This is a genomic window from Phormidium sp. FACHB-1136, assembly GCF_014697375.1.
Taxonomy (GTDB): domain Bacteria; phylum Cyanobacteriota; class Cyanobacteriia; order Phormidesmidales; family Phormidesmidaceae; genus Nodosilinea.
The window spans coordinates 57672-115342 of the sequence record NZ_JACJRS010000003.1 but is presented as its reverse complement, the minus strand read 5'-3'; the positions used below and the strand labels follow the sequence as shown (position 1 = coordinate 115342).

Genomic DNA, 57671 nt, shown 5'->3' with positions numbered 1-57671 from the left:
TCTACCCAGCCGGGTGCAGCAGAATTTGCTGATGGAATTTCGGCACCCGGAGGTGTTGGAGATTGTAGACCGGATGTCGCCGGACGACCGGGCGCGATTGTTTGACGAGCTGCCCGCCAAAGTGGTGCGACGGCTGCTGGTGGATATGAGCCCCGCCGAACGCAACGCCACCGCCCTGCTGCTGGGCTACCCGGACGAAAGCGCCGGACGGATCATGACCTCGGAGTTTGTCACCCTGCGGGGCAGCCTCACCGCCGCCCAAGCGCTGGATCGCATCCGTCGTCTGGCCCGTAGTTCCGAAACCATCTACACCCTCTACGTCACTGACAATTCCCGCCACCTGCTGGGCACCCTCTCCCTGCGCGACTTGGTGATTGCCCAGCCGGAGCAACTGATTGAGGAGATCATGACCGAGGAGGTGGTGTTTGTGAAAACCGACACCGACCAAGAGGAAGCGGCCCTGCTGATTCAGCACTACGACTTTTTGGCCCTGCCCGTGGTGGATCGCGAACTGCGCCTGGTGGGCATCGTCACCGTGGATGACCTGATGGATGTGATTGAGGCGGAAGTCACCGAAGACATCTACACCGCCGGGGGGGTGCAATCCGTTGGCGACGACTACTTTGAAACCAACCTGCTCACCGTGGCCCGCAAGCGAGTGGTGTGGCTGCTGGTGCTGTTGGTGACGAATACCGCCACCAGTGCGGTGATCAAGGGCCAGGAGGATTTGCTCCAGCAGGTGGTGATCCTAACCGCCTTTATTCCCCTACTCATCGGAGCTGGGGGCAACGTCGGTGCCCAGTCCTCCACCGTGGTAATTCGCGGCCTCAATACCGAGGACGTGCAACCCTCCGACATGGCCTACATCGTCGGGCGCGAAACCCTAGCGGGCCTGATTTTGGGCCTGTTGCTGGGCAGTGCCGTCACCCTGTGGGCCTTTTTCCTAGAGGGCAATCTGGGCGTCGCACTGTCGGTAGGACTCAGCTTGATCGCCATCTCCCTCATCGCCACCTTCGCCGGAGCTGCCCTTCCTTTCCTGTTCAAAGCCCTCAAGTTTGACCCGGCCCTGATGTCGGCCCCCTTCATCACCACCGCCGTCGATGTGCTGGGGGTGCTAATCTACCTCAACATCGCCCGCCTAATTTTGGGGATTTAGGATGAAATTCATGGATTAAGTGTGATCCCGCTCACCGCCTGGGTACACTAACCTCAGCAGGCTGTGCTCCCAGATTCACTCATTCCCCATGCAATCCAAGGCTGACCTACAAACGATCCTCAAGGATCGCCACGGCATCAACAAAAATGTCACCCAATCTCTCAGTCGAGAGGACTGTGCGAAGTTGGTGGTGGTATTAAACGATCAACCCGCCGCGAGGGAATTGGTCACAGCCTTTGTTAAGAAAAATCACGAACTTTCTAGCAATAACCGCAATCTAGGCAAACGACGTGAAAACGCTGCCAAAAAGCTAGAACAACTCACACGTGAGTATCAGCAGCTAGAAGAATCGATTGCTAAACAGGAAGCTAAAAATGAACGACTTGACCAACACAAAGGTGATCTAGCGGCAGAGGAGGCTGAACTTCAGCGCAAAATTGAGGTACTAAAACAACGAAATCAAACCCTAGAGTCAGAGGTGCAAACCTTGACTACTCGCAACGACGAATTAGAGAATGCTAACGAGCGTTTACAAAAGGATAATAAAGCCCTAAAGATCATCGTTGATCAAATTCGTCTGCGCCTAGCCCGTGATATTGATGAACTCTTGCGCTACGAAGATAGCGAATTGCGTAAGGCCATGATCCGCCTCTTGAAATGGACATTGGGATAAAACTATGGCGAGTAAATCCAATAAAAGGCGATTATTTGATGGCCTAACCTATCGAGAGTTGCAAAGTTCTAACACCCGACGCAGAAAGCTGTTATCTAAGGCAAATCAAGTCTGGCTAAAGAATCATCGCTACAAAAATGTGGGCTGGGATAATGTTATTCACCTTCATCAGGAAATCAATAGCTTCTTAGATACTCACAAAGAAGATGATCTATCCCTGGAGGAACTGTTCTTGGAAGCAGATCGCATTGGCAACAAATATCAAACCCCTGAAGAAATCAACACTTTTCAGCAAGACCTTAGTACAACGGTAGAAAGTATTGCCCAAAAAATTGATCGTCATTTTCCAGAGGAAGAGCCTGAAATGATAGACTTTCGTCCTCGGTAGCCTCAATTTACAAAGATCAGCAAAACCAAAAGGCAGAAGCGATAGATCTGTTGATTGGCCATTGCCTGAAAGCTTCATGGCTAGATTCCCGTGTTGTGTCAACCTTCGTAAAACCCATGGATTTCCAGAAAGATTACTCGTTGGAAGAACTCTTTAATTTAGCGGATAAGGTTGGCAACTATCGTTATCATCGCCTAACGGATAAAGACTTAGAAAAATATCGCGAGTTTGATCGCTGGCGATATATCAATGGTAATCATGATTGTGGTACTACAGAGGAAAGTCGCCAATGGGTGCGAGATAACTCTGATCGACAATGCCCCGTCTGTGGCGACTATTTTAGCCAGTTCAAAGGCCGCAGTATTGACCATAAGCTGCCCAGAGCACAATATCCCTGGTTGTCTCTAGACTTTAGAAACCTATGGGTTATTTGTTACCCCTGCAACCAGGAAAAAGGAGAAATGCACTGGTATGAGTATGAGCGCTATATGTTCGTTCATTACCGAGATCGCTATCCCGATGTTGTTCTAGCACGTCCTAGAGACGTCTTGAAAGCGCTGCGCCTCTGAGGATGAGAGCGACAAAAATGGAAGGCATCGAACCCGCTGGGGGCTTGTCGAATACCCTTGGCTTAGACTATCTTGCCTGTGCCTACCCTTGTTGATGGGGCTGGGCGGTTTGTGTAGAGCATTGCCCCTGGCTGTTTACCTCAGGACGCGCCCCTATGAGTCTTTTACTTGCCGTTGAATCAATGCTGGAGGATCCCAGTATTGAGGCCCACCTGCGCCAATTTTGTCTGGTGCTGTCGGTTTCCCTGGGGGTGGCCACCCTGTCGCGGATGTTCAGCGTCTTGCGGAATATTCCCTATACCCTGCTGCTGTTGCTGGTGGGATTGGGGTTGGCCCTGGTGGATGTGCGGCTCGTGAACCTCTCGCCCCAACTCATTTTGTTTATTTTTCTGCCGCCGCTGCTGTTTGAGGCGGCCTGGAACCTGAACTGGAAGAGCCTGAAACAGTATGCGGTGCCCGTAGTGCTCTATGCCGTCTTTGGGGTGGTGATCTGCGTAGGTAGTTTGGTGTGGGGGTTGCAAGCCTTTGCCGGAGCCTCCTTGGCCACGGCACTGCTGGTGGGGGCCAGCCTTTCCGCAACGGATCCGGTATCGGTGGTGGCGTTGTTTCGAGAGTTGGGCGTCGATAAAAAACTCACCACCGTTATGGAAGGGGAAAGCCTGTTCAACGACGGCGTGGCGGTAGTAGCCTTTAACCTGCTGCTGGGCTTGGCCCTGGGGTTGGAACAACTGGATGCAGCCGTTACCGTGGCCCGGTTTTTGGTGTTTGTGGGGGTGGGCATTAGCATTGGCGGGCTGATTGGCTTTGGCCTGTCCTTCCTCACCCAGCGGTTTGATATCCCCCTAGTGGAGCAGTCCCTCACCCTAGTTTCCGCCTATGGCACCTACCTGGTGGCAGAGGAACTGGGCGGATCGGGCGTGATCGCTGTGGTGACAACGGGGCTGATTTTAGGCAACTTTGGCTCCCGCATTGGCATGAACCCCCGTACTCGCCTGGTGGTGTCGGAGTTTTGGGAATTTGTTTCCTTTTTCATCAACTCCATTGTCTTTTTGCTGATTGGTGACCAGGTAGAATTTGCCGGACTACTGGCCAACCTAGACAAGATTTTCGTCGCCATTGTGATCATGCTGGTGGCGAGGGCGATCAGCATCTACGGTCTGGGTGCCCTCAGCAACGCCATCACGGGGCCGAATATGGATTTGCCACTGGCGGGTCAAACCGTACTCTGGTGGGGCGGGTTGCGGGGGTCAGTATCAGTGGCCCTGGCCCTGAGTGTCCCAGCGATACTCGGCGACCGCCAAGAAGTCATCGGCATTGTGTTTGGGGTGATGCTGTTTACGCTGTTGGTGCAGGGCTTGACCACCAAACCCCTGCTAGAAGCCCTCAACCTTCTGGGCGACCAACCCCTGCGGGTGGAGTACCAACAGATGAGCGCCCAGCGGGTGGCCCTAACGCGGGTGCTGCAACGTATTGAAGAGATCCAGGACAACCAGGAATTCGACCTGGAATTCGTCGCCTATCAGCGGGCCTTGGTGGAGGGCCAGCTCAAGGCAGTGAAGGAAAAGCTAGCCAAATTGGAAAGCCAACACCCCGAACTCCAGCGCTACGCCTCCAATCAACTGCGGGAAGAACTGCTCGCTATCGAGTCCGACACCTACGCCGAATTCATCCGGGCCGGACAGCTTAAGCAAGACCTCGCCCCCCTGCTGGAGGGACTGCCGGATCGGGTAGCGGAAACGGCCTAGTTCGGAAATCTCTGTGCCGTTTAGCGGTTCCTCGGCTATACTGGCCCTGAAAATTTGGGTTGCCCCGTTCCGTTAAGCCCATCCATGAGGGAGATTCGGTTGAAACTCACACACGCTATCCCCTGGTTTGATACCACGGTGGCCGAATGGTCTGCCGAAGCCCGCTGGCTGCGTTGGCTCACCTTCCTGTGGCTGGGCTTTGGGTTGCTGATTCTCTTTTCCGCCTCCTATGCCGTTTCTGTGACGGAGCAAGGCCACGGTTTGCACTACGTCCTGGTACAGATGATGTGGGCGACGGTGGGCTTAATGCTCTTCAACCGCATTGTTCACACCCCCCTGGATCGGCTGCTGCGGGGGGCGGGTATCGTTCTGCTAGGGCTGTTTGGGCTGGTGCTGCTCACCCTGGTACCCGCCCTGGGCGTCACGGTGAACGGAGCCACCCGTTGGCTACCCCTAGGGCCGTTTATGATCCAACCCTCGGAGTTGCTGAAGCCCTGCCTAGTGCTACAAGGAGCCTGGTTGTTTGGCCGCTGGGATCGGCTGACCTGGGGCAATCGGTTGGCTTGGCTAGGGGTTTTCGTCGCCATTGTGGGGGCTATTCTGCTTCAGCCTAACCTCAGTACGGCGGCTGTCTGCGGCAGCACCCTCTGGCTCATTGCCCTAGCGGCGGGGTTGCCCTATCGCTACATCAGTTTGGCCGCGTTGAGTGGTTTGGCGGCGGCCACCATTAGCGTTAGCATCAAGACCTACCAGCGCCAGCGCATTATCTCTTTCCTCAATCCCTGGGCGGATCCCGGCGATCAGGGCTATCAGCTCATCCAAAGTCTGTTGGCCATTGGGTCTGGTGGCCTCTGGGGCCAAGGCTTCGGCCTCTCCCAGCAAAAGCTCTATTCCCTACCGATTCAATACACCGACTTCATCTTTGCGGTCTACGCCGAGGAATTTGGCTTTATTGGGAGTCTGCTGCTGCTGATCTTTTTGGCCAGCTACGCCACGGTTGCCCTCCTGGTGGCGCTGCGGGTTACCCATCCCCTGCATAAGTTGGTAGCCATTGGATCCATGACGATTCTGGTGGGACAGTCGTTGCTGAACATTGGCGTGGCCAGCGGTGTTTTGCCCACCACCGGGCTGCCCTTCCCCATGGTGAGCTACGGCGGAAGTTCCATGATTGCCAGCCTTGCCACCGCCGCCCTGCTGGTACGGGCCGCTCGCGAAATCCACACTGATCATCCCTTGGCCCTACCGCTGCCCAGCCGATCCCGTCTGCGCCTGCTGAATCAACCCTTGGCGGATAAGCAGGATTAAGTAGGTTTCAAATCAAGATGAGGCCAGCTAGCCCTTGGGCGTCAAGCGCTAACAGACTTTTAGGATTCTCAAGCTAAATGGGAATGACGACACCTTGCATGGCCGTCGTCTAGAAGCCGAGCCAGGTAAAAAAGGTTTGTTGGGTTACCAGTTCTAGCACCAGCAAGGCCACAAATCCCACCATGGCAAAGCGACCATTGATCCGCTCGGCGTAGGCGGTCCAACCAAAGGCAGGGGCATCGGCGGCGGGGCTGGGGGCTATGGCCTCTGGGGTGGCCGATGGGGATTCAGCGCTAGGGGCAGGGGTGGTCATGGCTAAGAACAGTAAAGGCCAGAGGTTATTGTAAACCTTTCCGTCTGCCCTAGGCTTCCGCCAGAAAGCGCCCTGGGCTTAACGCCGTCAGCAGGTCGTCGGGCTGACCAACTGCGGCCTGGGCAAAGCGCTGGGCAATGGGTGGCAGATAGACAAAGGGGCCGTTGAAACCCGCCATTAGGTCAATGCCCTCCACCCCGGACAGGGGGCCAACCAGGGGCAAGCCATCGCGGCTGAAGCTGACGGGGCAGCGGTGCCAGTGGCCCGGTAGGGTGCTCAGCCTAGGCAAAATACCCGCTAGGGTAGATCGCAGCCGTTGGATACTGGCGCTGGTGTCAGCGGAGCTGTCTAGTCCGGTGACGGTGTGGCTAATTTGGCCCAGGCAGAGGTGGTGATCGCGAAACTGTATCGCTCCACCATCAATGATCGAGGGCGTCACTTCGTGGCCCGGTTCGTCCCAGAGGTCATCGATTTCAGGGCGGCTTGCCTTGGCCTCTAGCTCAAAGCGCTGGGTCATCGCTGGCATCACCAGGGTGCGAAGGGTCATTTCTGGCGCAGGCAGGGTTTCGATGAGTTCGGCCTGGGTGTGATAGATCGGCACCTTTACCCCTGCGGTGGCCAGCAGTTGACGGCTAAAGGCTCCAGACGCCACCAACACCCGCTGGGCTGGATAGGCTTGCTCAGCGGTGAGAATACCCGTTATGCGGTCTTTGATGCGCACCACTCCCGTCACCTGGGCGATCATCCGGGTGCCCCCTAGCCGCTGAAAGGCTTGGTTATAGGCTGATACCACCGCCACCGGAGACACATGGCCATGGCGCACGGTAAAGGCTCCAGCCACCGCTGGGCCAGTTAGCAGAGGTTCTAACGCCTGGGCCTCGGCATGGTCGATAAACCGGGGTGGCGTGGCAAATTGGGCATATTCCGCCGCCAGGGCTTGGAGATCATCATCGGGGGCCACCGTCAGCAGCAGGTCTAGCTCTCGAAATTGGGTCTCAAAGCCTAATTCCGCCGACAGTTGGCGGTGTTTCGCGATGCCCTCCTGGCAGAGGGTACGGGTGAGGTCACAGGTGCCCGCCCAGTAGGGAATGCCGCCATAGCTGTAGCGGGTGGCGTTGGCGGGGGTGAGGTGTTGATCCACCAACAGCACCGATAGCCCCTGGCGGGCCAGTTCATAGCTGGCGGCAGCCCCCACTAGGCCATTCCCCACCACAATCCAATCAAAGGTTTGCATGATTACCACACATTAAAACGGATGCAGATAGGCCGAGATGGCCCGGAGATGCCCCTAGAAAGCCTTAGATCGCCCCACCCCCTAAAGAGGCAGAAAAACCCAGCGATGAATGAACCGCCTGATCCTCAGTGCACCCACCATATAGACCCAGCACCACGCGGACTAGGCATGAATTTGGCTCAGGATTTGGCGCAAACGGTCGTAGTCGTCCTTCAGCATTGTGCTGAGGGTGCGGCCCGCCTGCACCAACCAAGCCCGATCTAAATTGCGGGTTTGATAGCCCTGGCGCACCACCGCCGCCACCAGACTATCCACCGGAGCTTGGCTGAGGCCCAGCAGAGCTCGTAAAAAATCCAGATTATCCATAAATTCCACCACCGTCTTAGCCGGACAGCGATAGACGGCCTGATGCACCTGGGGTGGACGGGGAGGCAGGTATTGAAACATTGGCCCGGTCGGTTCCCCGGCCAGATTGGGAGACCTAAACCCCATAATCGCCACCCGAAACTCGGTTTTCAGCATGGCGAAAATTTGTGGCTGCTGTTCCCGCAGGTCTGCGAGAGAAAGCCCCAACGCCCTAGCCCGATGCACCGAATCAATGGGGCTCGTGGTGGCATGGTAGACCACGCCATAGATTTGGTTGCCCGATTCCTCATCCTGGGACATCACCCAACTGCCAAACTCCGGCATCACCGGAAAGCTCAGGCCGTCAGGATCGAGACACTGGGCCAAAAATTCCGTCGTGGAGGTTTCAATCACCTCCGCCAGGTGATCCGGCGGGCGGGGCGGAGCTGAGGTAGGCAGGGGCAAACGCATAGAACCCTAGCTGCGCCGTTGGCCAGGGCTAACGGGGGCTAGCTCGTCGAGGTTGAAGGTGACTAACTTATCCCAGTTGCCGCCTTCAAACAAAACAGCCACCTTGCCATCGGTAATGCGCTGCACCAAGCCCTGAAAGCCGTAGTAGGTGTCATTCACATTGGTCACCGTAACAGGAGCACCGGGGAAAATCATCGTCAGCTATCCTCAATCCATCGTGTTCCTTCAGTCTAAGCCAAGGATCTGTCTGAAGAAACTAGAGTCGGGCAAAAAACGTTCTCTGGTAACGATAGGGCACACCCCCTATCCCTAGGGTGCGTGGTGCTGATGCCAGTGGTGGGCGATGTCTACCCGACGGCAGATCCACACCCGCTCATGGCTTTGCACATAGTCGAGGAATCGGGCTAGGGCAGCGGCACGTCCGGGGCGTCCGGCCAGACGGCAATGGAGGCCAATGCTCATCATCTTGGGAGCCTCATCTCCTTCGGCGTAGAGGATGTCGAAGGCATCGCGCAGGTAGGCCAAGAACTGATCTCCTGAGTTGAACCCGGCATAGGTGGCAAAGCGCATATCGTTGTTGTCGAGGGTGTAGGGGATGATCAGGTGGGGCTTGCCGTAGTCCAACGTCCAGTAGGGGAGGTCGTCGGCGTAGCTATCGGCATCGTAGAGAAAGCCCCCCTCTTCCACCACCAGGGCGCGGGTATTGGGACTCATGCGGCCTTGGTAAAAGCCCAGGGGCCGAGAGCCTGCCACCTGGGTATGGATCTCCACCGCTTTGCGAATGTGCTCCCGTTCCGCCTCTACTCCAAAATACTGATAGTCAATCCAGCGATAGCCGTGGCTGGCCATTTCCCACCCGGCCTCCTTCATCGCCGCCACCACCTCCGGGTTGCGGGCCATCGCCATGGCTACGGCATAGACCGTCAGGGGCAGTTCCCGGTCGGTAAATAACCGATGCAGCCGCCAAAACCCGGCCCGACTGCCATACTCATACATCGACTCCATATTCATATTGCGCACCCCCATCAAGGGCGGGGTGCCCACGCTTTCCGACAAAAACGACTCTGAGGCCGCATCGCCATGGAGAATGCAGTTTTCGCCGCCCTCCTCGTAGTTGATCACAAACTGCACGGCAATCCTGGCATTTCCGGGCCACTGGGGATGGGGCGGGGTGCGGCCATAGCCAATCAGATCACGGGGGTAGGCATTCGAGGACGGCATAGGTTTAGGACTAGGTTGAGGACTAGGGCTAAGACTAGGGTTAGGACACTGTATACAATTCAATCAAGCTGGATTTTAGGGCGAATCGGGCCAGGATGGGTAGAGGGGTAGGGGCGGGGTTACCCTGCCCACAGGGGGAATGGAACAGGTAGAGGATCCAATCTGCTGTTGGCTAAGGAATCAGGATAAGGTAGGTTAAGGCGCTTTAGGAGTCCACCGATGTCAGATGTCGCGCTATCGCTAAGCCCGCGTCCGGTCAGCCCCGCCCTCGATTTGGAAGCGGTGAATCAGCAGTGGGCCGATGCCGATGCGAGCCGCCTAGTGCAATGGGGCTACGACACCTTTGGCGATGGCCTGGTGTTGAGTACCAGCTTTGGCATTCAGTCGGCGGTGATGCTGCACTTGGTGACCCAGGTAGTGCCCCAAATTCCGGTGATTTGGGTCGATACGGGCTATCTCCCAGTGGAAACCTACCGCTTTGCCGAAGAACTGACAGAGCGGCTACATCTCAACCTAAAGGTCTACCAATCGCCCCTCAGTCCAGCCCGCATGGAAGCCATCTATGGGCGACTGTGGGAGCACAACGATGTGGAGTCCTTCAACCGCTACGACCACATTCGCAAGGTAGAGCCCATGCAGCGGGCACTGACCGAATTAGGCGCGACCGCCTGGTTAGCAGGGCTACGGGCCGACCAAACCGACCACCGCCGCACCCTGTCACGCATTGGCCAGCAGGGCGGACGCTATAAGATTATGCCCATCCTAAGCTGGACGGCCAAGCAGGTCTATCAATACCTGGTGGCCCACGATTTGCCCTACCATCCCCTGTTTGACAAGGGCTACGTCACCGTGGGTGACTGGCATTCCAGCCGTCCCATTTCCGCCAACGACAAAAATGAGCGCGACACCCGCTTCAAGGGGCTCAAGCAGGAATGTGGTCTACACCTACCCCAATCTCCCGAAGCTGCCGCCAGCTTGGATTCCAGTTCCCTGTAGGCTAGCCATTCCCTACCCTCAACGCCCCATTGTCCACTCCCGACTCCCGACTCCCGACTCCCGACTCCCCAACAGAAACCCCCTGGCATTCAGTACGGCTTTCAATACCTGGGCAATCCCGCAATCTCTGACAGAATAGAGCCGTGGGTTGATCGTTAGCCCGCTGATGTCCCCACCCTCGCGGAGGATCGCTTAACCTATGGATACCAACAACCTGCTGCGACAGTTACTGATGATTGGGGTGGGCACCACCTCCCTGGTGGCCGAGCGGCTGAAGCAGGTGACGGAGGACTGGGTGCAGGAAGGCAAATTCAACCCTGACCAGGCCAAGGGTTTTGTGGATGAGGTGATGGCCCAACTCAACGTCAATAACACTGCCCTCGAAGACCAGTTTCAACGCCTGTTTCGCAACACCCTTCAGGATTTAGGGGTACCTCGCCAAGCCGAAATGGACGAACTGCGTGGACGATTAGATCGCCTGGAACGACAAATGCGCGACCTAGAAAACCGCACCTGGAAATAGCCCCTTGTCTCGATGACCATGCAGCCGTTTTTCGATGGAGTTCTGGGCGGGGTGGCGGCCCTATTCCCCGTAGTGGATCCGATTGGCGCAGTGCCCATTTTTTTGGTGCTCACCGCCGAAGTGCCCAAGGAACTACGCCACCGCTACGCCGTCACCATCGCCCGCAATGTCATCCTCTTGCTGGTGGGCGCGTTGCTGATTGGCGGTAGTTTGCTGGACTTTTTTGGGGTGTCCTTGGCGGTGGTGCGCATTGCTGGGGGAATGGTGGTTTTCCACGCCGCCTGGAAGGCCATGAACTCCGACCCCAAGCTCACCCCGGTAGACAACCAAGACGCCACCCAACGGCGGGAACAACACCGAGATATTGCGTTCATGCCCATGACCATCCCCCTGCTGTCGGGGCCGGGGGCGATTGCCGTCACCGTGGGCCTAGCGGCCCAAACCCGCACCGCCGCATCTCTGCCCCTGGGGCTGCACCTGATCGCCATCACCGTGGCTATTGGGTTGATTGGCCTCAGCATTTTTCTGGCACTGCGATCCTCTAGTCTGCTGCTAAAGCTGCTGGGGGCGAGCGGTATTCAAGCGATGAGCCGCCTGCTGGGCCTATTTGTGATGGCTATCGGCGTACAGCTTATCCTCAACGGCCTTGCGGATTGGCTCACCGACCTCAACCTCGCCTGAATTGCCTTGCCATGAAGCCCTACCACGCTATTCCCCTTGAAGACTGCGGCGAACCCCTGGTGGCCATTCCGCCCGACACCTTCGCTATGGTTGATCCTCACCCCTACCAACAGCTTGGGGCACCCTACGGTGGGCAGTCCCCCTATCGGCTACGGGCGGGGGTTCTGGAGGCCCTCCAGGAAGCCCAGCGGTGGCTTCAGCGGCCATGGCCCCAGTGGCGGATACAAATCTTTGATGCCTATCGTCCCATTGCGGTGCAACAGTTCATGGTCAACCATGCCCTAGGGGAACTTCGGCAGCAACGCTACCCCCAGGCCACGGATCTCACTGAGGCGCAGCAGCGGGAATTGATGGCCGACGTGATCCAGTTTTGGGCTGTCCCCAGCCTCGATCCACGTACCCCGCCCCCCCACAGCACCGGAGCCGCTGTTGATATCAGCCTTGTGGATGCCGAAGGCCACCCCATCCCCATGGGTTCCCCCATTGACGAAATCTCAGACCGATCTTGGCCCAATTATTTTGCCAATCACCCCGATCCAGAGACTCAACGGTTCCACCACCATCGCCAAATCCTCAATCAAGCCATGGCCTCCGCTGGCTTTTGTCGCCATCCCCAGGAATGGTGGCATTTTTCCCTGGGCGATCAGCTTTGGGCATGGCTTCAGCGAGAGGCCGATCCGAGCCAGCCCGTCATCGCCCGCTACGGTTGCGCCGAACCGGAAATACCCACGCCCCTAGCCCCCATAGGCCCAGGTAAAACACCACTGTAAGGTCAGCCGGACAGCGGGGCTATCTTCGTCCCTATCCAAGTCGCGCAGGTGAACCGTCGTACCCTGGGCTAGCGCCGCCATGGCCGGGGCATTCTGGGCCAAGTCCTGCTCTACCAGAGCAATTAGGTTGGCCATGGTTTGATGGTTGGCCCAATCTCCGGCCTGGGTGGTTTCGATCACCGCATCCCCCGGTAGGGCTAGCGGCATCGTAGGTAACAGCCGACCGCTGCCTAGGTCAATGATCCAGGTTTTCGAGGACGTGATCAGGTGCATCAATGGACGCAGGGAAAGAATACCCTGCTGCCATCCCCGCCCAGGGGACAACGCCTGAGCGGGCAATCCGCCCATCAGTTGCATCACCCGTTCCGAACTTTGGGCCAAATACCAGCGGAACCGGGGCCACAGATCCGCCACCAGCACCGGAGCCCGCACGAAGGTGTGCTTAAACAGCCCCTTTGGCCCGTCGATGCCCTGGGTGGCCCGGTAGGCTAGGGTGGCCCAGGCCAATTCCCGTTCGTCGTCGGGCCTTGCCCCATCCTCCGGCCCAAGTTGGGCGATTCCCTGCACCAAAACCCGCTGGGCGTGGCTATGGAGGAACCGTTGCACCCAGTCCTCATCGGTGAAGGTGATCCAGTCCCCTAGGATGCCCTCCGTGGAAGGTACGGCCTCATCCATCAGGGTGTTGGCAAAGTCATCCAGGGTAAACGCCGTGGAGTCCGTTGGCTCTAGGGAGACGGTGGGTAGGGCCGGACTGGGGGCCGTGGCTAGGGCGGTACCGCCCCCCTGCACGCCCATATCCGCCACGTACAAATGCAGGCGCAGGGTTGCCGTTTGCCAAGGCTGAAAGGGGCACAGTGCCTCTACCCGTCGCCCGGTTGTTAAGACCTCATACAACGCAGGTTGAGTGCAGGCCACCACCTCCATCACCCCCGCCGTCAGCGCCTCTACCGAGATCCAATCTCCAGCCAAGTCGTGATCCAGCAGGGAGATCATCGTCTCTGGGGCCAGCCAAAGGGAGGGGGAGGGATCCGCCTGGGTGACTAAGTCCAGGGCATAGGTGGCTTGTTCCGTTGTCAAGGTCAGCACGGGTACCAGCCGCACCACGCTCGCTGTCCCCGTTCCGGATCGCCGCACCGTGGCTCGGCCCCCCTCCACCAGGTGCATCACCTCGTAGCCGCTGCTGGCCAACATCCACAACAGCCGAGGAATCAGCGAAGGAATTGGCAGGATCGTGCGTGGCCCCTGCATTCCCAAATCTTGCGCCACAGCCTCTGGGGGCAGGCTCTCCAGCACATTCCACACCTCTTCACTGATGTAGGGAGCCAGCAGTTCTGGGGTGATCAGGGTATCCGCTGACCACCCTGCCGTGGGGGACCGCATCGTCATCACAATGGCGATCAGTTGATCCAGGGCTACCGCCAGATCCGGCGTCTCCACCAGGGACAGGGGAGTGCCGCCCAGCGGTGACAATTCACACATCGACTGCCGTAGCAGAGCCGCCGTTGCCCCCGCTGACCAGGATCCAGTCGGGGGCCAAGGGGATAGGGCAGGCATCACCGTCGCAACCATCGCAATCACCATTCCCCCAACACCAGGGGCTACTTCCTAGAGAATGCCTAGATGGGCCACAAAAGGCGACAACCGCTTAGCAAATCTATGGGAAAGTCTACCCTGGGTTTACCAGGCCAGGTAGGCCAACCGTTGTGCCGTTGCGTTAATTTGATCGGCGTTGGCCACGAGTTGACCGCAGGCATCCCAGGTTCCAGCCAAAAACGCCTGACGCACCCCCTCCGGCATCTCCACCGCCGCCGACTGATCGCCATAGTGAACCCGCAGGTTCTCTAGGTCAAGGGTCACCGCCGCCTGAGGATTAGCCGTTAAGACCTGCTGCACCTGGGTTACCACCTCCGCTGAGGCCGTTACGCAGGGCACCCCAATGGCCACGCAATTGCCAAAGAAGATTTCCGCAAAGCTCTCCCCGAGAATACCGCGAATCCCCCAGCGGGCAATGGCTTGGGGCGCGTGTTCCCGAGACGATCCACAGCCGAAGTTGCGGTTTACGACCAAAACCGATGCGCCCTGGTATTGATCCTGATCAAAGGGATGGGCACCGGATAGGGTACTGCGATCATCCGCAAACACCTGTTTCCCCAACCCGTCAAAGGTCACACACTTGAGAAACCGAGCCGGAATAATCCGATCCGTATCAATATCATTTCCCACCAAGGGAATCCCACGTCCAACCATGTGTGAAATCTTAGACATCACTCTCCCCTACCATTTCAACGTCAACGACTATAGCGGTTCTCTGATGGATAAGGTACCCCTACCCCTACAGCCTATAAATAAAGGGTTTAAGCCCCTTACCTGTGCCGTATCTGACTGAAATGGCTACCTATCCGTATTGCGAAAGAGGCTCTGGAGCGCCTACAGGTTTGGTCTTGGGACGAATCGGGGTTTAGTTTTAAGGTGAACAGACGTAAGACCTAGACAAAGCGATGTATTGCAGAGTATTGTAGACGACTTTTTAGGTGGCTTTCCTCACCGTGAACACCCGGTAGTTTAATACTCTACAATCACCGGGGTATGGTCGCTAGGTTTTTCTAGGCGGCGGGGGGCGAGGTCAATCGTGCAGGCGGTAGCCCGTGCGTACAATGGGGCCGAAAGGTAGTGGTGGTCGATGCGCCAGCCCAGATTGCGACGGAAGGACGCGGCACGATAGTCCCACCAGCTAAAGTGTCCGCCCTCGTCGGTGAACTTGCGAAAGGCATCGGCCAAACCCACGGAAAGCACGTCCCGTAGAGCCTCCCGCTCCACCGGGGAGGACATGATGTGTTTCTCTTTGCCCTCAGGGTTGTAGAGGTCTTTGTCCTCTAGGGCAATGTTGAAATCGCCGCAGACGTTGAGGTTGGGATACTCCTTCAGCAAGGCCGCTAGGTATTCCTTCAGGCAGGCCAGCCACCTCAGTTTGTACTCGTACTTTTCGCTGCCGACGGAATTGCCATTGGGCACATAGAGATTCACCACGTAGGCGTCGCCACACTGTCCGGCAATGACGCGCTTTTGGTCGTCCAAATCACCGACTCGGTCTGCCCCTAGCACGGCGGCAAACCCCCGCTGCACGTTCTCCAGCGGCTGGCGGCTGATCAATGCCACCCCGTTGTAGGATTTTTGGCCATAGATCTTGGTGTGGTAGCCCAACTCCTCAAAGGCCGCTGCCGGAAAGTCGGTATCCACCACCTTGGTTTCCTGCAAGCACAGCACCTCCACCGGGTTAGCCTGGAGCCATTGCACGGCATGGTCAAGGCGGGAGCGGATGGAGTTGACGTTCCAGGTGGCAACTTTCATGGCAAGCAGGGCACAAAATCAAGGTCTTCTAGCTTAACGATGGATCGGTTCCCAGGGAAGTCGTTAGGAGAAAAATGCGTTACCCAGGATTCCCCACTCACGTATGGGCTGACCAATAAAACGGATGGATCAGTTCTTCTGTTGATCTGACTTTACCTGGTCACCGTCCGTTTACCAGGGGCCAACAGCGCTCCCATCGCCAGGGTCAAGGCCTGGGGCCATAATGGATAATGTCAATCTGAGGGCAGGTGAACCGAATTTCTATGGTGTATGTGGGCATGGTGGGGACAGGGTTTGTGGCTCGGTTGCGGGCCGAGGCTCTCGCTGCCGATGGCCGGGGGCGGTTGGTGGCGGTGGCGGGTCACCATCCCGAGGATACCCAAGCCTTTGCCCAAACCCACAAGGCCGTAGTAGAACCCGATTGGCCCACCCTCATCGCCCGACCCGATCTCGACCTGGTGATGGTGTGCCACATCAACAGTGACCACGGGGCGGTGGTGCGGGCCGCGTTGGAGGCCGGACGCCATGTGGTGGTGGAATATCCCCTCGCCCTGGACTGGCAAGAGGCTCAGGATTTGGTGGATTTAGCCCGATGCCAGCAGCGGCTTCTCCATGTGGAGCATATTGAATTGCTGGGGGGCAGTCATCAAGCGTTGAAAGCCAACCTATCTGTGATCGGTACGCCCCACTACACCCGCTACGTCACCCTGTCGCCCCAGCGTCCGGCCCCCCAGCGGTGGACGTACCAGCCGGATCGTTTCGGGTTTCCCCTGGTGGGTGCCCTGTCCCGTGTTCATCGTTTGGTAGATGCCTTTGGCCCCGTAGCCCAGGTGTCGGGCCAAAACCAAGCCTACGGCTGGCAGGACGGCCCCGACGGTCTACCCTGCTACCGCACGAATGTTTGTGCCGCCCAGATCACCTTTCAATCCGGGGTGCAGGGGGAATTGCTCTACGGCAAGGGAGAGGCCATCTGGCAGGCGACACGACGGCTAGAGGTCATGGGTTCCGAGGGGAAACTGGTGATCGATGGCGACGTGGGCCAGGTGATCACCGCCGAAGGCACCACCCCCATGGAGATTGGCTCTCGCCGGGGGCTGTTTGCCACCGATACCCGTGCCGTGTTGGATCACCTCTACCAGGGCACCCCCCTCTACCTCACCCCAGAAGCCAGCCTCTATAGCCTGCGAGTGGCCAACGCCATCGCCGAATCTGCCCAAACGGGGCAAACCGTCGCAATGGCGGAATCGCCTCCTGGGATGTGGCCCTAGTCCCCCCTGGGGGGAATTCGTCTAGGATAGGAAGACAGTTCAGACGGCAGCTATGGCGCGATCACGGCTACAGAAATTGGGCACCTACCTCGGCCCCCACTGGCCTAAGGCAGCGATTGGGGTGGGGGCATTGTTCCTGGTGAACGTGCTGGGGGTGTGGATTCCGCTGCTGATTCGCGACGGCATCGACGAGTTGCAGGTCACCTTTAGTTACAACCGGGTGCTGTACTACGCCCTCATGGTGCTAGTGCTAGCCTCGGTGATGTGGGTGATTCGCATGGTGTCGCGGATTACCCTGTTTGGGGTGGGTCGGCAGGTGGAGTTTGACCTCAAGCAGCGCATTTTTGAGCATCTGCTGAAGATGGAGCCCGCCTACTTTAGCCGCAACACCGCCGGAGAACTGATCAGCCGCGCCACCAGCGATGTGGACAACATCCGGCGGTTGCTGGGCTTTGCCATCCTCAGTATTGCCAACACCGCCTTTGCCTATGCGTTGACCATTCCGGTGATGCTGTCCATTAGTGTGCGGCTGACCCTGATTTCCCTGGTGGTTTATCCGGTGATGCTGGTGTTGGTGCAGTCCTTCAGCAACCGCCTGCGCCACGAGCAACTTGAGTTACAGGAGCGCCTGTCCCGCCTCAGCGACCTGATTCAAGAGGACATGAGCGGCATTGCCCTGATCAAAATCTATGCCCAGGAGGACAACGAACGGCAAGCCTTCCAGCGCCTCAACCAAGACCTGCTGCGGGCCAACCTCATCCTGTCGAAAACCCGCAACACCCTGTTTCCGCTGCTGGGGGGGCTGGCTAGCATTAGTCTGCTGGTGATTTTGGCCACCGGGGCAGGCACCATTGCCCAGGGCGGCATCACCGTTGGCGACTTTGTGGCCCTGCTGCTGTATGTGGAGCGACTGGTGTTTCCCACCGCTCTGCTGGGGTTCACCATCACGGCCTACCAGCGGGGCGAGGTCAGTATCGACCGGGTGGAGGCGATTCTGGAGGCGGAGCCCAAAATCCAAGACCATCCCCCCCTGGCACCGTTGCCGATCACGGACGTGGACGGACGCCTAGAGGCCCACGACCTCAGCTACACCTATCCCGGCAGCGACACTCCGGCCCTGGATCGGGTCAGCTTTGCCATTGCGCCGGGGGAACGGATCGCTATTGTGGGGCCGATTGGTTCCGGCAAATCTACCCTAGCCAACGCCCTGCCCCGACTGCTGGAGGTGGAACCGGGGCAGCTTAAAATTGACCGCCGTGATGTGTTGGAGGTGCCCCTGCAAGACCTGCGGCGGGCCATTGCCTACGTGCCCCAGGACAGCTTTTTGTTTAGCACCAGCATCCAAAACAACATTCGCTACGGCGTCCCCCTCACCGAGTTTGGTGAGGTGCAGTACGCCGCCAAGCAGGCCCAAATGGACGCCGAAATCCAGAACTTTCCCCAGCAGTACGACACCATCGTGGGGGAACGGGGCATTACCCTCTCCGGGGGGCAACGGCAGCGCACCGCCCTAGCCCGCGCCCTGGTTACGGATGCGCCGATTTTGGTGCTGGATGACGCCCTCTCCAGCGTGGACAACCGCACCGCCACCGCCATTTTAAACGCCCTGTCCGAGGGCACCCAGCAAAAAACCGTGCTGTTCATCTCCCACCAAATGTCCGCCGCCGCCACCGCCGACCGCATTTTTGTCATGGATCGGGGGCGCATTGTCCAGATGGGAACCCACAGCGACCTCCTGGCCCAGGGCGGCCTTTACCGAGAGCTTTGGGAACAGCACCAACTCGAAGTCGAGATCCAGTAATACTAAATCTGGCTGGTTTGCCCCCGGTATCAGCGGGCGAGGTCTCCTCGTCCCTAGGGTTTGCTGGGCTAGGAATCGGAGTTATCCAATTCGGATTTGGCATCACAACCCCTCAAACCATCGTCCTTCACCGATGGTCTCGCCCTGTTTCGCTGGGTTCCTAGAGAGAGCGAGACTCTTATCACCATTGAGAGTTGAAAACTGGGTCAACCGCCCACGCCAGCCCAAAAGCCTTGTTTTCAAAGGGCTGTCGGGCAAGTAGTCTACCTAGGCACGGCGGTTACAAACGTTAACAATCCAGGCATTGACAAAGCTAAATGTGAACGCTTCGTTTTATTAAATCAAATATTCGAGTTGTCAAAAGCCTTATAGAGCAAGGATCTCAGGCGATTGATAAGCCGACTTTTACTGTCCCATCGGAAAAGTAGTTCTCAAAAGTTTATTAAGTTTCCTATACTATGGAGGAGCGCAAAGATAGGTATTTATCTCTATCGACTTTGCAGTCCGGTTTGATCCTCTGGTCGTCTTCTAACCCATTTCGACCTCTCCCGCTGAAGTCCTCCGACCTGATCCGCTAGGGTAGGCCGCCGCGAACAGCACCACCAGTAGAGTTTGGCCCTCTGTTAAGCAGGGTTACCCAAACCCTCAAGACCGGAATACCGAGTGCGCTGGCTGTTTTGTACTAACTCTCACGAGAATTGTCATGCTGACCGAGCAATTTCCGTGGCTAACCACCCTAGTTATCCTGCCGCTTCTAGCGATTCTGCCCATTCCCTTCCTGCCCGACCGCAATGGCCAAACCATTCGCTGGTATGCTCTGGGCATCGGCTTTATTGAATTTTCCTTAATTCTCTACACCTTCGCTAATTTTTACGACCTCAACCAGTCTGGGTTGCAACTGGTCGAAAGCTATAACTGGGTGCCCCAAGTCGGCATCACCTGGAGCCTGGGGGCCGACGGCCTAGCCATGCCCCTGGTTGTCCTTAGCGGTTTGGTGACCACCCTGGCGATTTTGGCCTCCTGGAACATCACCAATCGCCCTCGCCTCTACTTCAGCCTGCTGCTGGTGATGTATAGCGCCCAGGTTGGCGTGTTCCTAGCCCAGGATTTGGTCATGTTCTTCCTCATGTGGGAACTGGAGCTAGTCCCAGTCTACCTGCTGATCTCCATCTGGGGCGGGGCTAAGCGCCTCTATGCCGCCACCAAGTTCATCCTCTACACGGCCATCGGCTCCATCTTCATCCTGGTTGCCGCCTTGGCCATGGCCTTCTACGGCGATACCGTCACCTTCAACCTGACGGAACTGGCCCAGAAAGACTACTCGCTCACCTTCCAACTGTTGATGTACGCAGCCTTCCTGGTGGCCTTTGCCGTCAAGCTGCCCATCTTCCCCCTCCACACCTGGCTGCCCGATGCCCACAGTGAAGCCCCCGCTGCCGTATCGATGATTCTGGCGGGCGTGCTGCTGAAGATGGCGGGCTACGGCCTCATCCGCATGAACATCGAGATGCTGCCCGATGCCCACGTGTACTTCGCGCCCATCCTGGTCATCCTCGGTGTCATCAACGTCATCTACGCCTCCCTCACCGCCTTCGGCCAAGACAACCTGAAGCGCCGCATGGCCTACTCCTCCGTCGCTCACATGGGCTTCGTGCTGATTGGCTGCGCCTCCTTCACCACCCTGGGCATGAGCGGCGCAATGCTGCAAATGATTTCCCACGGATTGATTGCGGCGGTCATGTTCTTCCTCTCCGGTGTCACCTACGAGCGCACCCACACCCTCGACATGGATGTGATGGGCGGCATGGCGCGTAAGATGCCCACCACCTTCGCCTTCTTTACGGCGGCCTCCCTGGCCTCCCTGGCCCTCCCCGGTATGAGCGGTTTTGTCAGCGAAATCGCGGTCTTCCTGGGTTTGGCTACCAGCGATGTCTATAGCACTACCTTCAAAACGGTGATCATCATCGCCGCCGCCGTGGGTGTGGTGCTCTCTCCCATCTACCTGCTCTCCATGCTGCGCCGCATCTTCTACGGCGATACCGGGGCTGTGGTTGCCAAGGTGCCCAACATCATCGACATCCGCCCCCGCGAAGCCTTCATCGCTGCCTGCCTGCTGGTGCCCATCATCGGAATTGGCATCTACCCCAAGGTGGCCACCCAGGTCTACGACATCAAAACCGTGGAGGTGGCTAGCCAAATCCAAAACACCCTGCTGGTGGCCGAGCAACCGGGCAACCTCTACGCCCACGTCTTCACGCTCCCCAGCACCACCGTGGCCGAGGCCCCTAGCCTAGTCACCAGCCAAATCGACTAGGTTTGGACATCGGATGTAAACCTCAAGTTTGTCTGACATCATCACTCAAATCAGCAGATTCACCTAGGCAGCTTGCCTAGGTGTTTTTTTCGGCCCTGCCAATTTTTAGACTGTCCGTTGGGAACCCTTAGATCCAGGCGACCTTTGCCAGCATGGCATTAGGCCATCAACCCAGGCATCCTGGGCCAAGCCATTACCTCGCCTCGATCTCCCACTTTGTATGGATTCAACCTTGAACTATGGCTAAGTCTCACCGCTGTCCCCATTGCCAAAGCTCCAACTTGTTGCGGATTGGCGTCTCCGGTATCCGGCAATGTTCCCAATGCAAAGCCTATGTAGACCTGCGTTCTAGCGGCTGGTTGACGCGATTGATTAGCAAAAAACGCGCCGCCTAGACCATCGGTACAGAAATCCGGTTTCTTGCTCAGATCCCAGGTAATACCTTTGATCTGCCATGAAGAAACCGGGTTTCTAAGCATCTAGGGCTTAGGGTGACGGATAGCGGCGGACTTGGTATTCCCTAGCATCAATGAGGCGATAGGGAACCCCTAGGGCCGCTTGAAACTGGGCATCAATCTGCTTCAAATCGTCCTGGGGAATGGCTTTCCACTGGTCACGAGTTTGCCAGCGAATAACGGCAATCACCTGATCCGCAAGATCGGGGGAAATCCAGACTTCCTTGGAAACAAAGCCGGGATACTGACTGAGGGCCGCTGTCCAAATGTCGTGGTCAACCCGAATAAAAGTTTCTCGATGTTCCGGTGCCACCGCAAAGGTGAGCCATTCAATGACCATAGTGTTTACCATCAGCAAGCCTAGGGTCATTGTAGGGTGACTTTTAGATCGGTGGGATCATCTCAGTGGGGGCAATCACCAGCCCAAACCCAGGGCAATGTATCGAATTCGGTAACGGCGGCGGGGATCAACGTCCCCTGTGTCAGATTGAGAGTCTAAGCTCCATTGAATTTAGAGGATCTCAGGATTTTGGACAATCGACATTTTGATGTGAGGAACGCCACCATGATGGATTCTAGTCGCCCCCGAATAACGACTCTGCAACCGGGTCGCATGGCCCAACGCTTTTCTGCTGCCCTACTTGCTTCGGCGGCACTGGCTTCTGGTTTTGTGTTCACCCCTGTTTTTACCCCCACCGCCATGGCCCAAGAAACCCTGCTCCGCACCCTGACTGTGACTGGCCAAGGCCAAGTTTCTGTGCAAACCACCAAGGCCCAGGTGTCGCTGGGGGTGGATGTGCAGGGCACCGATGCCGCCACGGTGCAGCGGGAGGTGGCGCGACGGTCTACGGCGGTAGTGGAACTGCTGCGGTCGCGTAATGTGGAAAAACTGGAGACCACCGGAGTACAACTCAATCCCCAATACACCTACGAGAACGGACGTTCCGAAGTGGTGGGCTACACGGGCAGCAACACCGTTAGCTTCCAGGTGCCCACCGAGGCCATGGGGCCAATTTTGGATGAGGCCGTCAACGCGGGGGCCAACCAAATCCGGGGCATTAACTTCATTGCCGAGGATGCCGCCCTGGAAACGGCCCGCCAGCAAGCCCTGCGGGAGGCCGTCAACGATGCCCAGGCCCAAGCCAACACCGTGCTGAGTGCCCTCAACCTGGGGCCGCAGGAAATTGTCACCATTCAAATTAATGGGGCCAATATGCCCATGCCCGTGCCCATGCCCCGACGGGCCGAGATGGCCAGCGCCTCAGCGGACTATTCCACCCCCGTCATCGGCGGCGAACAGACTGTACAGGCCAGTGTGACGCTGCAAATTCGGTATTAGCCCTCACCCCCAGCCCCTCTCCCCCTGGGCTACGGTGTACACATGAGTCCTTAGTCCTTGACGTAGACGATATAGGGGATCGATCCCCCCTAGCCCCCCTTAAAAAGGGGGGAACCAGATTCAAAGTCCCCCTTTTCAAGGGGATTTAGGGGAGGGCTGGCTCACGACAAAAGAGCAGGTTTGTGATCTGCTGAGGCAATCTTCCAGGTCAGTTCTTCCCCGGCCCGTAGGGGCACTAGGCCCGATTCTCCAAAGGGCAACTCGTCGGGGATGCGCCAGGGGGTTTTGGTGAGGGTGATGGCGTCGGTATTGCGGGGCAGGTGGTAGAAATCGGGGCCGTAGAAACTGGCGAAGGCTTCCAGCTTATCCAGGGCACCCGCCGATTCAAAGGCTTCGGCATAGAGTTCTAGGGCATGGAGCGCCGAAAAGCAACCCGCACAACCACAGTCGCTTTCCTTGCTGTGGCGAGGGTGGGGGGCACTGTCGGTACCCAGGAAAAATTTAGGATTGCCGGAGATGGCCGCTTTCACCAGGGCTTGGCGGTGGGTTTCCCGCTTCAAAATGGGCAAGCAGTAATAATGGGGCCGCAGCCCCCCCTGAAACAGGGCCATGCGGCTATATAAAAGATGCTGGGGCGTAAGGGTGGCAGCAATGCGGTCGGTCTCTAGCACGTAGTCCACAGCTTCGGTGGTGGTGATGTGCTCTAACACAATCCGCAGCTTGGGAAAGCGCTGTCGCAGGGGCATCAGATGGGTTTCGATGAACACCTTTTCGCGATCAAAAATGTCCACCGCCGCGTGGGTCACTTCCCCATGCAGCAACAGGGGTAGGTCGGCCTCCTCCATGGCGGCAAACACCCCATCGCACTGACGAATATCCGTCACCCCAGAATCGGAGTTGGTTGTCGCCCCGGCAGGGTAATACTTCACCGCCTTTACGAACTGAGCCGCCTTGGCCGCAAACATTTCCTCCGGGGGGGTGTTGTCCGTTAAGTAAAGGGTCATCAACGGCTCAAACATCTGCCCCGCAGGCAACGCCGCCAGAATCCGATCCCGATAGGCCTCCGCCTCGGCCACCGTTCGCACCGGGGGCTTCAGGTTCGGCATCACAATGGCACGGGCAAATTGTCTCGCCGTGTAGGGCAGCACCGCCTTCAAGGCATCCCCATCGCGGAGGTGCAGGTGCCAGTCGTCGGGTCGAGTCAGGGTGAGTGTTTCCATGTCCCCATCATATCCGGTTGCCTAGGCCCATTCGGCCCCATTGCGCAGGCCATAGCCCGCCTGACGCAAGGCTTCCCAGGCAGAGTCCAGCTTGTCGGCTTTCACAAAAATATAATCTGTGTCGTAGGTAGATAGGGCAAAGATACTAATTTTGGCAGCGGCCAGCACCTGGGAAATCGCCGCCAAAACCCCTGTTAGTCCAAAATCGAGGGTGCCCTCAACCACCAGCCCCCGCCAGCCCGGTTCGGTTTTATCCGCAACGACAGGCACCTCTTCTGGCACCAGTAGCGACAACTCCTGGGGCGTGCGCATCACGCTAAATACCGATTGATGCAGGATTTCAGCGGGAATCTCGGCGGTGGGTGGCAATCGATGAATCGCAAAGATACCATCCAGAACAGCCAGAGTGAACGCGGGTTCAACAGAAGGCTCAGAAGTATGCGGTGCCATGGTACGCCCCTCCCATGTCTAAATTGGCCTGACTCCATTAGGGATTTTAATTAGGGATGCTCAGCGCCCACACCGAATCCTACAACGCTTGCAGCAGGTGGGCGGCGGCGGTTTGCAAAACTTCGGTGATGACCCACCGCTCCGTGGCTGTCACGACCTAGGCAGTGCCTCCGCCATTATCCATATGCTGTTCAAAGGCTTGACATAGGGCAGTTCTTCCAGGGTTTCTAACCCTACTTCCACATCACCATTCCCCCAGCGCTCTAAGTTAATCACATCCCTGTATAGGGCGCATCCAGACGTTGGGGGAGAGGTCGCTGAAACGAACAAACTTTCGGTGTAACAGGGGCAAATTTGGGCTATTTCAAAGCCGTTCACTCAGTACGGGGACAAAAGTTGAAGCACTTGGTCGAACTCGTCAGAGTGTAAGGCCAGATCGCAACAGGTACGCCGGAGAAAATCACAACCGCAGCGGAAGAGACTCTTGGCCCTGCGGCCATGGGCTTTGATGGCAATCGGTTGGTGCTGATGGTGCCAGAGTCCGCTGCGCATGGCCCAACAGAAGCCCAAGGCGAGGAGGGCAACGAGTTTACTGAGGCGCTCGGCATGGCAGAGGTGAGTCGATTCGAGGTTGAACCCTCGGGTTTTGAGGGCCGAAAACAAGGTCTCGATGCACCCGTCCTTGCCGACAAACTCTCGGTCGCCCGTCAAACACCGCACCTTGGCGTTCGGGAACACCCGCTCAAAGCGTTCCAGTAAGTCAACACGCTTATTACTGTTGCTGTTGCCCCGCTTGTCCAGCATCGTCCAGAATAACGGGAAGGCCACCCCTTCATGGACAATCCCCAGCATCAGGATGTTGAAATGAACGGAACCAAACGACCCATTCGTGCGGTCGAGGCTTAACGTCCAGGGTTGAGGAATCGGGCTCCAACTCACTATCGCCCGGTCAATATCGTCGAAATCCACCGGAAACTCCCGCAAAAACCGCGTCAGACGTTTGTAGTTCGACTCCGGCTTCGCCCGGTTGGCCAACACCGACGACCGTTAATCCAAGTTCACCGTGTCAACTCGGAAGAGGGCCACCAGAAACAGGGCGAGAAAGGTCAGTCGGGCACCATGCCACGGCAGATGGATGCGTAGGGCCGCTTGAAGTCGGTTCATCTGAGTCATGGGGAGGGTCTCGCTAAGGTTGTAATCATTCCTAGCTCACCTCCCTATTCCTCAGTCTGTCACCCCCTCCACACAGAAGGCTTTCAGCCAATCACCCCAAGTTTTGTCCCTGTACCGTGCCGCGCCCTAGCCATGTTGTCACCCGTTAAGGGCTAAAGTACAAGCTGGCAGTAGGTTTCTCAAGATTGAGGTGTTTGGCTTATCCCGAACTGAGGTTAGGCCATGATTGTGGAAAGGACTCAGCCGAAAACAGCCTAGGTTTTTAAACAATAAAAGTCCTGGCTCAACTACCCCGAAGAACCAGGACTCTTGAGCGGAGAGTCTCCATCCGTCTCAAGCTGTATCGGTGCTGGGGCGATGTAGAGATGCCGCATAGCACCAGAAATATTTGTAAGCTGCGTAGCTATGTAGGGTGGGTACTGCCCACCATCAAGAAAACTTGTAAACCAGAATTTTTACGGCAGCACTGGAGTGCAAACCAGTTCTTATCAACAATGTTCTGGTTAATTAAGGATGTCCCCACGGTGGGGGTGAGCGGCTCTGGGTGAAGAAACTTACCTCAACCGTGGGGGGTAAGGTGGGCAATGCCCACCCTACGGGGAAGTAAGGTGAGCGGTGCCCACCTTACGGGGGAGCATCGGTTAGCCGAAGCGGCTGGAGGTGGAGGCGATCAGGAAGGCGGCGTAGGTGACGATGTAGCCCACGGTGAAGTGCGCTAGACCAACCACGCGAGCCTGCACGATGGACAGGGCCACGGGCTTGTCCTTCCAGCGAACCAGGTTCGCCAGGGGAGTGCGCTCGTGCGCCCACACGATAGTTTCGATCAACTCCTGCCAGTAGCCCCGCCAGGAGATCAGGAACATGAAGCCCGTCGCCCAGATCAGGTGGCCGAACAGGAACATCCAGGCCCAGACGGCGAGGTTGTTCATGCCGTAGGGGTTGTAGCCGTTGATCAACTGCGAGCTATTCAGCCACAGGTAATCGCGGAACCAGCCCATCAGGTAGGTGGAGTTTTCATTGAACTGGGCGACGTTGCCGCTCCAGAAGGTGAGATGCTTCCAGTGCCAGTAGAAGGTGGTCCAGCCGATGGTGTTCAGCATCCAGAACATCGCCAGATAGAAGGAATCCCAGGCGGAGATGTCGCAGGTGCCGCCCCGGCCAGGGCCGTCGCAGGGGAAGCTGTAGCCGAAGTCCTTCTTGTCGGGCATCAGCTTGGAGCCACGGGCATCCAGGGCACCCTTGACCAGAATCAGGGTGGTGGTGTGCAGACCGAGGGCAATGGCGTGGTGCACCAGGAAGTCGCCAGGGCCAATGTTGAGGAACAGGGAGTTGGTGCCGCTGTTGATGGCATCCATCCAGCCCGGTAGCCACACGTTGCCGAAGTTGGGCCAAGCGGTGGTGGCGATGCTGTCGGGGTTAGACAACAGGGTGTTGAACCCGTAGAGCAGTTTGCCGGAGGAGGCTTGCACCCACTGGGCGAAGACAGGTTCCACCAGGATTTGCTTTTCGGGGGTGCCAAAGGCAACCACCACATCGTTGTGGACGTACAGCCCTAGGGTGTGGAAGCCCAGGAACAGCGACACCCAGCTCAGGTGGGAAATCAGCGCTTCCTTGTGCTCCAGCATTCGAGCCAGCACGTTGTTTTCGTTGGCCTTAGGATCGTAATCCCGCACCAGGAAGATGGCCCCGTGGGCAAAGGCCCCCACCATCAAGAACCCAGCGATGTACTGGTGATGGGTATAGAGGGCGGCCTGGGTGGTGTAGTCCTTGGCGATGAAGGCGTAGGAGGGCAGTGAGTACATGTGCTGCGCCACCAGGGAGGTGACCACCCCCAAGCAGGCCAGGTGCCAGCCGAGCTGGAAGTGCAGGGAGTTGTTGTAGGTGTCGTACATGCCCTTGTGGCCCGCCCCAATCATGCCGCCAAAGGGAGTTCCCGGCGGGGGATTGTGGGCTTCCATGATGGTCTTCATGTCGTGGCCAATACCGAAGTTCGTCCGGTACATGTGGCCTGCGACGATGAACAGCACCGCAATGGCTAGGTGGTGGTGGGCAATATCCGTCAGCCACAGGGCCTCGGTTTGGGGATGGAACCCACCCAAAAAGGTGAGAATGGCATCGCCAGAACCCGTTGCCGTACCAAAGATGTGGCCAGGGGTATCGGGGTTCTGGGCATAGACTCCCCACTGCCCGGTGAAGAAGGGCGCGAGACCTGCCGGGTGGGGCTTCACAGAGAGGAAGTTATCCCAGCCCACATGCTGCCCCCGCGCTTCGGGGATGGCGACGTGGATGAGGTGGCCCGCCCAGGCCAGGGAGCTGACCCCAAACAGTCCGGCCAGGTGGTGGTTCAGGCGGGATTCCGCATTTTTGAACCAGGCCAAGCTGGGCCGATACTTGGGTTGAAGGTGTAGCCAGCCTGCGAACAGCATCACCGCCGCCAGCACCAGCAGGAACATGGCCCCGCTGTAGAGGTCGCCGTTGGTACGCATACCGATGGTGTACCACCAGTGGTAGACCCCGGAGAAGGAAATGTTAACCGGATAGCTGGCCCCGGCTTGGGTGAAGGCATCCACCGCCGGTTGACCAAATTGCGGATCCCAAATCGCGTGGGCGATGGGCTTCACGCCGAGGGGGTCTTTCACCCATTGTTCAAAGTTGCCTTGCCAGGCGACATGGAACAGGTTGCCCGATGTCCACAAAAAGATGATTGCCAGGTGGCCAAAGTGGGAGGCGAAGATCTTTTGGTAAAGATTCTCCTCGGTCATGCCATCGTGGCTTTCAAAGTCGTGGGCGGTGGCAATCCCGTACCAGATCCGCCGTGTGGTCGGATCGGCTGCCAAGTCCTGGCTAAATTTAGGGAATTTAGTTGCCATGAATCAAATCAGGTTTGATGTACAAATGGACAGAAACCGTAATTCGCTGAAATGCGGGGGTGGAGACGGGTTTGGCCTTGGGTTTGGCCCTCACCTGTGCCCTCTTCTTTAGGCATCTGCTGATACAGAGGTTTGGAGGGGTCCCCCCTGCCCCCCTTGGGAAGGGGGGTTTTGGAATCAAAGTCTTCCTTATTTAAGGGAATCTCGGAGTCAAAGTCCCCCTTTCTAAGGGGGATTTAGGGGGATCCTCCCAGGGTTTGATGAACGACAAACGCTCTATACAGACATCAGCCTTTGGATAAGGACTAGGGTGAGGGCCGTTCCCTGAACCGGACAGTCTCGCTAGCCCACCGCAATAATTCGAGCCAGGAAGAAGGCCCAGGTGGTGGCGATGCCTCCGAGGAGGTAGTGGGCCACACCCACAGCCCGACCTTGGGTGATGCTGAGGGCACGGGGCTGGATGGCGGGGGCCACCTTCAGCTTGTTGTGCGCCCAGACGATGGACTCGATCAGTTCTTGCCAGTAGCCGCGACCGCTGAACAGGAACATCAGGCTGAAGGCCCAAACAAAGTGGGCACCCAGGAACATCAGGCCGTAGGCCGACAGGGAGGAACCGTAGGAGCCAATTACCTGGGAGGCTTGTGCCCAGAGGAAATCGCGCAGCCAACCGTTGATGGTGATGGCGCTGTTGGCAAAGTTGCCGCCCGTAATGTGCGACACCGAGCCGTCTGGGGAGACCGTGCCCCACACATCGGACTGCATCTTCCAGCTAAAGTGGAAAATCACGATGGATAGGGAGTTGTACATCCAGAACAGGCCCAGGAAGACGTGATCCCAACCGGACACCTGGCAGGTGCCGCCCCGACCGGGGCCATCGCAGGGGAACCGGAAGCCCAGTTCGCCTTTGTCGGGCACCAGGCGAGAGCTACGGGCATAGAGCACGCCCTTCAGCAGAATCAGAACCGTGACGTGGATGGTGAAGGCATGGATGTGGTGAACCATGAAGTCGGCAGTGCCCAGGGGAAGTGCTGCCATGGCCACCTTGCCGCCCACCGCCAGTACATCGCCATTGAACACAGGGCTAACCCCGGCCAAAGCGTTGGGAGCGGTGTTGCCCGCCGCCGCCGCATGGACGCCTTGGATCCACTGGGCAAACACGGGCTGAAGGTTAATCGCCGTATCGGAGAACATATCCTGGGGCCGACCCAGGGCGCGCATGGTGTCGTTGTGGATGTACAGACCAAAGCTGTGGAAGCCCAGGAAAATACACACCCAGTTGAGGTGGGAAATAATCGCATCCCGGTGACGCAACACCCGATCTAGCAGGTTGTTGACGTGGGTCGCCGGGTCATAATCCCGCACCATAAAGATGGCCGCGTGGGCACCCGCCCCCACAATCAAGAAGCCGCCAATCCACATGTGGTGGGTAAACAGCGACAGTTGGGTGGCGTAATCCGTGGCGATGTACGGATAGGGGGGCATGGCGTACATGTGGTGGGCCACGATGATGGAGAGAGACCCTACCCAGGCCAGGTTCCAGGCCAACTGGCAGTGCCAGGAGGTGGTGAAGATCTCGTACATGCCCTTGTGGCCTTCCCCGGTGAAGGGGCCTTTGTGGGCCTCTAGCACCTCTTTAAAGCTGTGGCCAATGCCCCAGTTAGTGCGATAGAAGTGGCCAGCCACGATGAACAGCACCGCCAGAGCCAGGTGGTGATGGGCCGTATCCGACAGCCACAGCCCGCCCGTTTGGGGGTTCAGCCCACCCTTAAAGGTGAGGAAGTCGGCATATACGCCCCAGTTGAGGGTAAAGAACGGCTTCAAACCCTCGGCAAAGCTGGGGTATAGGTCGGTCATCAGGCTCTTGTTGAGAATCCACTCGTGGGGGAGGGGAATCTTGGCCACGCTGTCGATGACCCGACCGCCGATGGTCAGGGGCTTCCCGGCATCAATGGCATCGAGACAGGCGTTGATGGGCAGAGAAACGTGGATCTGCTGACCCGCATAGCCCAAACAGCCCAGGCCCAGCAGCCCCGCCAGGTGGTGGTTCATCATCGATTCCACGTTTTGGAACCACTCCAGCTTGGGAGCGGCCTTGTGGTAGTGGAACCAGCCCGCAAACAGCATCAAGCCCGCCATCACCAGGGCACCGATGGCGGTGCAGTACAGCTCAAAGCCGTTGGTAATGCCGTTGGCCCGCCACATCTGGAACAGACCAGAGGTGATTTGAATGCCGTGGAAGCCACCGCCCACATCGGCATTGAGAATTTCTTGGCCAAAGATGGGCCACACCACCTGGGCGCTGGGCTTAATCCCGGTGGGGTTGGTCAGCCAAGCTTCATAGTTAGAAAACTTGGCCCCGTGGAAGTACATGCCACTCAGCCAAATAAAGATGACAGCGAGGTGGCCGAAGTGGGCACTGAAGATCTTCCGCGAAATATCTTCAAGGTCGCTAGTGTGACTGTCAAAGTCGTGGGCATCGGCGTGCAGGTTCCAAATCCAGGTGGTGGTTTTGGGGCCTTTGGCCAATGTGCGGTCGAAATGTCCCGGCTTAGCCCAGCGCTCAAACGAGGTGGCTACCGGATCCTTATCAACCACGACCCTAACTTTCTGTCCCGGTTCAGGGGGACTTATGGTCATGGAACTCTCCTCTCTACTACTCGAAACACAGAGCGGATATAAGGCGCTTCCTAAGATATAGACGTTTAAAAAGTGGGTCTATAGAAAGCTTCAATACACGGTTGGGGTGAGCAGCCTTTTCCATACGAAGGTCGGGAAAGTCCAACAGAGAACCCGTCGGACAGTCCCTCAACGATGGCTGAGAACTGCGTCAGATCTGTCTCTACCGGATCCTAAAACCGCCCAGGGCAAGCCCAGAACAGCCTTAAAACCAGGACTAGAGGTAGATTAAGTAACAAACTACAGAATGATTGCCGATCTTGATAAGCGAAATTTTCACAAGTTAATAACTCTGTCGAAATGAAATTAAGCCATGACGCTAGATCGTACAAAAACCAATCATTTTGTTGAGTTTTATTTCTTGCGGCCAAAGTTTTTTAGGGTTCCCCAACCCCGTGGCCTAATCCTACGCCTTCCCCCCATAGCCTTGGGTTGATCATCACTCAGGCCACGGGCGCAAAGCCCTAAACCCTTGACCGGGCGTGGGCTGGCAGGGGCGTGGTGATCGACACAACGCCGCCTCCCCAGTCGGTGTAGTCTGGGTCTACCCTAGAAATGGTCTGCTTCAGTCCCCGATATCTCCAGTACCCGACATCCCATGGTTGATCTCTACGCCCAACGCCGCCAGCGCGTGATGGATTTAATTGGCGGGGGCACCGCTGTCTTTGCCAGCGCCCCCACAGCGGTGATGCACAATGATGTGGAGCATCCCTTCCGCCAAGACAGCAATTTCTACTACCTGACCGGATTTAACGAACCGGGGGCCGTGGCGGTGTTGGCTCCCCACCATGAGGAGCACCGCTTTGTGCTGTTTGTGCGCCCCAAGGATTTAGAAAAGGAGATCTGGTCGGGCTATCGGGTCGGTGTCGAACAGGCCAAGGAACGCTACGGGGCCGACGAGGTCTATCCTATTGCAGAACTGGACGAACACCTGCCCAAGTATCTGGAAAAGGCGGATCGGCTTTACTACCACTTCGGCCATGACCAGCGCCTCAATGACCGAATGCTGCGTTACTGGCAACGCCTCTTGGCCACCTACCCCAAGCGGGGCACTGGCCCAGTCGCCATCGAGGATGCCGGACTACTGATGCAAACCCTGCGGCGGGTGAAGGACAGCACCGAACTGGAACGGCTGCGGCGGGCCATTGCCATCGCCGCCAAGGCCCACAACCACGCTCGCGACATTGCCGCCCCCGGTCGCTACGAGTACGAAATTCAGGCGGAAATGGAGCATATCTTTCGGCTCGAAGGGGCCATGGGCACCGCCTATCCCTCCATCGTGGCCTCTGGGGAAAATGCCTGCATCCTCCACTACATCGAGAACAACCGCCAAATGCAAGCGGGCGACCTGCTGCTGATTGATGCGGGCTGCGCCTACGACTACTACAATGCCGACATCACCCGCACCTTTCCCGTGGGAGGGCAATTCACCGCCGAGCAGCGGATTTTGTACGAACTGGTGCTAGAGGCCCAACTCAAGGCCATCGCCGCTGTGCAGCCCGGTGCGCCCTTTAATGAATTCCACGACGCCGCCACCCGCACCCTCACCGAGGGTATGGTGGAACTGGGTCTGCTGGTGGGCGATGTGGACACCCTGATCGAAGAGAAAAAGCACAAAGCCTTCTTTATGCACGGCACCGGACATTTTCTAGGGCTGGATGTCCACGATGCGGGCATTCTTCGCAACCCCGACAAAACCTGGAAACCCTTTGAGGTCGGCAACGTGGTGACGGTGGAGCCAGGGATTTACATTTCCCCCCACTACGAGCCCGCCGAGGGCCAGCCCCAGATTGAAGATCGCTGGCGCGGCATCGGCATCCGCATTGAGGACGACGTACTGGTCACCGAAGCGGGCTGCGAGGTGCTGACCGCCGCCGTGCCTAAGGATCTCAGCGCCATGGAACGCTAGGGGGCGATCTGCCCCAAGGCCAGAAACCCTTCTCTCTCAAGCGTGGTGGCCTTGAACCCAAGGCCAGTCAAAGGGATGGCAGCGAGAGGGCGCTAAGGGATTACACTCTCTTAAGGGTGTGGCGCTTGCTAAACGCAGGTTGGGCCTATCATGCAAGAAGACATCGCGGCACCAGAACCCCCCTTGAGCTACCAGCAGACCAGCCAGATCCAAACTCCCACCGATCCCACCGCACTCAAATCGGTGTTGGCCTGGTTTGACCAATTTCAGACAGCCCCCATCCCCCATGCGCTCTGGTTGCAGTGCCAACTCGCCTTAATTGAAGGCTTTACCAATGCTGTGCGCCACGCCCATGTTGGGCTCCCAGAAACCACCCCTGTGGTGATCGAAGTGAGCATCTCCAATTGCACCGTTGATGTACGAATTTGGGATCAGGGGCCGGGGTTCGATCTCAATGCCGTCCTCAAAACCAAACTCAGCACCCATAGCCCCCACGACGAGGGTGGACGAGGGCTTAAAATCATGTACCTGGTAGCCGATCAACTCAGCTATACCCCCAGCGACCGGGGCAATTGCCTGCATTTACACAAAACCTATGCCTAGGGCATTTCTATGCTAACCACTGTCACACACCTCGGAAGGCGAATGGCCCATTGGATTTTTCGTGGACTGAGGCTAGGGTTAAGGAGTCGTTAAGTCATCCACGCGAGTTGAACCCATGCGAGACCTCAATACCCAGGCCACCATCGAGATGCTAAACCAAATTATGGAGTTTGAACTGGCTGGGGTGGTGCGCTACACCCACTGCTCCCTGATGGTGACGGGGCCAAACCGAATTCCCATTGTGGACTTTTTCAAAGCCCAGGCGGCAGAATCGCTCCTACACGCCCAGGAGGCCGGGGAAATTATTACCGGGTTGGAAGGACACCCCAGCCAGCGCATTGCCCCCATCGAAGAAAACAATCGCCACGGGGTGAGGGATTTGCTGGAGGAAAGCCTAAACCACGAGCAAAAAGCCCTAGACATGTACAAACAACTGTTAGACGTGGTGGAGAACGCCAGCGTCTATTTAGAAGAGTTTGCCCGCACCAAAATTGGCCAGGAGGAACTGCACAACCTGGAAATCAAGAAAATGCTACGAGACTTTAGCTAACGCCAACTCGCTTTGTCCTACTGCATCAGATCCTACCCTCCGGGGGGTAATCGCGTTGATTCGGTCAGCGTGGAGTTGGGGCCATTGGGAACTGTCCGGTAGAATCTCAAGAGCGGTTCTCGCTGTCCTGTTGCCCACGCCCCATTTCCCGCTTAGTCGTCGAGAGTGCCCCTATGCCGTCTACCGTTTTGCCTGGGCAGAGCTATCCCCTTGGGGCTACCGTCTACGCCATTGGGATTAACTTTTGTATCTATTCCAAACACGCCACGGGCATCGAACTGTTGCTGTTCGATTCTGGAAATATTGTAGAGCCTAGCCGCGTCATCCCCCTCGACCCAAAGTGGAACCGTACCTCCTACTATTGGCATGTGTTTGTGCCGGGGCTGCGGGTGGGGCAAATCTACGCCTACCGTGTCCATGGCCCCTTCGATCCGGAGCTTGGCCACCGCTTTGATCCTCAAAAGGTGTTGCTCGACCCCTACGCCCGCGCCGTGGTGGGGGACGACCTCTACGACCGCAAATCCGCCATTCTACCGGGGGACAATTGCGCCACCGCCCTCAAGGGGGTGGTGGTAGACAACCGTAGCTACGACTGGGAAGGGGATCGGCCCCTGCGGATTCCCTATGCCAATAGCGTTATCTATGAAATGCACGTGGGGGGCTTCACCCAGCACCCCTCGTCTAACCTGCCGGAGGAGGAACGGGGCACCTTTGCGGGCATTATCGACAAAGTTCCCTACCTGCAAGACCTGGGCATCACCGCCGTGGAACTGCTGCCCATCCACCAGTTCGACCCCCAAGACGTACAGCCCGGACTACAGAACTACTGGGGCTATAGCACCCTGGGTTTCTTCGCCCCCCACCGAGGGTATAGTTCTCGCAAAGACCCGCTGGGGCCAGTAAACGAGTTTCGCGATATGGTGAAAGCCCTACACCGAGCGGGCATTGAGGTGATTTTAGACGTGGTGTTTAACCACTCCGCCGAGGGTAACCACGAAGGCCCCACCCTCAGCTTTAAGGGCATCGATAACGAAACCTACTATTTATTAGAAGACGACCTCGCCTTCTACGCCAACTACACGGGCTGCGGCAACACCCTCAAAGCCAGCCATGCAGTAGTGGGGCGCATGATTCTCGATAGCCTGCGCTACTGGGTTTCCCAAATGCACGTCGATGGCTTTCGGTTTGACCTCGCCTCGGTACTGTCGCGGGATTTGGCGGGCAACCCCTTAGAGGATCCGCCGATTCTGTGGAGCATTGAATCTGACCCAATCCTGGCGGGCACCAAACTGATTGCCGAAGCCTGGGATGCGGCAGGGCTCTACCAGGTAGGCACCTTCATTGGTGACCGCTTTGCGGAATGGAATGGCCCCTACCGCGACCATGTGCGCCAGTTTGTGAAGGGAGATCGGGGCGCGGTGCCCGACCTGGCGGCCCGTATCCTCGGTAGCCCCGACATTTACCAAAAGCCCAACCGCGAACCCAACCGCAGCATCCACTTCGTTACCTGCCACGATGGCTTCACCCTCAACGATTTAGTTTCCTACAACCAGAAATATAACGAAGCCAACCAGGAAGCCAACCGCGACGGCACCGATACCAACCATAGCTGGAACTGCGGCCAGGAAGGCTCCTCGGATACCCCCGCCATCGAACACCTGCGACGACAGCAGATCCGCAACTTTCTCACCCTGTTGTTCGTGTCCCAAGGCACTCCTATGCTGCTCATGGGTGACGAAATTCGCCGTAGCCAACTGGGCAATAACAACGCCTACTGCCAAAACAACGCACTCAGTTGGTTCAACTGGGACGATGTGGATCGGGAATATGACCTGTTACGCTTCACCCAAGGCATCATTCACTTCACCCAAGGTCTATCGATTTTCAGCATCGAACAACTGCTGCAAGTCACTCAAACCTGGCACCCCTCCCCCCACATTGTTTGGCATGGCTGCCGCCTGCACCAGCCCGACTGGTCAGAGAACTCTCACAGTCTTGCCTTTACCCTGTGCCACCCCGCCGCCAACGAACAGATCCACGTCATGCTCAATGCCTACTGGGAGGTTCTCGTCTTCGACCTTCCCAGGCTTAACCTCCCCCAACGCTGGCATCGGGTCGTGGATACCGCCCTCCCGCCCCCCAACGACTTTTGCTATCCTGAAGCCGCTCCCCCCGTCGATAGCTATCTCTACCCCGTCAGCGCCCGATCCGCCGTTGTCCTCCTTTGTCGAGATCATGGCTAAAAAAAAATAATAGGGGGTCTCACCCCTCATGCTTTTTTTGAGTTATTATGGTATTTAGATGCACCCTGATGGTAGGGAGAGCTGATCGGCTCTCCTTTTTTTTGACCATTTTCCTCCGCCCAGAGCATTTTTTCACCGTTGTTTTGCCGTTGATGACGGCCACGGTGCCCTCACTCAGGTCAGCTATTGGTGCTCAATTCAACAACGGCTCAAAGTGCTTGAGTGGCGTATCGCTAGAGGCCATAGTGGGGATCTGTCTCAACGTTACGATCTAGGATCCCTGATCCTGGAGGATGGGTTTGCCCTGGCCTACGAGCGCTAGCCCTGCTGGATGCTGCCATGAATTTCCCTTAAACCCTTGACCTTATACGTGGGTATAAGCAGTAGGCTTTGGGTGTGGAATCCTAGCGGAGGTCGCTCCATGTTTCAGGTTGGTGAAGTCTCCCGTCGCCTAGGGCTGAACCCCCAGACCCTCTATTTCTATGAGCGGATTGGCCTCATGCCTAGCCCCCAGCGCACGGCGGCAGGCTATCGGCTCTACGACCAGACGGATTTGGATCGGCTCACCTTCATCACCCAGGCCAAAACCCTAGGGCTAAGCCTGGATGACATTAAGGAACTGCTGGCCCTCCAGGATGGCCAACGCCTGTCTTGCCGGGAGGTGCAGGATCGGCTGCTGAGGAAAATGGAGCAGATCGACGAAACCATCCGCAACCTGCAAGCCCTGAAGGCCCAACTCAGTCCCCTTTTGGAACAGTGCCAGCGAGGCGCGGCCCAACCGGACGAGGGAAAGCAGTGTGTGGTGTTTCAAGCCCATTCGCTGACGGCGGCGGCATCCCTAGAGTCCAGGGACTGATTGCCCACTGATCCTTTTCCACTGATCCCAGATTTCACCCCATTTATTTTCATTTCACTTTATTTAAGGAAGCTAACGATGACTACTCTAAAGGTTGAGATTCTAGGCACGGGCTGCAAGAAATGCCAACAGCTAGAGGCCAACGCCAAGGCGGCCATTGGCAATCGGCAGCTAGAGGCCGAGGTGGCCCACATTACCGACACGATGGAAATCGTGAAGCGCGGCGTGATGAAAACCCCGGCCCTGGTCGTCAACGGCCAAGTCCTCAGCCAGGGCAAACTGCTAGAACCCGACGCCATCGCCGCCCTACTGCCTAGCTAAGGCAATCAGATCCCAGGGTTCTTGATCTAACCAGCGCTAGCTAATACAGCCCCAGACAGAACCCTGGGATCTTTCCTGACTCACCCATTGTTTACACCACAGGATCCCCAGCCAGCTTGGGGAGGAGGATCGTTTATGCATTTTTGGAAATCGGAATGGAAGCCGTTGCTGTGGATTGTGGCGGGATTTCTGGCCTGTTTTTACCTGCCCGTGGAGGCGATTCAGAACTCAGAACGCTTGCGTAATGCGGTGTTTGAGTCGCTGTATCTGGTGCGCTGGTATGCCCAGGAGCATGTGCTGCTGTGTTTGATTCCGGCCTTCTTCATTGCCGGAGCCATTGCCGTCTTCATCTCCCAAGACTCGGTGATGAAATATCTGGGGGCCAACGCCAACAAGGTTTTGGCCTACAGTGTAGCCTCGGTGTCGGGCACGATTTTGGCGGTGTGTTCCTGCACGGTGTTACCCCTGTTTGCAGGCATTTACCGCATGGGGGCGGGCCTTGGCCCTGCGACGGCGTTTCTCTACTCTGGCCCTGCCATCAACGTGCTGGCGATTATCCTGACGGCACGGGTGCTGGGGCTGAAGCTAGGCATAGCGCGGGCGGTGGGAGCGATTGGCTTCAGTGTGGTGATTGGCCTGCTGATGGCCTTCATTTTCCGCAAAGAGGAACTGGAGAAAATCGAGGCCCAGGCCGGATTCCCGGAACCGGAAGCCTCCCGTCCCCTGTGGCAAAATGCCCTGTTCTTTGGGGTAATGGTGGGTATTCTGGTCTTTGCCAACTGGGCTAAACCTGCGGAAATCGTCGGCCTTTGGGGGGCAATCTACGGCACAAAATGGTGGATCACCGGAGGACTAGGGGTGGCCTTGGCGGTGATGCTGATTCGCTGGCTGAATCTGAACCCCGGCAAGGTGGCCCTAGTGGCGGGTGTAACGACGGTCTTGGCCTTTCAGTTTGCGGCCCAGCCCATGGTGGCCTTTGGGGCAGCGGTGATCGGCCTCTCCTGGCTTACCAGTACGGACAAGGACGAGGCGGGTGAGTGGTTCCAGTCCTCCTGGGACTATGCCAAGCAAATTCTGCCGCTGCTGTTCTTTGGCGTGCTGGTGGCGGGGGCGCTGCTCGGTCGCCCTGGCCAAGAGGCGCTGATTCCCTCCCAGTGGATTACCTGGGCCGTGGGAGGAAACTCTCTATTTTCCAACTTCTTCGCCGCCCTGGCTGGAGCTTTCATGTACTTCGCAACCCTCACCGAAGTGCCAATTCTGCAAGGGTTGATTGGCAACGGTATGGGCCAAGGCCCCGCCCTGGCGCTGTTGTTGGCTGGCCCCGCCCTGTCGCTGCCGAATATGCTGGTGATCCGTAGCATTATGGGCACGAAAAAAACCGTGGTCTTCGTGGTGCTGGTGGTGGTGATGGCCACGCTGTCCGGGATTATCTACGGAGCGGTGGTGGGGTAAGCCTAAACTAAGGGCTACCATGATGGTGTTGGGGCGGAGGTTGATATCCGCACCCCAAAAATGTCGCCCTGTGGGCTAGGGGGTTCCGTGACCGACAAATACCCAGGGGTGGGGGATGGCATGGCTCGACCACCTACAGCGGCCCCAAGGCCAAACCCCTTACCCATCGAGATTTGTAATACTCAATCCTGATGGCTTACCCCCGGTGCAAACGGGCGAGGAGACCTCACCCCTACGGTTTGACGGGTTGGGAATCGAGGTTTTCTAATTCGGATTTGGGATAAGACCTCCCTCGCGCCCAGACGTTGCCGGGATTCCGTCTTCAAGGCTCCAGCCTCACCACAGCGGGGGCCAGAGTCTGGGCAAAGTTTGATGCGCGGTGTCAGAGACTCACGAAGCCTGCTTCCGCTGGCGGCCTTGCTCTGGGTATGGTCAAGATAACGAGGACAGCACATCCCGCAGGGGCTGGGTCATCCAGTTTAGCCCCACGCGAATTTGATGGGACAGGGTGGGCATTCGGTACAGATAGGCCAGTCGGCGGGCGACGTGGGCCAGTTCGCCCTCTAGTTCAATGCCCAGCCCAGTCAGGGTAGCGCGGTGGGTGCCGAGGGTAATCATCTCCCCTAGGTGGCGGTAGCGGAAGGGCAGTTGGGGGCGATCCGTCAGGCTGGCCCAGATGTTCCAGCCCACAAAATCAGCCTGTTGCAGGGCCACTTGGGCGGTGGTGGGCATTTGTTGACCTTCGGCATCGCGACAGTCGGCCAAGTCGCCTAGGGCGTAGAGGCCGGGGTGATCCACCGCATTTAGGGTGGGCTGCACGATAACCTGTTGCCGTTCGTTGTGCTTCAGAGGCAAGCTAGCGACAATGTTGTTGACGCGGGTGCCCACCGTCCACAGCACCACATCCACGGGCAGAATATCGGTTTGCCCGCGATAGGTGAGGCTGATGGTGTCGGCGGTGACGTTCTCCACGGCGGTTTCTAAGTCCACCCACACCCCTAGGTCGGCCAGTACCTTTTGGGCCACCTGGCGGTTGTGCTCTGGGGAGGTGCGCAGAACGGTATCCGTGCGTTCCACCAGGCGCACTCGGCCCCGTTCGCCCAGGTGCTCGGCCACCTTGCAGGCCACTTCCACGCCACTGTAACCACCGCCCACCACCGCCACTCGAATCTTATCGGCCTCGGAGGCTTGCAAAATCCGCAACCGCTCCTTCAGGTGATAGGCATCCTGCAAGGTGCGAAAGGCCAGGGCATGTTCCGCCACGCCGGGGGCCATATCCATGGGGGTGCTGCCGCCTAGGGCGAGAACGAGGTAGTCATAGGTCAAGGGCGATCCTTGGCTGAGGCTAACCTGCTTTTGCGCTAGGTCAATGTTCGTCACCTCCGCCTGCCGAAAGCGAATTTGGGTACCCGCCAGCACATCCGCGTAGGGAGGGGCCACCTCCCAGGTTTCCAACTCCCCGGTCACCAGTTCGTAGAGCAGCGGCAAAAACAGAAACCGATCCCGATGATCCACCAACGTTATGGTAGGCGGGTTGTCTTCCCAGGGTAGTTGGCTCAGCCGCAGCGCCGTGTATAGGCCACCAAAGCCGCCGCCAAGGATACAGATATGTCGGGGAGCGTCTGTCATGGGAAAAACTCGGATACCTCCTCTCTCTTCTAACGCAAAATCAGCTTAACCTTTAACGATGGCCCCAAAGTTGGCCAGGACAAGGGCATGGTTGCGCAGCAGACCCAGCAGATTCAGGCGGTTTTGGCGGATGGTGGGATTCTCGTCCATCACCAGTACGCTGTCGGGGCCATCGAAGAAGCCGCTGACCACGGGGATCGCCTGCTGAAGACCAGAGAGCAACTGCTGGTAGTCGCGGCTGGCCTGGGCGGCTTGGGTTTGGGGCAGCAGGGTTTCTAGGGTATCCAAAAACGCTTGCTCAGCGGGGGATTGGAACTGCTGGGCATCCACCAATCCGGCGGGGTCGAGGACGGTGGTGGCTAGGTCGCCCTGGGCGGCAAGGCGGGTGGCGCGAGTCACCGTTTCGTAGATGGTAGCAAGGCGGCCATCCTGACGGATTTCCTGGAGGAACAGCGCCCGGTTTTTGGCATCGAGCAAATCCACCAAGGCGCGGTCGGCGTAGGTGGGATTGTCTTCTCCGAGGGTTGCGTTTACTAGGTCGTAGTCAATGCCGAGTTCGTCCTGGAGCAGGGTTTGTACTCGCTGCAAAAAGAAGTCGCGCAGTTGACCCAGCAGCGGTTCGGCTTCGGTAATGGGGACATCTGGATTGGCGACGGCATCGGCCACTACCGCCTGAAGCAGGGCCAGCAGGTTGAGGGGCAACCCCGCCGCCCAGATGATATTCACCACGGCATTGGCGGCGCGGCGCAGGGCAAAGGGGTCGGAGGAACCGCTGGGCTTTTCGCCAAGGCTAAAAATGCTGACCAGGGTATCCAATCGATCCGCCAAACCCACCCCTTGGCCCACCAGGGTTTGGGGCAGTTGGTCGTGGGCACCACGGGGTAGGTAGTGCTCAAAGATGGCGGTGGCGACGGCGTCGGGTTCGCCGCTGTGGCTAGCGTAGGTTTGGCCCATCACCCCCTCGAGTTCGGGGAATTCTCCCACCATTTGGGAGACCAAATCCGCTTTGCACAGGTGGGCGGCTCGCTGGAGGTGCTGGCGGGTAGCGGTCTCTACCCCAAGCTGGTCGGCAATGCGGGCGGCGATGGCCTCGATGCGCTGCACCTTGGCGGCCATGGAACCCAGCCGTTCCTCAAAGGTGACGGTTTCCAGCTTGGTGACGAAGTCTTCTAGGGGAACAGCCCGGTCGGCATCGAAGAAAAACTTACCGTCCGACAGGCGGGCACGGATCACCCTGGCGTTGCCCTCGGCGATGATGGCGGCTTTGGCCGGATCGCCGTTGGAAATGGTGATGAAATAGGGCATCAAATCCGCAGACTGGGCCGACTTTCGCACCGGGAAATAGCGCTGGTGGCTCTCCATTTCCATGGTGGCGACCTCCGGCGGCAGTTCCAAAAATTCCGCGTCAAACTGGCCGACGACGGCGGTGGGCCATTCCACCAGGTTGGTCACTTCGTCTAATAGGGATTCGGAAATCACGGGCACGCCGCTCAGCTTTTTGGCCGCATCCTCCACCTGCTTTTGAATCAACAGGCGACGGGCCACGGGGTCAATTTCCACAAAGGCGTGGCGCAGGGTTTCCCCATAGTCTTGGGCCTGCTTGAGGGGCAGAGGTTCTGGGGCCAAGACTCGGTGGCCTTGGGAATGGCGTCCGCTCTGGCAGGTAATCGAGCCATTTTCGAGGGTGAGGGGCAGCACTTCGCTATCGAGCAGCGCCACCAGCCAGCGAATGGGCCGGGGAAAGCGCAGGTCGCCATCGCCCCACCGCATGAAGCGCTTGCCCTCTAGGTTCAAAATCCAGCCGGGGATCAGTTCCGTCAACACCTCGGCGGCGGGTCTTCCGGCGATGGCCTGGGTGACAAACACAAAGGCTCCCTTATCGGTCTCGCGCACTTCCAAGGCATCGAGGTCTACCCCACGGGAACGGGCGAAGCCTTCAGCGGCCTTGGTGGGCTGGCCATCTTTAAATGCGGCCTGGGCCGGGGGGCCTTTGACTTCCTCTGTGCGGTCGGGCTGGCGGTCGGGCAACCCCTTTAGCACCATGGCCAACCGCCGAGGCGTGCCGTAAAACCGCACCAGTTCTGGGGCAAGGGCCTGTTCTTCCAGATCCGCCACCACCCGCTGTTGCCACTGAGCCAGGGCATCGCTTACAAAACTGGCGGGCAATTCTTCGGTGCCCACTTCCAGCAAAAATGTCGCCATAGGATAAAGAGAAAGTAAACCGTGGATCACAGTGCTACACCGTCGGCTAGGGGAGCGATGCCCCGCTAGGCCGTCGTTTGGCAGCTTTATCAGTCTACCAAGAAGCGACCCTGGGCTTTGTGGGTTTGGGTAAGTTGGGGGAGTCGGGAGTCGGGAGTCGGGAGTCGGGAGTCGGGAGTCGGGAGTCGGGAGTCGGGAGCCGGGAGTCGGGAGTCGGGAGTAGTTGGTTTGTAACGATTGTTGTAAGGCCAGGGCATTGGTGGGATAAACGGGGCACGTTGTAAACAGTGCTGGCAATTTCCCGAACGGTTCAGCCTAGAGCCTGATGCCCCTGGGTTATCCCAGCGCCTAACGATGCATTGCGAGGCACCATCGCCATGACTTTTTCCCACAACCCTGATCAGGACGACATTCGTAAGGATGCTCTGTTGGCTTTAACCAGTGAGTTTGTGCGCCAAGGGCATCCGATTCAGTACGCCAAACACATGGCCACTGCTACCATTTTTCAGGCAGATTTAGATCTGCGTAATGCCCAGTTCAGCCGCTTGTTGGCCTGGTTGAAGGAAAATCACAGCGATATTTATCCCCAAGCCCTAGAAATTGCTGAGGGTGTCCGTCAGGAATTTGAACGTCGCGTGACCGACGATTTTTAGCCCAGAGAGTGTTCAAATTTTTGTGTAAGCCTGTGACGGTTCAATGTTTGAAGCGTTGCACTGAAGCAGGTTTTAGACACCTACAGCATTAGGGCACCTCGAAAAATACGGATTCTATTGAGAACGCCTACGAGAGGCTAACGGTTTCAGGCTCCAGAAACTCGCAATAGTGAGCTACGCCGATGTCGTCCACCGCGCCATCCCAGCGCCTCTTCAGGAGATAGGCAAACATCAACTCAGTTCACGCAATTCAGTTAATCACGTCACCCAAGGAAACGGTCACGGTCACCTCAGCAATACGCACATCTCGGTCCGTATACTGAGACTGAATCTCAGCTTTTGAAGAACGCATATCCTCAATTTTTACACCTTCTTCAACGGTGAATAGAGTGGCGTTGACGATTTGATCAAGTTCGACCCACTCTTTGCCACTCCAGCATTGGGAAACCGGAGAGGATTCATTGACAGCCGCAACAATAATCCAGCCGTTCATAGGTCATACCTCACTAAGAAGTCAATGACATTATTGTATCCAATGAAAACATGGCACACAAGGGAAGAAAAGTGGGTTTGTCTACCCCATAAAATATTAGGATTTTAGTAGTCACTATCTCGAACAGGAGATAGTAGAGCAGGCAGGATGGCCATTTTATATTGGGGCCGGGATCTACTGATCTGCATGATTTTTATCGGTGGATTGAGAGTGTTGCTGTTGCCAATCGGCTCGTACTAGACGGATTTCATCAAAGGAGTAACTTTCCCCTAGTCGTTCGCGTAGATCGGTGAGGGTAAAGGCTTCTTGGGTGTCTAGAACTTGGCGGATAGGTTGCTGACGATCGGGGGGTACTAGGGCATCTAAATCGATAGATTCACCGTTGAGGATGAGGTGTTCCAAATGAGTGGCAATGGTGACGGGTTTGAGTTCTCGCTGTTGGGCGATGTCATCGATGCTGTGACCCTGCTGGAAGAGTTGCAGGGTGAGGCGATGGGTGTTGCCGATGGTGGGGGGCTGACTGGGCTGACTGGAGTTGGGATGGCTAGAACTGGCTGAGCGGTGGCTGGCTGGACTGGGGGAGATGATGATGGGTTGGGTGGGGAGGCCATGGTCGGCGCAGAATTGGCGAATGGATCCGAGGAAGGTTTCACCGTACTGATCCAGCTTGCGACTGCCCACCCCGGAGAGTTGGCCAAACTGTTCTAGAGTTTGGGGCCGTTGTTGGGCCATTTGCTTCAGGGTGGATTCGTTGAATACCATATAGGGCGGTAGGTTTTGCTTGTCGGCTAGCCGTTTCCGTAGAGCCTTCAGTTCAGCCAGGAGGGCAACGGCTTCAGGAGAGTTGTCGAACCTGACCGATCCGCTGCTGGCCTTGGTTTCAATCGGTTTGAGATCCTTGGGCACCGCCACCTGAACGGTGAGTTGTTTGCGTAAAATTTGCCAGCTGGCGGCGTTCAGCTTGGGGATGCGATAGCCGTCGGTGGTTTCGTCCAGAAACCCCTGGTGCAGCAAGGATCGGCCCAGCAGTTTCCATTCTTCGACGGATCGATCCTTGCCGATGCCGTAGGTGGAAAGCTTATCGTGGCCGAGGTTGGTCAGCTTTTGCTTTCTGGAACCGCGCAGCACGTCAATGATGTGCATCATGCCGAAGCGTTCTTGGCAGCGGGCCACACAGGAGAGAAACTTTTGGGCTTCAATCGTCCAGTCTTCGGTGGGGGGAGGGTTCAAGCAGTTGTCGCACTGGTGGCAGAGGCCCGCTAGGGTTTCGCCAAAGTAGCTGAGCTGAATGTGGCGGCGACACACCGTACTTTCGGCATAGTCCACCATTTGGCGCAGTTGTTGGCGGGCGATGCGTTGCTCGGTTTCGTCGGGCTTTTGGCTGATTAAATATTCCGCTGTGGCCACATCGCCGTAGGCCAAGTAGAGGGTGCAGTGGGCGGGTTCGCCATCTCGTCCGGCCCGTCCGCTTTCTTGGTAGTAGCCCTCAATGTTGCGGGGAATGTCGTAGTGGATCACAAAGCGCACATCGGGCTTGTTGATGCCCATGCCAAAGGCCACCGTCGCCACCATCAGCCGCACATCGTCGCGAATGAAGCGGGTTTGGTTGTCGCGCCGCACCTCATCCGCCAGTCCGGCATGGTAGGGCAGCACCGATTCCCCATCCTGGCTCAGCAGCAGGGCTAGTTCATCCACCCGCTTACGGCTGAGGCAGTAGATAATCCCCGATCCGGAATGCTGCCGCACCTGTTCCCGCAAGGCCCGATAGCCGTCTCGCCCCTTGGGCCGAACCTCATAGAACAGGTTGGGCCGATTGAAGCTAGACACCTGCACCAGCGGATCCCGCAGCCGGAGCTGTTGGGCAATGTCCCGGCGCACTCGTTCCGTGGCGGTGGCCGTCAACGCCAGCAAACTAATCTGAGGGAAGCGCTCCCGCAGTTCAAACAGTCGCCGATATTCGGGCCGGAAATCGTGGCCCCACTCACTCACACAGTGGGCCTCATCAATGGCAAAGCCGCTAATACCCACCGTCTGACTCAGGTTATTCAAAAACTGAATAAACCCCGGATTCTGCAATCGCTCCGGCGACACGTAGAGCAGTTTAATCTCCCCCCGCAGCAGGGCCGCTTCCCGTTGGCGCTGAGCCTCAACATCCAGGGAACTATTCAAAAACGTGGCGGCAATGCCGTTATCTTGCAGCCCCGCTACCTGATCCTGCATCAGGGCAATCAGCGGCGACACCACCACCATCACGCCAATTTTCAACAGCGCAGGCAACTGGTAACACAGGGACTTGCCGCCCCCCGTGGGCATAATCACCAGGGTGTCCTGATTCTTCAGCGCGGCCTCAATCACCCGCCGCTGCCCAGGCCGAAACTCATCGTAGCCAAAGTGATGCTTAAGCGCCTTTTCCAAGGAAGGGAAGTCTGCCACGGGAATTTCTGCCTGAGCCATGATCATGTTTGGTCACCGATAACCCTGTATTGTCTAGGATGCCCTGCCAGTCCCCAGGTTAATGCCTTCCTGATTGTAATTCAGCCATACTACTGGGAGATCCTGCCTTCGGCTCACTTGCGGCCCAAGGTTTAATTCAAATCATTGCAGGATGCTCACGGCTCCCTGTTCTCGCGCTATCACAGGGTAGAAGCCACTGATCCAAGGCTTCGGAACGTCATTTTGTAAACAAGTGTAAACAAAATGACGTCATAACGTTAAGCTGGCTTGACAGCATTGGGAAGCTGCCGCTAAGGTGGCTACATACCTGGGTCATCCCTAATTAGACCTAACTAAAAGTGCGTTATGGAAGAGCAAAAAGCGACCAAAGTTACCCTTTATCTACCGCCAGAGCTACATCGTCAACTGCGAATTCGTTCCGCCGTTGAAGGAGAAGCGATGTCTTCCATTGCCAAACGCGCTATTGATTTTTACCTGGCCCATTCTGAATTAGTGGATGAAGGGTTTGAGGTAGCCCACGGTCACTCCCATCAGGTTTACGACTGCCCCAGTTGCGCCACCTCTGTGGTAGTGCGGGAAGGAGAACTGGTTGAGCTGGCTCGCATGGCCGCGTTAACCGCACCCAACGGCGCTACCCTCAATGAGGCTGACTTAACTGAAATGGTTGGGACGCCGGGGCAACGGGGCGAAGGTGAGCTAGTCGTTTGCTAGCCAACGGTATTTAGTCCTCTCAGATGGATAAGGAATGCGGCCAGGTACATTGGCTGTGATAGTGTTTTTAGCACCCTTGCTGATGTGAAGAAAAACGAGGTTAAGGTTAAGAAAACTGACAAGCGATTGAAATAATGTTGTCTTAAAAACAAAATCATAGGACGGATTCGGTTATTTCTAAGAAACGGATTCTTCCCCGCTAGAAAAATGAGTTCCGTTGATGATTTGTTTGCTGCCTCCTAGGTAGCTGTTGTGTCCTTCACCCTCAAACAGGTATCGGTCATGAAAGAGGATTTAAATGTACTTATACAGGCCCAATATCCTCTGATCTATCTGGTCACCTTCGAGGAAGAGCGGGCTGAACAAACCATCGCCACCGTGGCCCGTCGGCTGGCCAGGGAGCAGGACATTAAAAATCCCCTCAAGCTCTACACCTGGACGATGACCCGTGGCATGGTGGAGTACGGCAATCCCGGATCGGGTACCCAGCACAATAATACGGTTTCCCCCGAAGCGGCGGTAGAGTGGGTGATTCGTCAGCGGGAACCTGGCATTTTTATCTTCAAAGATTTGCACCCCTTCAAGGATTCCCCAGCCGTGACCCGTTGTTTGCGGGATGCCATTATTGCCCTCAAGGGAACCTCAAAAACCATTGTGTTGATGTCTCCAGTTCAAGAAGTCCCCATCGAACTTGAAAAAGAGGTAGTAGTGCTCGATTTCCCCATGCCCAACATGGTGGAACTAGATGAGGTTCTTTCCACAGAACTGAACCGAGCTAGGGGCGGCAGCATCACCACTGAAGATCGGGAAAAGCTATTAAAAGCGGCTCTGGGGCTAACCCGCGATGAGGCCGAAAAGGTTTACCGCAAGGCGCGGGTGATGGCGAAAAAGCTAACGGCAGAGGAAGTGGAGATCGTCCTCTCCGAGAAAAAGCAGCTCATTCGCCGCAACGGCATTCTAGAGTTCATGGATGTGGATGAAACCATCGATTCCGTGGGTGGTTTGGAAGAATTAAAACACTGGCTGTTCCAACGTTCCGATGCCTTTACTGAGCGGGCGCGAGAATACGGTCTACCTCAGCCCAAGGGGATGCTGATTTTGGGGGTTCCCGGTTGCGGTAAGTCGCTAATTGCAAAGACAACTTCTCGCCTGTGGGGTTTGCCCCTGTTGCGATTGGATTTGGGACGAGTGTACGATGGCTCCACCGTAGGTCGTTCGGAAGCGAATTTACGCAACGCCCTGCGTACCGCTGAGTCGATTTCTCCAGCAATTTTGTTCATCGATGAAATTGATAAAGCTTTCGCTGGGGCAGGGGGTTCCGCAGATTCCGATGGTGGTACCTCTAGCCGAATTTTTGGCACCTTTTTAACCTGGATGCAGGAGAAAACTTCTCCCGTATTTGTGATGGCCACCGCCAACCGAGTAGAGCGTTTGCCCAGCGAGTTTCTGCGCAAAGGGCGCTTCGATGAAATCTTCTTTGTAGACCTGCCCAATGCCGAAGAACGCAAGGATATTTTCCAAATCCATCTGAAAAAGCGGCGGCGCGACATTGACCGCTTCGACCTAGACCAACTCACTAAGGTCTGTGATGGATTTTCCGGCGCAGAAATTGAGCAGGGCTTGATTTCCGCCATGTATGAAGCCTTTGCCCAAGGACGAGAGTTCACTCAGCTCGATATCATTGCCTCTATTCGAGCCACTTTGCCGCTGTCTAAAACCATGAGTGAACAGGTGACTGCCCTGCGCGATTGGGCGCGTCAACGAGCCCGTCCGGCGGCAGCCTCCGTCGCTGAATATCAGCGGATGGAGTTCTAAAAGCTTTCCTCCCGGCTCCGGCTGGGGGAAGGGCTAGCGGTTCTTCGCTAGCAGTCTCCGTAGCCAGAAAACCCATCCAGGCGATCTGGTATCGTTACCTCTCAAAACCCTCGTTGTTGTCTCTCTCATTTTCCCTACAGGAGGAAATCCTATGTCTCACTTCAGCACCCTTCGCACCAAAGTGACCGATGCTGAAATCCTCAAGCAGTCTCTCTCTGACTTGGGTATTGCCACAAAGACTGAGGCTGATGTTCGCGGTTACAACGGCCAGCGTGTCCGCGCCGACCTTGTCGCCGTTCTCGATGGTGAATACGATCTGGGCTGGTCTCGCAATGCCGATGGTTCCTTCGATCTGATCGCGGATCTGTGGGGTGTGGCCAAAAAGCACAACCAAACCGAACTGATCAACGCCATCAACCAAAAGTACGCTGTCAACAAAACCCTGGCTGAGGTGAAGCGCCCCGGCCTGCAAAACGCCAACGTGAAGCTGGTGCTTCAGTAAGCCCCAGGCCATCGTCTACGCGTTCCCTAAGGATGGGTGGTGCTAGCCAGTCTAGCCCACCCATTTTTTGCGTTGCATCATTTTTCTAAATGAAGCCTAGTTGATTAAATTTTTGTAAATTTTTCAACTGAGTTGACTAGATTAGGTTAGGTTACTTGCTTGGCATATCTGAAGCACCATAGGACACCGTCTTAGGAATGCGCGAGTAGACCTGTTGGCCTAACCACTCCGATACCAACTGTTTAAACTCTGGGTCATTCATATATCGGGCAAACAGATCTTCGTTTAGATCCATGCGCTCGATAAAGATTGACTCTAGAATCTGCCCGAAGACGAGCTGAAATTTGTCGTAGGGATTGGCCTGGGCGGCTTGGCTAATGGCATCTATCCGGGCTGCGGCCTCAGCAATTTGGTCGAAGAAGAGTTGGTCAGCGTCATTGAGGTCTTCGCCGAACTGTTCATTGAGCAGGTCAATTAAACGTGAAAGCGGCACATGCTCTTCGCGTACCCGCCCACTGCCCAGTTCTTGAGGGCCTTCAATGGTCGGGACATAGCCCTCGGTGAGGTTGATTGAACCTTCACTGATTTTTTGTAGTCGATAGTATTGGAGTTGCACATCGTCATCAAACTGGTAGCTTGGCCCCGATTTTCGTTTCGGCAGTTTGAGGGCTAGGTGCTTGAGGTAGGTATAGAGTTTTTCTAGATCGCTGTCTTGGTAAGGAATCACCTGACTGAGAAAGACATAGAGATTGCGGAAAGCTTGTACCTTGCCCCGCCATAGCTCGGCTTCTTCTTCGGACTCGTTAAGCAGGGTTTGGAAACGAGCTACGGCTTTATCTAGAACCGCGTTCATGGTTTTGTGATCGGAGGGGCTTTGACGCTGTTTGGGAGCAAAGAAGACCAAACAAAATTGAACAACTTCTGGCTCTAGGTAAATGCCAGAGGCATCTAGCTCGCCCTTCACCTCGTAGAGTCGATCTGGATCGACATCATCGCCCATGGTGGCCCCGTCGAAATAGACCTTGAAGGATTCTCGAATCTCTTCGGGATCGTTAACAAAGTCGAGAACAAAGGTTTCTTCTTTTAGAGGATGGGTACGGTTAAGACGCGATAGGGTTTGTACGGCTTGAATGCCCGACAATCGCTTATCCACATACATGGTGTGGAGCAGGGGTTGGTCAAATCCGGTTTGATACTTTTCGGCCACCAGCAATACCTGATACTCCTGGGTAGCAAACTCAGCGGGGAGGTCTTTTTCTCGGATGCCGCCATTCATTTCGACTTCGGTGTAGGTTTTGTCAGGCACTTTGTCATCGGGTAACTGCCCAGAGAAGGCGACCAGGGTTTTGATGGCGTAGCCTTTTTGGGCAATGAGGTGGTCAAAGGCTTGCTTGTAGCGAACGGCTTCTAGGCGGGAACCCGTGACGACCATAGCCTTGGCCCGTCCACCAATTTTATGGCGGCTAACGTTTTGAAAATGCTCCACCATAATCTCTGTCTTTTGAGCAATATTATGGGGGTGCAGGCGTAGGTATCGACTTAGGGCACGGGCGGCTTTTTTGCGCTCTACGTTGGGGTCATCTTCGCAGGCTTTAAGTAGGCGGTAGAAGGTTTTGTAGGTGATGTAGTTTTTGAGCACATCCATAATGAACCCCTCTTCAATCGCCTGTCGCATGGTGTAGCGGCTGAAGGATGTACCCTTACGGCCAAAAATCGCTAGGGTTTTATATTTTGGGGTAGCGGTAAAGGCAAAAAAGCTCAGGTTGGGCTGGTGTCCGCGTTTGGCCATGCTGCGGTAAAGCTTTTCTAGGTCAGACTCGTTTTCCTCTGCGGCTAGGGCTTCTGCCTGTTGACGCAACGCCTCGCCACCAAGCACTTCTTTGAGGTCGGTGGCGGTTTCGCCCGATTGAGAGCTGTGGGCTTCGTCGATGATTACCGCACAGTGGCGAGTGGGCAAAGTGGCTTTGGCAGTGTCGCCCCGCTCTGCGGCCATTTTTTCCAGTTGTTGGGCCACGAAGGGAAACTTTTGAAGGGTGGTGATAATGATGGGGACGGCGTTTTCCAGGGCTTCCGCCAATTGCCGGGAGTCTTCTTCAATTTTTTGTACGACGCCTTGGCGATGGTCAAATTGGTAAATGGTATTTTGCAGTTGGCGATCCAACACCACGCGATCCGTTACCACAATGACGCTGTCAAAGACTCGCTGATCGTTGGCATTGTGCAGGGAAGAGAGCCGATGGGCCAGCCAACCAATGGTGTTGCTTTTGCCACTGCCCGCTGAGTGCTCAATAAGATAATTGTGTCCGGGGCCTTCCTTAGCCGCAGCTGTAACTAGGCTTCGTACCGCTTGCAATTGGTGATAGCGGGGAAAAATCAGGGTTTCTTTTTTGACCTTTTTTCCATCGTCGCTAAATTTATCTTCGACTTGAAGGTGCAGAAACCGGGCCAGCAGATCCAGCAGGCTATCGGGCTGGAGTACGGTTTCCCATAGGTAGGCAGTGCGGTAGTTGCGGCCCTCTGGGTCGGTGGGATTGCCTGCGCCGCCGTGGTCACCTCGGTTGAAGGGCAGAAAATGGGTGGCGGAACCCGCCAAGCGGGTGGTCATATAGACGGTTTCGGTATCGACGGCAAAATGGACGAGGGTGCGCTGCTTGAAGGTGAAGAGTTTTTCGCGGGGGTCGCGGTCGTGGCGATACTGGTGCATCGCATTGGCTACGGTTTGCCCGGTGAGGGGATTTTTTAGCTCTAGAGTGATTAGCGGAATGCCATTCAGACTGAGGGTGACATCGAGAGATTTCTCACTTTTAGGGCTGAAGTGAAGCTGGCGGGTGAGGCCCAGAATATTAGCGGCATAGCGGGCTTCTAGATCAGCATTGAGGCCGTGGGCAGGTTTAAAGAAGGCAATACGGAGGGTTTTGCCGTAGCATTTGAAGCCATGGCGCAGGGTGGTGAGTACGCCGTGGGTATCCATCCATTTGCACAGGGCAGCGATGATTCGTTCACCCGTCTTTTCTCCGTGGAGTGCTTCTAGCTTGTCCCACACAGGTTTTTGGGTGGCTTGGATAAATCGCAGGGCAACGGTGGGGAAAATAGCTAGTTCGCGATCAAATTCTGGGGACGGGTGGCGCTCAAAGCCAGAGGCCAGCAGCACTGACTCAATAGCCGCTTCAAAGGCGGTTTCAGAGGTAGCTTTGGTTTTCATCAGTATTCCTTCCTAAATGTTTCCACCGAGTCGGTTGAGTGGATTGCCATCGGGATCAAAACAGGTCGATGCAGTACCAATAAATCTCTGGATTAAACCTTTTTTGACATCGGGATAATCATTAAATATTGTCATCCATATCGAAAAGAAACCATATCCTTTGGCTGCGATTAAGATTTGTTCCACAGCTTCATCCACACCACCTAATTTTTCTAAGAGTTCCAAACTTCTCTCGGCTGCTGCCCAGACTTCATCGCGCTGTTGCCAGCGTTTATCTCGTGGAGCAGGATTCCCCCAGCCAGGGGCTTTATGCCTCTGCAATTCAACAAGATCTAATAGTGCTTGAGCCTGAACTTTTTGTGTTTCACTTAGATTATCTGCCAAAGAAACGAATCCTCCTTTAACATATGTAAATGCGAGGAATGTGTTGTCTCGGTCTGGCCAAAGGAAGTCTGAAACGTCTACAGGTTTAGCTCCTTTAACTGAATTGCAGTTAGTACAGCCCAATAGGAAATTAGTCCACTCCGTTTCTAATCTTGGGCTTAAATCTTTGGGAACTACATGCTCAACAGCAAGACTGGTCGGTAGGCGGCGTTCGCAGTAGCTGCAATAAATATCTAGCCGTGCTTCTAAATCCTCAATCGCATCACCATATTTTGCGTAGGTTCGGGGAGCAGGGCCACGTTCGACGGGTCTCATTCAGCCTGCTCCTTTGCCTTAGCCATTGCCTCTAGTTTCAGTAGAGCCGTCAATCCTGGGTTAGCTGAAAATGGTTCTGCGGCTTGACGATAGGCTGCCTCTGCGACTACCAGTTGTTCAGATTTTGGATCGTCTGAGGTTTGGAGTAATTCAAAATATCGCTCTGTGGCTTGGGCAAGTTCACGAGCTTTCAGACTTTGCTGCGGAACTTCGACTAGCTGAATGTCTTCGGCGATGTCCTCAATGGATCTATTTTCGTATTCTAAAACATCGATATCTTCAAGATCCAAGCTCCTTAGCTCACCCTGACTAATAGATTGAATGATAAAGGGTGAGTGGGTAGTGCAAACAAATTGAATAGAGGGAAAAGTATTTTTGAGATCATCTACTACTTGGCGCTGCCATTTAGGATGTAGATGTACATCGATCTCATCAATCAAAATTAGGCCAGTAGTCTCTTTTAGAACTAGAGGCAAGGCATCAGAGCTGAAGTCTATAGATTCCGACAGAAAAGCTGCATTTTGAGTGACAACTTTGATAGCAATATCTGCAATCAAGGCCACCATCATTTTTTGCCCAGCGCTAAGGTTAATAAAGGGAATAGGCTGATGATCAATGGAAACTACAATTTCAGAACGATCAGCATCAAACCACAGATCATCAGAACCAGGAATACAACGCAAGATGGCGTATTTAACGACCTGAAAACTTTTCCTCATGGTGCCCTGCCGTTGCAGAGAGGCCAAGGCTTCTCGCTGAAACCAGGTTTGTAGATCGGCGATACGAATGCGTTCTTCAAAACAATCATAAAAGGCGTGCCAGCGACGGGCAATACCTTTGCTAAGTTGAGCTTTGGGAGTAGTTTTGTTGGAGGGCAACCAGGCCCGACCCGCGCCATAATAGGCCACGATAGGAAACCAAAGCTGTTCCCCAGCCTGATTACGCTGGTACAGATCGCTAATGATGTCGAGGGCTGCTTTAGCTTCGGTGTTTGAGGTACGGGAGCCATTGGCTTTTATTTGCCTTGTCCACTCTATTCCTTCTTGATCACCCAGACAACCGACGGCTTTAATTTGGACAGGTTTATGTTCAATAAATTGGGTAATTCCATCAGCTTCAATGGGTTCTAGATGAATTTCGCTGGTGAGGATGTTGCGCTTGCTGTTGGATAGGGTGGTATCTGGGGCGTTGACGAGCCACACGCCAGCAGCGATGGCCAAAGCATCGAGCAAGGAGGTTTTGCCCGTGCCGTTGTCGCCCACCAACAGGGTGAACTGGGGATGGAGATCAAGGGTAAAGTCTAAGAACTTTTTGAAATTGCGGATCTCAATGCGGTCAATTCTCATAACCTTTTCTCCCTATCCATTCCTACAACACAGACTAGGCTACAGCTTCGACAATCTTGGGCTTTGGAATGGGAATTCCTTCAGTTTGCCAAGCCTCTAGATACATCGCAATGACTTCCTCGCCGTTACGAATGGCGGCTTCGCGAGTTTTGCCGTGGGTACAGGGCATCACAACCTGATCGGCAAATTCGGGAACGGTGACCAGAAAAAGTTGATCATCTTCCGACCATTCAAGAATCATGCTGTAAAGGCTCATTTTTAGTCTCCTTGCTCCAAATTTTTTAGTTCGACCAGTAGCTTTTTAAGTTGCTTCTCTAAATAAAGGGGGACATCATCGCCATCTTTGCCAGGGATTGTTAAGGTTTTATTCAGTAAAGGATGTTTCCAGCGTTCATGACTTCCTTTGCCTCGTTTGGGGAGAAATATAAATCCTTTTTGAGAAAGCTCTGCTTTCAATTCACGAATTTTCCTAGGCATTTTTTCAGATTGGCTTTCTGTTTTAGAAATGATATACGACTCATGCTGCCATCTCCTCCAGGGGAATTTGACCCGTAACAGCGGCGGTGATGAGGGCAGAGCGACGTTCTTTGAGAAGAGCGATTGAAGTTTGAATTGAAGTCAGTAGATTTTCACTATCTGATGAAATTTTTGCTAGATGTGCTGCTATCTCCCTCTGCTCAGACACAGGGGGAATTGGCAGAAAGATGTTTAATAAGTTAGTCTGATTGATGGTTGCCAAGTTGGTTGTTTGCCTGGAAATACTGGTGAAGTATGCTTTTCCGTAATGAGATGTCATCAGAATAGCGAGGAAATGAGGCTCTAGATATTCTGTATGAGGGCGGACTGCATAAATATGGTTTTGATGCAGACAGTTTTCTATTTGACTTTCCCAAACATAGCCTCTGCCAAGCTTATCAAAATCACCTCCTTCAGTCATGAGTACATCACCATACTTAAGTTGGTAGCGCGAAACATCACGTCGAGGAATTTCAATTTCTGTGATCTGACTCAGATCTAGAAATCCATCTTGTACATTAGCAACCCGGAGATATGGACATCTAGCGAGATCTTTTTCTGTATAAGTTTTGCCTAGAGTTAATCCGGTTTGCACATCAGCTACAAACTTCAGTCGCCGAATTTCCCAATGCTGGGGGATGTCGCCGAGCCAGGGGAGGCCGGAGGGTTTGAGGGGGGCGTTGGGGTCGAGGCCACGGGTAACGATGTGGCTAATCAGGGCTTGGCGCTTTTCTTCTAGCAGGGCCAACATTCGCTCTTTTTCCGCCACCAGCGCATCAATCTCTGCGGTTTCGCGATCAAGATAGTTAGCAATTTTGGTCTGCACCTCAATAGGAGGTAAAGGAACTACCGTTCTACCTATCGCACTTTTAGGAAGTCCATATCTAGTAACACCTGTAGAAGCTAGTTCTAGCTGTAGAGCAACAGGTCTCGATTGAAGGCAACGAAACAGAAAATGACCATCAAGCTTTTCTAATCGCGGACGAATAATTGCAAGATGATAACCACAAACTAGATCGTCAGCAGTCTCTTTTATATACGCAGGTATTGCTATATCGTTCCACGATTCCGAATCTTTCGTTATGACGACATCATTGACATTTAGATTGAATTTGGAAATCTCATCTAAAGTTGCCGTTGCTCTCATAAGAGGTATGTCAAGGGTTATAAATTCATTGTTGTACACATCTGTGTAGTTGCACAGCCTGACTGGTTCCTCGTTTTCAATTGAGTGCTTGTCAACATTGCTAACTGCATACTCAGCAACAAACTTGATTGGCATAGTTTGCCAATCAGAAGGAAGGTTTGAGGTCTTCAAGGTTGATTCGCTCATGTTGTCATTCGATTTAGGATTGCAAGTATGTTTCCTTCAACCTCAGCCAGTTCTGCATCAATTTCCTTTAGGCTTCTGGGTGGCTGATACTTAAAAAACTCGCGGTTAAAGTTAATCTCATAGCCCACCTTGCCAATGCCGCCATCCATCTCATCCCGCAGCTTGGCATCTGGGTTAATCCAGGCATCCGCCACATAGGGCCGCACCTCTCGCAAAAAGAAATCCACAAGGCTTTCCTTCAGCGGCACATTTTCCGTATCCCGCAAGTTGGCATCCACCTCATACTCCACCGTTTTTTTAGACTTGCCCTCTGGGTCAGCAAACACCCCAAATACCCGATCTAGTTCCGCTGGCTCCAGGTCATTCGGGAATGCTTGATTCGGCAAATCCGTCGCCGTTACCACCCCGGATCGGTTCCCCCGTTTTGCAATCACCGGGGCCGCTTCTGGGTCTACCACCGTAAAACAATCGCGGAAGAACTTTTTCTGCTTGCTGCCCTTTGCCCCCAGGGCCCAAGTCACCTCAGATTCTTTAAACACCCACTGCACCAGCTCCCAAGCCTTGTTCCAATCTAGGTAAGGTTCATGGCCTAATTCTGCCTCCATTTCTGAAATGACTGGGCCTAGTTCAGGATAGTCCGCTAAGAATTTACCCTTGTTTCTATCGGTAATCTCAAACCGCAGCCGCAGGGGGCGCTCTACCGTAATGCGGCGATAGCCAAAGTCGGCATTGTCAAAAAGTTTGCTGGTGTTGCTTTCCGCAAACTGTCCATGCTCACGGGTGAGGGTTGCAATAATATCGGCATCCAGGTAGCGGCGTTTGTCTCCCAGGCTGCGTTTCATCGGTTGCCAACGGTCGCGACCATCAATGAGCTGAAT

Annotated in this window: 50 protein-coding genes and 1 pseudogene (2 of these 51 cut by a window edge); 26 read left to right on the top strand and 25 right to left on the bottom strand. The window is 55.9% G+C overall.

Going from position 1 to position 57671, the window contains the following annotated elements; translation table 11 throughout:
• The 6 genes from mgtE to H6G62_RS02100 all read left to right on the top strand — a co-directional run.
• Nucleotides 1-1156: the 3' portion of a magnesium transporter gene (mgtE, locus tag H6G62_RS02125; RefSeq protein WP_242051785.1), read on the top strand. The gene continues 191 nt to the left of window position 1, outside the view; 1156 of the gene's 1347 nt are visible here — the last part of the coding sequence; its start codon lies off the left edge, out of view; its stop codon occupies nt 1154-1156.
• Between the two features lie 88 nt (nt 1157-1244).
• Nucleotides 1245-1829: a hypothetical protein gene (locus tag H6G62_RS02120; RefSeq protein WP_190492461.1), complete on the top strand. Its 585-nt coding sequence runs from the start codon at nt 1245-1247 to the stop codon at nt 1827-1829.
• A 4-nt stretch (nt 1830-1833) separates the two neighbouring features.
• A complete protein-coding gene (locus tag H6G62_RS02115; RefSeq protein WP_190492460.1) occupies nt 1834-2217 on the top strand; it encodes a hypothetical protein in 384 nt (127 codons plus the stop codon).
• A gap of 116 nt (nt 2218-2333) precedes the next feature.
• Nucleotides 2334-2786, top strand: a complete 453-nt coding sequence (locus H6G62_RS02110) for an HNH endonuclease signature motif containing protein (protein ID WP_190492459.1) — start codon at nt 2334-2336, stop codon at nt 2784-2786.
• A 155-nt stretch (nt 2787-2941) separates the two neighbouring features.
• Nucleotides 2942-4531, top strand: a complete 1590-nt coding sequence (locus H6G62_RS02105; protein WP_190492458.1) for a sodium:proton antiporter — start codon at nt 2942-2944, stop codon at nt 4529-4531.
• Nucleotides 4532-4630: 99 nt separating this feature from the next.
• The gene (locus H6G62_RS02100; protein ID WP_199324678.1) at nt 4631-5836 is read left to right on the top strand and encodes an FtsW/RodA/SpoVE family cell cycle protein; all 1206 of its coding nucleotides are present in this window, start codon (nt 4631-4633) and stop codon (nt 5834-5836) included.
• A 109-nt stretch (nt 5837-5945) separates the two neighbouring features.
• Here the strand turns inward: H6G62_RS02100 and H6G62_RS02095 are convergent, their stop codons facing one another.
• From H6G62_RS02095 to puuE, 5 genes are all read right to left on the bottom strand, one after another.
• Nucleotides 5946-6149 carry a chlorophyll a/b-binding protein gene (locus tag H6G62_RS02095; protein WP_190492456.1) on the bottom strand — a complete coding sequence of 68 codons (204 nt, stop codon included), beginning with the start codon at nt 6147-6149 and terminating at the stop codon, nt 5946-5948.
• Between the two features lie 49 nt (nt 6150-6198).
• Nucleotides 6199-7383: an FAD-dependent oxidoreductase gene (locus H6G62_RS02090; protein WP_190492455.1), complete on the bottom strand. Its 1185-nt coding sequence runs from the start codon at nt 7381-7383 to the stop codon at nt 6199-6201.
• 162 nt (nt 7384-7545) lie between these two features.
• A complete protein-coding gene (locus H6G62_RS02085) occupies nt 7546-8199 on the bottom strand; it encodes an HAS-barrel domain-containing protein (RefSeq protein WP_190492454.1) in 654 nt (217 codons plus the stop codon).
• 6 nt (nt 8200-8205) lie between these two features.
• Nucleotides 8206-8394: an NAD(P)H dehydrogenase subunit NdhS gene (locus H6G62_RS02080; protein ID WP_190492453.1), complete on the bottom strand. Its 189-nt coding sequence runs from the start codon at nt 8392-8394 to the stop codon at nt 8206-8208.
• A 114-nt stretch (nt 8395-8508) separates the two neighbouring features.
• On the bottom strand, nt 8509-9420 hold the full coding sequence (gene puuE / locus H6G62_RS02075) for an allantoinase PuuE (RefSeq protein WP_190492452.1): 912 nt from the start codon (nt 9418-9420) through the stop codon (nt 8509-8511).
• A 219-nt stretch (nt 9421-9639) separates the two neighbouring features.
• Here puuE and H6G62_RS02070 point away from each other — a divergent pair, with 219 nt between their 5' ends.
• The 4 genes from H6G62_RS02070 (at nt 9640) to H6G62_RS02055 (ending at nt 12390) form a co-directional block, all read left to right on the top strand.
• Entirely contained in the window at nt 9640-10416 is a 777-nt protein-coding gene (locus H6G62_RS02070) for a phosphoadenylyl-sulfate reductase (RefSeq protein WP_190492451.1), read from the top strand.
• Between the two features lie 199 nt (nt 10417-10615).
• A complete protein-coding gene (locus H6G62_RS02065; protein ID WP_190492450.1) occupies nt 10616-10939 on the top strand; it encodes a phasin family protein in 324 nt (107 codons plus the stop codon).
• 12 nt (nt 10940-10951) lie between these two features.
• Nucleotides 10952-11620, top strand: coding sequence for a MarC family protein (locus H6G62_RS02060; RefSeq protein WP_190492449.1), 669 nt, complete (start codon nt 10952-10954; stop codon nt 11618-11620).
• Between the two features lie 11 nt (nt 11621-11631).
• Nucleotides 11632-12390 (top strand): M15 family metallopeptidase, encoded by a 759-nt coding sequence (locus H6G62_RS02055; protein WP_190492448.1) that lies wholly within the window; start codon nt 11632-11634, stop codon nt 12388-12390.
• Here H6G62_RS02055 and H6G62_RS02050 read toward each other — a convergent pair.
• The 3 genes from H6G62_RS02050 to xth all read right to left on the bottom strand — a co-directional run bounded on the left by H6G62_RS02050 (nt 12355) and on the right by xth (nt 15738).
• Nucleotides 12355-13971 carry a hypothetical protein gene (locus H6G62_RS02050; protein ID WP_190492447.1) on the bottom strand — a complete coding sequence of 539 codons (1617 nt, stop codon included), beginning with the start codon at nt 13969-13971 and terminating at the stop codon, nt 12355-12357. The genes H6G62_RS02055 and H6G62_RS02050 overlap by 36 nt on opposite strands.
• Nucleotides 13972-14067: 96 nt before the next feature.
• A complete protein-coding gene (leuD, locus tag H6G62_RS02045) occupies nt 14068-14655 on the bottom strand; it encodes a 3-isopropylmalate dehydratase small subunit (protein WP_190492446.1) in 588 nt (195 codons plus the stop codon).
• Nucleotides 14656-14952: 297 nt separating this feature from the next.
• Nucleotides 14953-15738, bottom strand: coding sequence for an exodeoxyribonuclease III (gene xth, locus H6G62_RS02040; RefSeq protein WP_190492445.1), 786 nt, complete (start codon nt 15736-15738; stop codon nt 14953-14955).
• Between the two features lie 248 nt (nt 15739-15986).
• On the opposite strand from xth, the gene H6G62_RS02035 reads away from it, so the two are divergent.
• The 4 genes from H6G62_RS02035 (at nt 15987) to H6G62_RS02020 (ending at nt 21516) form a co-directional block, all read left to right on the top strand.
• Nucleotides 15987-17006, top strand: a complete 1020-nt coding sequence (locus tag H6G62_RS02035; RefSeq protein WP_347239269.1) for a Gfo/Idh/MocA family oxidoreductase — start codon at nt 15987-15989, stop codon at nt 17004-17006.
• Between the two features lie 52 nt (nt 17007-17058).
• The gene (locus H6G62_RS02030; RefSeq protein ID WP_190492444.1) at nt 17059-18807 is read left to right on the top strand and encodes an ABC transporter ATP-binding protein; all 1749 of its coding nucleotides are present in this window, start codon (nt 17059-17061) and stop codon (nt 18805-18807) included.
• A gap of 703 nt (nt 18808-19510) precedes the next feature.
• Nucleotides 19511-21121, top strand: coding sequence for an NAD(P)H-quinone oxidoreductase subunit 4 (locus H6G62_RS02025; protein ID WP_190492443.1), 1611 nt, complete (start codon nt 19511-19513; stop codon nt 21119-21121).
• A gap of 239 nt (nt 21122-21360) precedes the next feature.
• The gene (locus tag H6G62_RS02020; protein WP_190492442.1) at nt 21361-21516 is read left to right on the top strand and encodes a hypothetical protein; all 156 of its coding nucleotides are present in this window, start codon (nt 21361-21363) and stop codon (nt 21514-21516) included.
• Nucleotides 21517-21607: 91 nt separating this feature from the next.
• Here the strand turns inward: H6G62_RS02020 and H6G62_RS02015 are convergent, their stop codons facing one another.
• Nucleotides 21608-21916, bottom strand: coding sequence for a TIGR03792 family protein (locus H6G62_RS02015; RefSeq protein ID WP_190492441.1), 309 nt, complete (start codon nt 21914-21916; stop codon nt 21608-21610).
• Nucleotides 21917-22141: 225 nt separating this feature from the next.
• On the opposite strand from H6G62_RS02015, the gene H6G62_RS02010 reads away from it, so the two are divergent.
• On the top strand, nt 22142-22915 hold the full coding sequence (locus H6G62_RS02010; RefSeq protein WP_242051784.1) for an SIMPL domain-containing protein: 774 nt from the start codon (nt 22142-22144) through the stop codon (nt 22913-22915).
• 161 nt (nt 22916-23076) lie between these two features.
• Here H6G62_RS02010 and pyrC read toward each other — a convergent pair whose 3' ends face one another.
• The 5 genes and pseudogenes from pyrC to psaA form a co-directional block, all read right to left on the bottom strand.
• Nucleotides 23077-24135 (bottom strand): dihydroorotase, encoded by a 1059-nt coding sequence (gene pyrC, locus H6G62_RS02005; RefSeq protein WP_190492440.1) that lies wholly within the window; start codon nt 24133-24135, stop codon nt 23077-23079.
• 21 nt (nt 24136-24156) lie between these two features.
• Nucleotides 24157-24585: an ACT domain-containing protein gene (locus tag H6G62_RS02000; RefSeq protein ID WP_190492439.1), complete on the bottom strand. Its 429-nt coding sequence runs from the start codon at nt 24583-24585 to the stop codon at nt 24157-24159.
• Nucleotides 24586-24963: 378 nt separating this feature from the next.
• Nucleotides 24964-25758: pseudogene (locus H6G62_RS01995) on the bottom strand (IS4 family transposase).
• Between the two features lie 641 nt (nt 25759-26399).
• A complete protein-coding gene (psaB, locus tag H6G62_RS01990) occupies nt 26400-28628 on the bottom strand; it encodes a photosystem I core protein PsaB (protein ID WP_190492438.1) in 2229 nt (742 codons plus the stop codon).
• A 342-nt stretch (nt 28629-28970) separates the two neighbouring features.
• A complete protein-coding gene (gene psaA, locus H6G62_RS01985) occupies nt 28971-31265 on the bottom strand; it encodes a photosystem I core protein PsaA (RefSeq protein WP_190492437.1) in 2295 nt (764 codons plus the stop codon).
• Between the two features lie 637 nt (nt 31266-31902).
• Here psaA and H6G62_RS01980 point away from each other — a divergent pair.
• From H6G62_RS01980 to H6G62_RS01950, 7 genes are all read left to right on the top strand, one after another.
• On the top strand, nt 31903-33213 hold the full coding sequence (locus tag H6G62_RS01980; protein ID WP_190492436.1) for an aminopeptidase P N-terminal domain-containing protein: 1311 nt from the start codon (nt 31903-31905) through the stop codon (nt 33211-33213).
• A gap of 150 nt (nt 33214-33363) precedes the next feature.
• The gene (locus tag H6G62_RS01975) at nt 33364-33816 is read left to right on the top strand and encodes an ATP-binding protein (RefSeq protein WP_190492435.1); all 453 of its coding nucleotides are present in this window, start codon (nt 33364-33366) and stop codon (nt 33814-33816) included.
• A gap of 115 nt (nt 33817-33931) precedes the next feature.
• Entirely contained in the window at nt 33932-34366 is a 435-nt protein-coding gene (locus tag H6G62_RS01970; protein WP_190492434.1) for a ferritin-like domain-containing protein, read from the top strand.
• A gap of 173 nt (nt 34367-34539) precedes the next feature.
• Nucleotides 34540-36609 carry a glycogen debranching protein GlgX gene (gene glgX, locus H6G62_RS01965; protein WP_190492433.1) on the top strand — a complete coding sequence of 690 codons (2070 nt, stop codon included), beginning with the start codon at nt 34540-34542 and terminating at the stop codon, nt 36607-36609.
• 421 nt (nt 36610-37030) lie between these two features.
• Nucleotides 37031-37465 (top strand): heavy metal-responsive transcriptional regulator, encoded by a 435-nt coding sequence (locus H6G62_RS01960; protein ID WP_190492432.1) that lies wholly within the window; start codon nt 37031-37033, stop codon nt 37463-37465.
• A gap of 78 nt (nt 37466-37543) precedes the next feature.
• Nucleotides 37544-37786 (top strand): thioredoxin family protein, encoded by a 243-nt coding sequence (locus tag H6G62_RS01955; protein ID WP_190492431.1) that lies wholly within the window; start codon nt 37544-37546, stop codon nt 37784-37786.
• A gap of 135 nt (nt 37787-37921) precedes the next feature.
• Nucleotides 37922-39238, top strand: coding sequence for a permease (locus H6G62_RS01950; protein ID WP_190492430.1), 1317 nt, complete (start codon nt 37922-37924; stop codon nt 39236-39238).
• Nucleotides 39239-39670: 432 nt separating this feature from the next.
• On the opposite strand, the gene H6G62_RS01945 is transcribed toward H6G62_RS01950, so the two are convergent.
• Nucleotides 39671-40867: an NAD(P)/FAD-dependent oxidoreductase gene (locus H6G62_RS01945; RefSeq protein WP_190492429.1), complete on the bottom strand. Its 1197-nt coding sequence runs from the start codon at nt 40865-40867 to the stop codon at nt 39671-39673.
• Nucleotides 40868-40912: 45 nt separating this feature from the next.
• Nucleotides 40913-43069 carry a glycine--tRNA ligase subunit beta gene (gene glyS, locus H6G62_RS01940; RefSeq protein ID WP_190492428.1) on the bottom strand — a complete coding sequence of 719 codons (2157 nt, stop codon included), beginning with the start codon at nt 43067-43069 and terminating at the stop codon, nt 40913-40915.
• Nucleotides 43070-43446: 377 nt separating this feature from the next.
• On the opposite strand from glyS, the gene H6G62_RS01935 reads away from it, so the two are divergent.
• Complete coding sequence (locus H6G62_RS01935) at nt 43447-43722, top strand: hypothetical protein (RefSeq protein ID WP_190492427.1); 276 nt, start codon at nt 43447-43449, stop codon at nt 43720-43722.
• A 250-nt stretch (nt 43723-43972) separates the two neighbouring features.
• Here H6G62_RS01935 and H6G62_RS01930 read toward each other — a convergent pair whose 3' ends face one another.
• Both H6G62_RS01930 and recQ read right to left on the bottom strand, forming a co-directional pair.
• Nucleotides 43973-44215 carry a hypothetical protein gene (locus tag H6G62_RS01930; protein WP_190492426.1) on the bottom strand — a complete coding sequence of 81 codons (243 nt, stop codon included), beginning with the start codon at nt 44213-44215 and terminating at the stop codon, nt 43973-43975.
• A gap of 174 nt (nt 44216-44389) precedes the next feature.
• On the bottom strand, nt 44390-46669 hold the full coding sequence (recQ, locus tag H6G62_RS01925) for a DNA helicase RecQ (protein ID WP_199324677.1): 2280 nt from the start codon (nt 46667-46669) through the stop codon (nt 44390-44392).
• Between the two features lie 345 nt (nt 46670-47014).
• Between recQ and H6G62_RS01920 the strand changes: the two genes are divergently transcribed.
• From H6G62_RS01920 to H6G62_RS01910, 3 genes are all read left to right on the top strand, one after another.
• Complete coding sequence (locus tag H6G62_RS01920) at nt 47015-47380, top strand: hypothetical protein (RefSeq protein WP_190492425.1); 366 nt, start codon at nt 47015-47017, stop codon at nt 47378-47380.
• 282 nt (nt 47381-47662) lie between these two features.
• Complete coding sequence (locus tag H6G62_RS01915; RefSeq protein ID WP_190492424.1) at nt 47663-49195, top strand: AAA family ATPase; 1533 nt, start codon at nt 47663-47665, stop codon at nt 49193-49195.
• Nucleotides 49196-49346: 151 nt separating this feature from the next.
• A complete protein-coding gene (locus H6G62_RS01910) occupies nt 49347-49697 on the top strand; it encodes a DUF1257 domain-containing protein (protein WP_190492423.1) in 351 nt (116 codons plus the stop codon).
• A gap of 151 nt (nt 49698-49848) precedes the next feature.
• Here the strand turns inward: H6G62_RS01910 and H6G62_RS01905 are convergent, their stop codons facing one another.
• The 7 genes from H6G62_RS01905 to H6G62_RS01875 all read right to left on the bottom strand — a co-directional run.
• Nucleotides 49849-52899, bottom strand: a complete 3051-nt coding sequence (locus H6G62_RS01905) for a type I restriction endonuclease (RefSeq protein ID WP_190492422.1) — start codon at nt 52897-52899, stop codon at nt 49849-49851.
• Nucleotides 52900-52911: 12 nt separating this feature from the next.
• A complete protein-coding gene (locus H6G62_RS01900) occupies nt 52912-53598 on the bottom strand; it encodes an HNH endonuclease (RefSeq protein ID WP_190492421.1) in 687 nt (228 codons plus the stop codon).
• Complete coding sequence (locus H6G62_RS01895; protein WP_190492420.1) at nt 53595-54944, bottom strand: AAA family ATPase; 1350 nt, start codon at nt 54942-54944, stop codon at nt 53595-53597. Before H6G62_RS01895 ends, H6G62_RS01900 begins: the two co-directional genes overlap by 4 nt.
• Before the next feature lie 34 nt (nt 54945-54978).
• Complete coding sequence (locus H6G62_RS01890) at nt 54979-55200, bottom strand: type II toxin-antitoxin system HicB family antitoxin (protein WP_190492419.1); 222 nt, start codon at nt 55198-55200, stop codon at nt 54979-54981.
• Between the two features lie 2 nt (nt 55201-55202).
• Nucleotides 55203-55400 (bottom strand): type II toxin-antitoxin system HicA family toxin, encoded by a 198-nt coding sequence (locus H6G62_RS01885; protein ID WP_347239268.1) that lies wholly within the window; start codon nt 55398-55400, stop codon nt 55203-55205.
• 61 nt (nt 55401-55461) lie between these two features.
• Complete coding sequence (locus H6G62_RS01880) at nt 55462-56793, bottom strand: restriction endonuclease subunit S (RefSeq protein WP_190492417.1); 1332 nt, start codon at nt 56791-56793, stop codon at nt 55462-55464.
• Nucleotides 56790-57671: the 3' end of a class I SAM-dependent DNA methyltransferase gene (locus H6G62_RS01875; RefSeq protein WP_190492416.1), read on the bottom strand. The gene runs 1272 nt beyond the window's last position; 882 of the gene's 2154 nt are visible here — the last part of the coding sequence; its start codon lies off the right edge, out of view; the stop codon is at nt 56790-56792. The genes H6G62_RS01880 and H6G62_RS01875 overlap by 4 nt, the downstream gene beginning before the upstream one ends.

Excerpts from the sequence above, each read along its gene's own strand:
- H6G62_RS02120 (WP_190492461.1), top strand. The coding sequence starts at position 1,245 with ATGCAATCCAAGGCTGACCTACAAACGATCCTCAAGGATCGCCACGGC.
- H6G62_RS02115 (WP_190492460.1), top strand. The coding sequence starts at position 1,834 with ATGGCGAGTAAATCCAATAAAAGGCGATTATTTGATGGCCTAACCTAT.
- H6G62_RS02110 (WP_190492459.1), top strand. The coding sequence starts at position 2,334 with ATGGATTTCCAGAAAGATTACTCGTTGGAAGAACTCTTTAATTTAGCG.
- H6G62_RS02105 (WP_190492458.1), top strand. The coding sequence starts at position 2,942 with ATGAGTCTTTTACTTGCCGTTGAATCAATGCTGGAGGATCCCAGTATT.
- H6G62_RS02095 (WP_190492456.1), bottom strand. The coding sequence starts at position 6,149 with ATGACCACCCCTGCCCCTAGCGCTGAATCCCCATCGGCCACCCCAGAG.
- H6G62_RS02090 (WP_190492455.1), bottom strand. The coding sequence starts at position 7,383 with ATGCAAACCTTTGATTGGATTGTGGTGGGGAATGGCCTAGTGGGGGCT.
- H6G62_RS02085 (WP_190492454.1), bottom strand. The coding sequence starts at position 8,199 with ATGCGTTTGCCCCTGCCTACCTCAGCTCCGCCCCGCCCGCCGGATCAC.
- H6G62_RS02080 (WP_190492453.1), bottom strand. The coding sequence starts at position 8,394 with ATGATTTTCCCCGGTGCTCCTGTTACGGTGACCAATGTGAATGACACC.
- puuE (WP_190492452.1), bottom strand. The coding sequence starts at position 9,420 with ATGCCGTCCTCGAATGCCTACCCCCGTGATCTGATTGGCTATGGCCGC.
- H6G62_RS02070 (WP_190492451.1), top strand. The coding sequence starts at position 9,640 with ATGTCAGATGTCGCGCTATCGCTAAGCCCGCGTCCGGTCAGCCCCGCC.
- H6G62_RS02065 (WP_190492450.1), top strand. The coding sequence starts at position 10,616 with ATGGATACCAACAACCTGCTGCGACAGTTACTGATGATTGGGGTGGGC.
- H6G62_RS02060 (WP_190492449.1), top strand. The coding sequence starts at position 10,952 with ATGACCATGCAGCCGTTTTTCGATGGAGTTCTGGGCGGGGTGGCGGCC.
- H6G62_RS02055 (WP_190492448.1), top strand. The coding sequence starts at position 11,632 with ATGAAGCCCTACCACGCTATTCCCCTTGAAGACTGCGGCGAACCCCTG.
- H6G62_RS02050 (WP_190492447.1), bottom strand. The coding sequence starts at position 13,971 with ATGGTGATTGCGATGGTTGCGACGGTGATGCCTGCCCTATCCCCTTGG.
- leuD (WP_190492446.1), bottom strand. The coding sequence starts at position 14,655 with ATGTCTAAGATTTCACACATGGTTGGACGTGGGATTCCCTTGGTGGGA.
- xth (WP_190492445.1), bottom strand. The coding sequence starts at position 15,738 with ATGAAAGTTGCCACCTGGAACGTCAACTCCATCCGCTCCCGCCTTGAC.
- H6G62_RS02030 (WP_190492444.1), top strand. The coding sequence starts at position 17,059 with ATGGCGCGATCACGGCTACAGAAATTGGGCACCTACCTCGGCCCCCAC.
- H6G62_RS02025 (WP_190492443.1), top strand. The coding sequence starts at position 19,511 with ATGCTGACCGAGCAATTTCCGTGGCTAACCACCCTAGTTATCCTGCCG.
- H6G62_RS02020 (WP_190492442.1), top strand. The coding sequence starts at position 21,361 with ATGGCTAAGTCTCACCGCTGTCCCCATTGCCAAAGCTCCAACTTGTTG.
- H6G62_RS02015 (WP_190492441.1), bottom strand. The coding sequence starts at position 21,916 with ATGGTCATTGAATGGCTCACCTTTGCGGTGGCACCGGAACATCGAGAA.
- H6G62_RS02010 (WP_242051784.1), top strand. The coding sequence starts at position 22,142 with ATGATGGATTCTAGTCGCCCCCGAATAACGACTCTGCAACCGGGTCGC.
- pyrC (WP_190492440.1), bottom strand. The coding sequence starts at position 24,135 with ATGGAAACACTCACCCTGACTCGACCCGACGACTGGCACCTGCACCTC.
- H6G62_RS02000 (WP_190492439.1), bottom strand. The coding sequence starts at position 24,585 with ATGGCACCGCATACTTCTGAGCCTTCTGTTGAACCCGCGTTCACTCTG.
- psaB (WP_190492438.1), bottom strand. The coding sequence starts at position 28,628 with ATGGCAACTAAATTCCCTAAATTTAGCCAGGACTTGGCAGCCGATCCG.
- psaA (WP_190492437.1), bottom strand. The coding sequence starts at position 31,265 with ATGACCATAAGTCCCCCTGAACCGGGACAGAAAGTTAGGGTCGTGGTT.
- H6G62_RS01980 (WP_190492436.1), top strand. The coding sequence starts at position 31,903 with ATGGTTGATCTCTACGCCCAACGCCGCCAGCGCGTGATGGATTTAATT.
- H6G62_RS01975 (WP_190492435.1), top strand. The coding sequence starts at position 33,364 with ATGCAAGAAGACATCGCGGCACCAGAACCCCCCTTGAGCTACCAGCAG.
- H6G62_RS01970 (WP_190492434.1), top strand. The coding sequence starts at position 33,932 with ATGCGAGACCTCAATACCCAGGCCACCATCGAGATGCTAAACCAAATT.
- glgX (WP_190492433.1), top strand. The coding sequence starts at position 34,540 with ATGCCGTCTACCGTTTTGCCTGGGCAGAGCTATCCCCTTGGGGCTACC.
- H6G62_RS01960 (WP_190492432.1), top strand. The coding sequence starts at position 37,031 with ATGTTTCAGGTTGGTGAAGTCTCCCGTCGCCTAGGGCTGAACCCCCAG.
- H6G62_RS01955 (WP_190492431.1), top strand. The coding sequence starts at position 37,544 with ATGACTACTCTAAAGGTTGAGATTCTAGGCACGGGCTGCAAGAAATGC.
- H6G62_RS01950 (WP_190492430.1), top strand. The coding sequence starts at position 37,922 with ATGCATTTTTGGAAATCGGAATGGAAGCCGTTGCTGTGGATTGTGGCG.
- H6G62_RS01945 (WP_190492429.1), bottom strand. The coding sequence starts at position 40,867 with ATGACAGACGCTCCCCGACATATCTGTATCCTTGGCGGCGGCTTTGGT.
- glyS (WP_190492428.1), bottom strand. The coding sequence starts at position 43,069 with ATGGCGACATTTTTGCTGGAAGTGGGCACCGAAGAATTGCCCGCCAGT.
- H6G62_RS01935 (WP_190492427.1), top strand. The coding sequence starts at position 43,447 with ATGACTTTTTCCCACAACCCTGATCAGGACGACATTCGTAAGGATGCT.
- H6G62_RS01930 (WP_190492426.1), bottom strand. The coding sequence starts at position 44,215 with ATGAACGGCTGGATTATTGTTGCGGCTGTCAATGAATCCTCTCCGGTT.
- recQ (WP_199324677.1), bottom strand. The coding sequence starts at position 46,669 with ATGGCTCAGGCAGAAATTCCCGTGGCAGACTTCCCTTCCTTGGAAAAG.
- H6G62_RS01920 (WP_190492425.1), top strand. The coding sequence starts at position 47,015 with ATGGAAGAGCAAAAAGCGACCAAAGTTACCCTTTATCTACCGCCAGAG.
- H6G62_RS01915 (WP_190492424.1), top strand. The coding sequence starts at position 47,663 with ATGAAAGAGGATTTAAATGTACTTATACAGGCCCAATATCCTCTGATC.
- H6G62_RS01910 (WP_190492423.1), top strand. The coding sequence starts at position 49,347 with ATGTCTCACTTCAGCACCCTTCGCACCAAAGTGACCGATGCTGAAATC.
- H6G62_RS01905 (WP_190492422.1), bottom strand. The coding sequence starts at position 52,899 with ATGAAAACCAAAGCTACCTCTGAAACCGCCTTTGAAGCGGCTATTGAG.
- H6G62_RS01900 (WP_190492421.1), bottom strand. The coding sequence starts at position 53,598 with ATGAGACCCGTCGAACGTGGCCCTGCTCCCCGAACCTACGCAAAATAT.
- H6G62_RS01895 (WP_190492420.1), bottom strand. The coding sequence starts at position 54,944 with ATGAGAATTGACCGCATTGAGATCCGCAATTTCAAAAAGTTCTTAGAC.
- H6G62_RS01890 (WP_190492419.1), bottom strand. The coding sequence starts at position 55,200 with ATGAGCCTTTACAGCATGATTCTTGAATGGTCGGAAGATGATCAACTT.
- H6G62_RS01880 (WP_190492417.1), bottom strand. The coding sequence starts at position 56,793 with ATGAGCGAATCAACCTTGAAGACCTCAAACCTTCCTTCTGATTGGCAA.